The sequence below is a fragment of the Cyclobacterium sp. 1_MG-2023 genome (assembly GCF_030546805.1).
Lineage (GTDB): Bacteria > Bacteroidota > Bacteroidia > Cytophagales > Cyclobacteriaceae > Cyclobacterium.
In genome coordinates this window covers 1-57,671 of the sequence record NZ_JAUOPC010000018.1, presented here as the reverse complement: position 1 = coordinate 57,671, position 57,671 = coordinate 1, and the positions used below count along the sequence as shown (strand labels likewise).

At 39.2% G+C, this 57,671-nt stretch carries 49 protein-coding genes (1 of these 49 running past the window's edge); 24 read left to right on the top strand and 25 right to left on the bottom strand.

The genetic code is table 11. The annotated features are described in order from the left end of the window. The 4 genes from Q4534_RS21945 to lepA form a co-directional block, all read right to left on the bottom strand. A protein-coding gene (locus Q4534_RS21945) for an OmpA family protein (RefSeq protein WP_303615303.1) crosses the window boundary here: on the bottom strand, positions 1–1,350 show its 5' portion. 570 nt of this gene lie to the left of the window's left edge; only the first 1,350 of its 1,920 coding nucleotides appear in the window; its start codon is at positions 1,348–1,350; its stop codon lies off the left edge, out of view. Between the two features lie 6 nt (positions 1,351–1,356). After that, positions 1,357–1,986 (bottom strand): 7-carboxy-7-deazaguanine synthase QueE, encoded by a 630-nt coding sequence (locus tag Q4534_RS21940; protein ID WP_303615302.1) that lies wholly within the window; start codon positions 1,984–1,986, stop codon positions 1,357–1,359. 53 nt (positions 1,987–2,039) lie between these two features. Beyond that, complete coding sequence (locus Q4534_RS21935; RefSeq protein WP_303615301.1) at positions 2,040–2,939, bottom strand: bifunctional 5,10-methylenetetrahydrofolate dehydrogenase/5,10-methenyltetrahydrofolate cyclohydrolase; 900 nt, start codon at positions 2,937–2,939, stop codon at positions 2,040–2,042. An 85-nt stretch (positions 2,940–3,024) separates the two neighbouring features. Next, a complete protein-coding gene (gene lepA, locus Q4534_RS21930) occupies positions 3,025–4,818 on the bottom strand; it encodes a translation elongation factor 4 (protein ID WP_303615300.1) in 1,794 nt (597 codons plus the stop codon). 147 nt (positions 4,819–4,965) lie between these two features. Here lepA and Q4534_RS21925 point away from each other — a divergent pair, with 147 nt between their 5' ends. Together Q4534_RS21925 and Q4534_RS21920 are read left to right on the top strand one after the other, a co-directional pair. Continuing rightward, on the top strand, positions 4,966–5,556 hold the full coding sequence (locus tag Q4534_RS21925; RefSeq protein ID WP_303615299.1) for a hypothetical protein: 591 nt from the start codon (positions 4,966–4,968) through the stop codon (positions 5,554–5,556). A gap of 11 nt (positions 5,557–5,567) precedes the next feature. Beyond that, positions 5,568–6,107: a DUF4924 family protein gene (locus Q4534_RS21920; RefSeq protein ID WP_303615298.1), complete on the top strand. Its 540-nt coding sequence runs from the start codon at positions 5,568–5,570 to the stop codon at positions 6,105–6,107. Positions 6,108–6,113: 6 nt separating this feature from the next. On the opposite strand, the gene Q4534_RS21915 is transcribed toward Q4534_RS21920, so the two are convergent. Next, positions 6,114–8,042, bottom strand: a complete 1,929-nt coding sequence (locus tag Q4534_RS21915; protein ID WP_303615297.1) for an AAA domain-containing protein — start codon at positions 8,040–8,042, stop codon at positions 6,114–6,116. A gap of 76 nt (positions 8,043–8,118) precedes the next feature. Here Q4534_RS21915 and Q4534_RS21910 point away from each other — a divergent pair, with 76 nt between their 5' ends. After that, the gene (locus tag Q4534_RS21910; protein ID WP_303615296.1) at positions 8,119–8,724 is read left to right on the top strand and encodes an ACP phosphodiesterase; all 606 of its coding nucleotides are present in this window, start codon (positions 8,119–8,121) and stop codon (positions 8,722–8,724) included. Between the two features lie 19 nt (positions 8,725–8,743). Further along, positions 8,744–9,160 carry a hypothetical protein gene (locus Q4534_RS21905; RefSeq protein ID WP_303615295.1) on the top strand — a complete coding sequence of 139 codons (417 nt, stop codon included), beginning with the start codon at positions 8,744–8,746 and terminating at the stop codon, positions 9,158–9,160. Positions 9,161–9,320: 160 nt separating this feature from the next. Here Q4534_RS21905 and Q4534_RS21900 read toward each other — a convergent pair whose 3' ends face one another. The 3 genes from Q4534_RS21900 to murI all read right to left on the bottom strand — a co-directional run bounded on the left by Q4534_RS21900 (position 9,321) and on the right by murI (position 13,232). Further along, positions 9,321–10,373: a M42 family metallopeptidase gene (locus Q4534_RS21900; RefSeq protein ID WP_303615294.1), complete on the bottom strand. Its 1,053-nt coding sequence runs from the start codon at positions 10,371–10,373 to the stop codon at positions 9,321–9,323. A 12-nt stretch (positions 10,374–10,385) separates the two neighbouring features. Then, complete coding sequence (locus tag Q4534_RS21895) at positions 10,386–12,272, bottom strand: amidophosphoribosyltransferase (protein ID WP_303615293.1); 1,887 nt, start codon at positions 12,270–12,272, stop codon at positions 10,386–10,388. A gap of 144 nt (positions 12,273–12,416) precedes the next feature. Beyond that, positions 12,417–13,232: a glutamate racemase gene (gene murI, locus Q4534_RS21890; protein ID WP_303615292.1), complete on the bottom strand. Its 816-nt coding sequence runs from the start codon at positions 13,230–13,232 to the stop codon at positions 12,417–12,419. 300 nt (positions 13,233–13,532) lie between these two features. Between murI and Q4534_RS21885 the strand changes: the two genes are divergently transcribed. Together Q4534_RS21885 and Q4534_RS21880 are read left to right on the top strand one after the other, a co-directional pair. After that, positions 13,533–13,907: a hypothetical protein gene (locus Q4534_RS21885; RefSeq protein ID WP_303615291.1), complete on the top strand. Its 375-nt coding sequence runs from the start codon at positions 13,533–13,535 to the stop codon at positions 13,905–13,907. A gap of 98 nt (positions 13,908–14,005) precedes the next feature. Then, positions 14,006–15,373 (top strand): sigma-54 dependent transcriptional regulator, encoded by a 1,368-nt coding sequence (locus Q4534_RS21880; RefSeq protein ID WP_303615290.1) that lies wholly within the window; start codon positions 14,006–14,008, stop codon positions 15,371–15,373. On the opposite strand, the gene Q4534_RS21875 is transcribed toward Q4534_RS21880, so the two are convergent. The 6 genes from Q4534_RS21875 to Q4534_RS21850 form a co-directional block, all read right to left on the bottom strand. Continuing rightward, positions 15,370–17,922 (bottom strand): ATP-binding protein, encoded by a 2,553-nt coding sequence (locus Q4534_RS21875; RefSeq protein WP_303615289.1) that lies wholly within the window; start codon positions 17,920–17,922, stop codon positions 15,370–15,372. The two genes, Q4534_RS21880 and Q4534_RS21875, sit on opposite strands and share 4 nt — an antisense overlap. 340 nt (positions 17,923–18,262) lie before the next feature. Further along, the gene (locus Q4534_RS21870) at positions 18,263–18,898 is read right to left on the bottom strand and encodes a hypothetical protein (protein ID WP_303615288.1); all 636 of its coding nucleotides are present in this window, start codon (positions 18,896–18,898) and stop codon (positions 18,263–18,265) included. Positions 18,899–18,933: 35 nt separating this feature from the next. Then, on the bottom strand, positions 18,934–20,301 hold the full coding sequence (locus Q4534_RS21865; RefSeq protein WP_303615287.1) for a pyridoxal-phosphate dependent enzyme: 1,368 nt from the start codon (positions 20,299–20,301) through the stop codon (positions 18,934–18,936). A gap of 60 nt (positions 20,302–20,361) precedes the next feature. Continuing rightward, a complete protein-coding gene (locus tag Q4534_RS21860) occupies positions 20,362–21,285 on the bottom strand; it encodes an aspartate carbamoyltransferase catalytic subunit (protein WP_303615286.1) in 924 nt (307 codons plus the stop codon). 2 nt (positions 21,286–21,287) lie between these two features. Continuing rightward, on the bottom strand, positions 21,288–21,839 hold the full coding sequence (gene pyrR, locus Q4534_RS21855; RefSeq protein ID WP_303615285.1) for a bifunctional pyr operon transcriptional regulator/uracil phosphoribosyltransferase PyrR: 552 nt from the start codon (positions 21,837–21,839) through the stop codon (positions 21,288–21,290). A 50-nt stretch (positions 21,840–21,889) separates the two neighbouring features. Continuing rightward, positions 21,890–23,479 (bottom strand): transcriptional regulator, encoded by a 1,590-nt coding sequence (locus Q4534_RS21850; RefSeq protein WP_303615284.1) that lies wholly within the window; start codon positions 23,477–23,479, stop codon positions 21,890–21,892. Positions 23,480–23,844: 365 nt separating this feature from the next. Here Q4534_RS21850 and Q4534_RS21845 point away from each other — a divergent pair, with 365 nt between their 5' ends. The 4 genes from Q4534_RS21845 to Q4534_RS21830 all read left to right on the top strand — a co-directional run bounded on the left by Q4534_RS21845 (position 23,845) and on the right by Q4534_RS21830 (position 27,472). Beyond that, positions 23,845–25,500 carry a DNA polymerase/3'-5' exonuclease PolX gene (locus Q4534_RS21845; RefSeq protein ID WP_303615319.1) on the top strand — a complete coding sequence of 552 codons (1,656 nt, stop codon included), beginning with the start codon at positions 23,845–23,847 and terminating at the stop codon, positions 25,498–25,500. After that, complete coding sequence (locus Q4534_RS21840; protein WP_303615283.1) at positions 25,497–25,784, top strand: hypothetical protein; 288 nt, start codon at positions 25,497–25,499, stop codon at positions 25,782–25,784. The genes Q4534_RS21845 and Q4534_RS21840 overlap by 4 nt, the downstream gene beginning before the upstream one ends. Further along, positions 25,781–26,446 carry a YiiX/YebB-like N1pC/P60 family cysteine hydrolase gene (locus Q4534_RS21835; RefSeq protein ID WP_303615282.1) on the top strand — a complete coding sequence of 222 codons (666 nt, stop codon included), beginning with the start codon at positions 25,781–25,783 and terminating at the stop codon, positions 26,444–26,446. The genes Q4534_RS21840 and Q4534_RS21835 overlap by 4 nt, the downstream gene beginning before the upstream one ends. Positions 26,447–26,524: 78 nt before the next feature. Continuing rightward, complete coding sequence (locus tag Q4534_RS21830) at positions 26,525–27,472, top strand: sugar phosphate isomerase/epimerase (protein ID WP_303615281.1); 948 nt, start codon at positions 26,525–26,527, stop codon at positions 27,470–27,472. Between the two features lie 3 nt (positions 27,473–27,475). Here the strand turns inward: Q4534_RS21830 and Q4534_RS21825 are convergent, their stop codons facing one another. The 4 genes from Q4534_RS21825 to Q4534_RS21810 form a co-directional block, all read right to left on the bottom strand. Then, complete coding sequence (locus tag Q4534_RS21825; RefSeq protein WP_303615280.1) at positions 27,476–28,075, bottom strand: DUF4202 domain-containing protein; 600 nt, start codon at positions 28,073–28,075, stop codon at positions 27,476–27,478. Between the two features lie 671 nt (positions 28,076–28,746). Beyond that, positions 28,747–29,187 (bottom strand): PIN domain-containing protein, encoded by a 441-nt coding sequence (locus tag Q4534_RS21820; protein ID WP_303615279.1) that lies wholly within the window; start codon positions 29,185–29,187, stop codon positions 28,747–28,749. Continuing rightward, complete coding sequence (locus Q4534_RS21815) at positions 29,184–29,387, bottom strand: hypothetical protein (RefSeq protein ID WP_303615278.1); 204 nt, start codon at positions 29,385–29,387, stop codon at positions 29,184–29,186. Before Q4534_RS21815 ends, Q4534_RS21820 begins: the two co-directional genes overlap by 4 nt. A 69-nt stretch (positions 29,388–29,456) precedes the next feature. After that, a complete protein-coding gene (locus Q4534_RS21810) occupies positions 29,457–29,957 on the bottom strand; it encodes a hypothetical protein (protein WP_303615277.1) in 501 nt (166 codons plus the stop codon). Positions 29,958–30,428: 471 nt separating this feature from the next. On the opposite strand from Q4534_RS21810, the gene carB reads away from it, so the two are divergent. Beyond that, positions 30,429–33,248 (top strand): carbamoyl-phosphate synthase large subunit, encoded by a 2,820-nt coding sequence (carB, locus tag Q4534_RS21805; RefSeq protein ID WP_303615276.1) that lies wholly within the window; start codon positions 30,429–30,431, stop codon positions 33,246–33,248. Between the two features lie 194 nt (positions 33,249–33,442). Further along, positions 33,443–33,697 carry a DUF4834 family protein gene (locus Q4534_RS21800; protein ID WP_014020837.1) on the top strand — a complete coding sequence of 85 codons (255 nt, stop codon included), beginning with the start codon at positions 33,443–33,445 and terminating at the stop codon, positions 33,695–33,697. A 116-nt stretch (positions 33,698–33,813) separates the two neighbouring features. Here the strand turns inward: Q4534_RS21800 and Q4534_RS21795 are convergent, their stop codons facing one another. Then, positions 33,814–34,590, bottom strand: a complete 777-nt coding sequence (locus tag Q4534_RS21795) for a hypothetical protein (protein WP_303615275.1) — start codon at positions 34,588–34,590, stop codon at positions 33,814–33,816. 434 nt (positions 34,591–35,024) lie between these two features. Here Q4534_RS21795 and Q4534_RS21790 point away from each other — a divergent pair, with 434 nt between their 5' ends. Beyond that, positions 35,025–35,609: a porin family protein gene (locus Q4534_RS21790; protein ID WP_303615274.1), complete on the top strand. Its 585-nt coding sequence runs from the start codon at positions 35,025–35,027 to the stop codon at positions 35,607–35,609. Positions 35,610–35,695: 86 nt separating this feature from the next. On the opposite strand, the gene Q4534_RS21785 is transcribed toward Q4534_RS21790, so the two are convergent. After that, positions 35,696–37,330: a carbon starvation protein A gene (locus tag Q4534_RS21785; protein ID WP_303615273.1), complete on the bottom strand. Its 1,635-nt coding sequence runs from the start codon at positions 37,328–37,330 to the stop codon at positions 35,696–35,698. A gap of 294 nt (positions 37,331–37,624) precedes the next feature. Between Q4534_RS21785 and Q4534_RS21780 the strand changes: the two genes are divergently transcribed. The 7 genes from Q4534_RS21780 (at position 37,625) to murQ (ending at position 44,257) form a co-directional block, all read left to right on the top strand. After that, positions 37,625–38,542, top strand: coding sequence for a mechanosensitive ion channel family protein (locus Q4534_RS21780; protein ID WP_303615272.1), 918 nt, complete (start codon positions 37,625–37,627; stop codon positions 38,540–38,542). Between the two features lie 103 nt (positions 38,543–38,645). Then, positions 38,646–39,488 carry an acetyl-CoA carboxylase, carboxyltransferase subunit beta gene (gene accD, locus Q4534_RS21775; RefSeq protein ID WP_303615271.1) on the top strand — a complete coding sequence of 281 codons (843 nt, stop codon included), beginning with the start codon at positions 38,646–38,648 and terminating at the stop codon, positions 39,486–39,488. Between the two features lie 124 nt (positions 39,489–39,612). Then, a complete protein-coding gene (gene nqrF / locus Q4534_RS21770) occupies positions 39,613–40,917 on the top strand; it encodes an NADH:ubiquinone reductase (Na(+)-transporting) subunit F (protein ID WP_303615270.1) in 1,305 nt (434 codons plus the stop codon). 254 nt (positions 40,918–41,171) lie between these two features. Further along, complete coding sequence (locus Q4534_RS21765) at positions 41,172–42,329, top strand: formimidoylglutamase (protein ID WP_303615269.1); 1,158 nt, start codon at positions 41,172–41,174, stop codon at positions 42,327–42,329. A 51-nt stretch (positions 42,330–42,380) separates the two neighbouring features. Beyond that, positions 42,381–42,608 carry a cytochrome b5 domain-containing protein gene (locus Q4534_RS21760; RefSeq protein ID WP_303615268.1) on the top strand — a complete coding sequence of 76 codons (228 nt, stop codon included), beginning with the start codon at positions 42,381–42,383 and terminating at the stop codon, positions 42,606–42,608. Continuing rightward, entirely contained in the window at positions 42,609–43,451 is an 843-nt protein-coding gene (locus tag Q4534_RS21755; protein ID WP_303615267.1) for an acetate and sugar kinases/Hsc70/actin family protein, read from the top strand. After that, positions 43,448–44,257 (top strand): N-acetylmuramic acid 6-phosphate etherase, encoded by an 810-nt coding sequence (murQ, locus tag Q4534_RS21750; protein ID WP_303615266.1) that lies wholly within the window; start codon positions 43,448–43,450, stop codon positions 44,255–44,257. The genes Q4534_RS21755 and murQ overlap by 4 nt, the downstream gene beginning before the upstream one ends. A gap of 9 nt (positions 44,258–44,266) precedes the next feature. On the opposite strand, the gene Q4534_RS21745 is transcribed toward murQ, so the two are convergent. Then, a complete protein-coding gene (locus Q4534_RS21745; RefSeq protein WP_303615265.1) occupies positions 44,267–45,343 on the bottom strand; it encodes a mannose-1-phosphate guanylyltransferase in 1,077 nt (358 codons plus the stop codon). Between the two features lie 2 nt (positions 45,344–45,345). Next, positions 45,346–46,314, bottom strand: coding sequence for an SIS domain-containing protein (locus Q4534_RS21740; RefSeq protein ID WP_303615264.1), 969 nt, complete (start codon positions 46,312–46,314; stop codon positions 45,346–45,348). A 98-nt stretch (positions 46,315–46,412) separates the two neighbouring features. Between Q4534_RS21740 and recQ the strand changes: the two genes are divergently transcribed. Genes recQ through Q4534_RS21720 form a run of 4 tightly spaced genes read left to right on the top strand, consistent with a single transcriptional unit; the run spans position 46,413 to position 51,791 of the window. Continuing rightward, a complete protein-coding gene (gene recQ / locus Q4534_RS21735) occupies positions 46,413–48,590 on the top strand; it encodes a DNA helicase RecQ (RefSeq protein WP_303615263.1) in 2,178 nt (725 codons plus the stop codon). Between the two features lie 17 nt (positions 48,591–48,607). After that, complete coding sequence (gene purD, locus Q4534_RS21730; RefSeq protein WP_303615262.1) at positions 48,608–49,903, top strand: phosphoribosylamine--glycine ligase; 1,296 nt, start codon at positions 48,608–48,610, stop codon at positions 49,901–49,903. A 45-nt stretch (positions 49,904–49,948) separates the two neighbouring features. Beyond that, the gene (gene ricT / locus Q4534_RS21725) at positions 49,949–51,328 is read left to right on the top strand and encodes a regulatory iron-sulfur-containing complex subunit RicT (protein WP_303615261.1); all 1,380 of its coding nucleotides are present in this window, start codon (positions 49,949–49,951) and stop codon (positions 51,326–51,328) included. Next, positions 51,318–51,791: a gliding motility lipoprotein GldH gene (locus tag Q4534_RS21720; RefSeq protein ID WP_303615260.1), complete on the top strand. Its 474-nt coding sequence runs from the start codon at positions 51,318–51,320 to the stop codon at positions 51,789–51,791. Before ricT ends, Q4534_RS21720 begins: the two co-directional genes overlap by 11 nt. 98 nt (positions 51,792–51,889) lie before the next feature. Here the strand turns inward: Q4534_RS21720 and Q4534_RS21715 are convergent, their stop codons facing one another. From Q4534_RS21715 to Q4534_RS21705, 3 genes are all read right to left on the bottom strand, one after another. Then, positions 51,890–55,888, bottom strand: coding sequence for an AAA domain-containing protein (locus tag Q4534_RS21715; protein WP_303615259.1), 3,999 nt, complete (start codon positions 55,886–55,888; stop codon positions 51,890–51,892). Continuing rightward, positions 55,888–56,700 carry an SDR family oxidoreductase gene (locus Q4534_RS21710; RefSeq protein ID WP_303615258.1) on the bottom strand — a complete coding sequence of 271 codons (813 nt, stop codon included), beginning with the start codon at positions 56,698–56,700 and terminating at the stop codon, positions 55,888–55,890. The genes Q4534_RS21715 and Q4534_RS21710 overlap by 1 nt, the downstream gene beginning before the upstream one ends. A gap of 515 nt (positions 56,701–57,215) precedes the next feature. Then, positions 57,216–57,671: hypothetical protein (locus Q4534_RS21705; protein ID WP_303615257.1), on the bottom strand; the 456-nt coding region annotated here is incomplete at its 5' end.

The window sequence follows — 57,671 nt, the reverse complement described above, 5'->3', positions numbered from 1 at the left end:
TGTTTCTTCGTTGATCACCTTCCCTCGGGTGACAATCAATTTATGGCCTAAATCAATTTCTTCGGGAAATTCAAAACGATAAAGGAAAGAGCTATCTACTTTCCCCTGGTAATAGCTGTTTTCTGTATAATAGGCAAAATCTTTTTGGGCTGTAATGAATAATGCCAGCTGGTCTTTTTGGTCATTGATTGGAAAGCCCATGTTGGAAGGCTTCCCAAAACCTGTTCGACCAATACTACTCCTATAAATATCCTTAGCCCCAAATCCCGGATGTCCATCAGAAGCGAAAAACAAAACAGTATTGTTAAAAAATATAAAGGGGGAAACCTCATCCTTTTTGGTATTAATATTGGGACCTAAATTTTTGGCTTTAGACCAGGCACCATCATCAAGTCGCTCAGAAACCCAAATATCAATCCCTCCTTCGCCTTCCGGTCTATTGGATGAAAAGAACAATAAGCTACCATCTGCTGACAAGGAAGGTTGGGATTCCCAAAACCTGGTATTTACATTCCGCCCCATATTTACCGGACTTTGCCAAAGCCCGTCTACTCGTGCGGTGATGTATAAATCGCAGCTTCCATGGGAAGCAGGGGTATTGCAGGAAGTAAAAATTAAAAGATTCCCATCTGCCGAAATTGTACAGGTCCCTTCATTGAATCTTGTGTTAATTAATTCGGAGATGGACTCGGGACTAGACCAAGTCTCCCCATCGTGGTCAGAGAAATAAATGTCCTCATCTAGCTTCGCTGACATCCCATCCCTTTTTGTAAAAAACAAGCGTTTACCATCGGCAGTTAGTACAGGGAAATATTGAAGCTTGAATTGATTTAGAGGGCCGGGCAGTCGATTTTTACTAATGCTAATTGGATTTTTTATCCCTTCAGCGATGATCTCAAACTGTTGCAACTTCTCTAAATAATCCGCCGACTTCACAAAGTCCTCATCCAAAAAAAGGCGATTGGCATCAAAAGTATCCAAGGCCAATTGGAACTTGCCTTGAGCCAAGTAAATTTGACTTTCGATCCAGGCCAATTTACCTTTAAAAAAATCATTGGCTTTAATCGGAATTCTTGATTGCCCCTTTTTTGTAACCCGAAGTGCTTCCTCCAACATTCCACTGCTTAACAATACCTGGGCATGTTTGAGATAGGCCTCATAAAAATCAGTACTCCTTTCGTAGGCTGCTTGGTATTTCTCCTTGGCTTCAGGAAGCTGTTTTCTCTGCAGAAAAGCATTTCCTTCTTCAAAGTATTTTATGGCCTTTTTGTCAATTATAGAAAATTCCTGCCCCTTTGCTTGAAAACATAAACTTACAAACGATATGAGAATAAGGAATTTTCTAAACATGCTGTCCTAAGGTATTTCCATGTATTTATGGGTCTGAAGAGAAACCCTCCAAGCAGGATTTTCCTTCACAAAATCAATGATCAAAGTGGTCATCTTTTCCGCCTTAGACCATTCCGGTTGCAAGAGTAAATGACATTTCTCATTGACCAATCTAGCATGTTTAAGCGCAAAATCAAAGTCACTTTTATTGTAAACCACTACTTTTAGCTCGTCTGCATGCGCATAAACCTCAGGCAATGGCTGCTTGAATTTTTTGGGTGACAAACAAGTCCAATCAATTGTTCCACTAAAGGGGTGAGCTCCTGATGTTTCCATGTTTATTTGAAAGCCCTTCTCTTTTAATAAGTGGGTCAATGGCCCTAAATCATGCATCAAAGGTTCTCCTCCCGTGATTACTACCAATCGTGCTGGATAAGAGGCCGCTTCTGCTACAATATCTTCAATGGCCACTTTTGGCCACCTTTCCACATCCCACGAGTCCTTCACATCACACCATACACATCCAACATCACATCCTCCCAGGCGAATAAAATAGGCAGGTTGTCCGGAGAACATCCCCTCACCTTGTATGGTATAGAAAGCTTCCATCAATGGCAAATATTGCTCACTGGAAAGCGTATTTTTATTGTCTTTCATAATTTTTGGTCTAGCGGGTAATTGAACCGCTTTGTTTACATTAATTAAAAACCCTATTGGTAAACTTCCCCTTTGGCTGCCAATAAAGTATTGTACAATAAGGAAGCAATGGTCATTGGACCTACCCCTCCCGGTACAGGAGTAATGGCTGAGGCTTTGGCTGCTGCCTCTTGGAAGTTGACATCACCAACCAACCTAAAACCACTCTTTTTTGAAGCATCAGGGATTCGGTGAATGCCTACATCAATCACCACTGCACCTTCTTTAACCATGTCTCCGGTCACAAATCCCTCTCTCCCAATGGCTACAATCAGTATATCTGCACTCCTTGCAATTTCTTTCAAGTTCTGCGTCCTACTGTGCGTAATGGTAACTGTACAGTTGCCCGGGTAGGCATTTCTGGCCATCAAAATACTCATAGGAGAACCTACAATATGACTTCTACCAATCACCACACAATGCTTTCCAGATGTCTCTATTTCATACCGCTTTAATAACTCAACAATTCCATAAGGAGTGGCTGCAATATAAGCCGGCCATCCCAGCGTCATCCTTCCAACATTTGCCGGGGTAAAGCCATCTACATCTTTTTCCGGCTTGATCTTGGCCGTAACTTTTTCCACAGATATATGGTCCGGCAATGGCAGTTGCACAATCAAGCCATCAATATCCGGGTTGTCATTTATTTTCTCGACCTCATTCAGCAACGCTTCCTCCGATACGGTTTCTTCCAACCTTACCAAGGTAGAGCCAAAGCCAACTTTTTCACAAGCTTTTACTTTTGCGCCTACATAAGTTTGACTGGCCCCATCATTCCCAACTAGAATTGCGGCCAGGTGAGGTATTTTTTTATTGTTTTTTTTAAGTAAAACTACTTCCGCAGCTATTTCATCTTTAATGGTGGCGGATGTTTTCTTACCATCAATCCTTATTAATCCTTCTCTTTCTTGCATAGGTATTTTTTCTTACAAAATCTCCTAAAATATTGAGTAACTACAGGTTACCCCTTTGTAATTTCTTTTTATTGATACTGTCAGCTTAATCCAGTTTAAGCACTGCCATAAACGCTTCTTGAGGAACTTCCACATTCCCTACCTGACGCATTCTTTTCTTACCCTTCTTCTGCTTGTCTAGGAGCTTTCTCTTTCTGGAAATATCCCCTCCGTAACATTTCGCCAATACATTTTTTCGCAAGGCCTTTACCGTTTCTCTGGCAATAACCTTGGTTCCTATGGCTGCCTGTATGGCAATTTCAAACATTTGCCTCGGTACCAATTCCTTTAGCTTTTCACAAAGTCGCTTACCCCATTCGTAGGCTTTATCTCTATGGACAATCGCTGAAAGGGCATCAACAGGCTCACCGTTTAGCATCACATCCAATCTGACCATATGGGATTGCTTAAACCCTATCAATTCATAATCCAAAGATGCATAACCCCTGGAAATGGTTTTAAGCTTATCAAAAAAGTCAAAAACGATTTCAACCAAAGGCATGTCGAAGGTCAATTCCACCCTGTCTGAGGTCAAATATACTTGATTTTTTATTTGCCCTCTTTTCTCCATACACAATTGAATAACCGGTCCTACATAATCTGAAGCGGTAATGATGGAGGCTTTAACGAAAGGTTCCTCTATGTGCTTGAAAAGATTTGGCTCCGGCATATCCGAGGGTGCATTGACTACAGCAAATGTTTCATCATTCAGTAAGGCCCTAAACTGTACTGAAGGTACAGTGGTAATGACAGTCATGTCAAACTCTCTCTCCAACCGTTCCTGAATGATTTCCATGTGAAGCATTCCAAGGAATCCACATCTAAAGCCAAATCCTAAGGCAGCTGAGGTTTCCGGTTCCCAAACCAAGGAAGCATCATTGAGCTGCAGTTTCTCCATAGAGGCCCTAAGTTCTTCGAAATCCGTTGTTTCTACCGGGTAGATACCCGCAAAAACCATCGGTTTCACATTCTCAAACCCTTGAACGGTATTACTACATGGTCTTTTGACATGGGTAATGGTATCCCCTACTTTGACTTCCTTGGCCACTTTTATTCCTGAAATCAAATAGCCTACATTCCCGGCTTGTAATTCATTTTGTGGTTTTTGTTGGATTCCTAAAATTCCAATCTCATCTGCCTCATATTCTCTACCGGTATTGACAAACTTAATTTTGTCTCCTTTATTAATAGTCCCATTGAATACTCGAAACAGTACTTCTACGCCTCGGAAGGGATTGTACACGGAATCAAAGATCATGGCTTGTAAAGGGGCATCTACATCTCCTTTAGGCGCCGGCACCTTTTCCACCACGGCATTTAAAATGTCTTCAATACCGATGCCTTCTTTGCCAGAAGCCAAGACAATGTCTTCTCTGTCACAGCCAATCATTTCCATTACTTCCTCAGCAACTACCTCAGGCTGGGCACCGGGAAGATCAATTTTATTTAAGACCGGAATAATTTCCAAATCATGTCCTATGGCCAGATAAAGATTAGATATGGTCTGTGCCTCTATACCCTGGGAAGCATCCACGATCAAAAGTGCACCTTCACATGCGGCAATAGACCTTGACACTTCGTAGGAAAAATCCACATGACCGGGAGTATCTATTAGGTTTAAGGTATACTCTTCCCCTTTATAAGGGAAATTCATTTGGATGGCATGCGATTTAATCGTAATCCCCCGCTCCCTTTCTAAATCCATACTATCCAATAGCTGGTCTTGCATCTCCCGCTCCGTCACCGTGTTGGTGAATTGTAAAAGTCGGTCTGCTAGTGTACTTTTGCCATGGTCAATATGGGCAATTATACAGAAATTTCTTATTTTATCCATGTTCATACTAAGTGCAAAAGTAGTAAATAGTTAGTGTTTTAATATGTTTTGTCCATATAAATTAGAAGTTTAACACCTGAAGCTTGGTAGAGAAGACTTTCAAGCGATGAGGATAATGCTTAAATTCGAAAATAACTGAATCTAATGCTTCAAATGAAACTTTATTTTCTTCTCTTTACCCTTTGGCCCCTCCTGTTTTCGACAAACGAACCGCGTGAGATTAACGAGGCCGTAAAAGGGGGTGTGGTTTCCATAAACCCCAATCGGCCACTCAATTGGAATGACTTTAAAAAGGTCAGTTTAATAGGAAATAGGGCTACAATCAATGCCATAACCCAAAGTACTTGTGAGATTGAAATTTTAAACATCAATAATAAAGGAGACCATGTAAGTCTGGATATTGAGGTTAAAATAAATCTTCACAAAGAATTGAGTCAAGTGAAAAATGACTTTTTCGAAACTCGTGATACAGCAACAAAAGAGCGTGTACTGCATCATGAAAATGGACATTATTTAATTGCTCAGATCATAGGCCATCGAATACTTAAAGCAGTAAACAATTATAAATTTGACAAAAAGAATCACAGAACTCAGTTAAACAAGATCATAAAAGAGAATTTTAAAGATTGGAAAAGACTGGATGAACAATATGACGCTCAGTCTACCAAACCTCACAATCCTGAAATGCAAGATAGATGGGACCGTTTTATCGCATCCGAGCTTCAGGCCTTACAACAAGAATAGCAGACAAACACATGAAATCTATAGCGGACAAAAAGAAAAAAGAAAATATTATCGAATACATTTTGTACTTGTATCGAATGGAAGACTTGCTTAGGGCATACCAATTTGATATGAAAGAGGTCAATGAATATGTCTTGGGACACAAAAATGTCCAAACCGAAGACAAAGAGGAAACAAAGTTATGGCTTTCAGGTATGATTCAGGAAATGGAGCAAGAGGGAATTCAAGAAAAAGGCCACCTACAAAAAACACAAAAACTGGTAGATCACCTGGCTAAAATTCACTGGCAACTATTAAAAGAAGAAACCGAGTATATTGCTGTTTACCGCAAAACCCAGCCCCACTTGCTACAATTAATAGCTGAAAGCCAAGAAGACGTTCCTGAGCATGAAATCCAAATTTTCATCAATACCCTCTATGGGATTTTGCTAAGTAAATTAAACGGACATGAAATTCCTGAAGATATCATGAATGCAGCTTCTAGTTTCGGAGACACACTGGCTCTGTTAAACCATGCTTATATGAGTGGTTATGAAGCAAAAACAGAATAAGAGAAACTATTGATCCATAAATTCATAAACGCTATGGTAAGCACCTTTCTCTTGCACAAAATCTAGAAAGGACTGATAAAAGCCATTGTTGCCAATGGTTGCACTGTCACCTAATACAATGAGTTTTCTTTTTGCGCGGGTCAGTGCCACATTCATTCTTCTGGTATCCGCTAAAAAACCAATTTCACCTTGCTCATTTGATCGGGTAAGGCTAATGAGGATAATGTCCCGCTCCTGGCCCTGAAAGCCATCCACCGTACTGATGGTCAAATTTTGATCCATTTGTTTGAGGAATAGCCACTCCGGGTCCAGGGCTACCATTTCCTTTAATAGCCTCACCTGTGCACTGTAGGGAGCAATCAAACCTACTTGCCAAGCTTGGCTTTCATTCTTATTTATTCCTATCCTCTTCAATAAATCCTTTAATAAGGTAAGCAACATAAAGGCTTCTTCTTTATTGCTAATGCTAAGGGTTTCCCTGTCTCTGAATTCCAAAAACCCACTACCGGCAGTATCTACAAAGGCCAAAGACGCTTCCCCTTCTTCCAAATAATGATTTTGGGTATTGGCTGCTGCGATTAATTTATTGTCATAAAAAGCGAGGTTTGAAAACCCCATAATTTCCGCCGCCATCCTATATTGTACGGACAAAAGCTGAGCTGCTTCAGGTTGATTGGTAATGGCTTTCTCAAAGAGCGTGTTTTGAAGTCCTTTGGCTGCTTCTCTGGATTTGATCGTAGGAGGTAGCTGACAATGATCTCCTGCCAATACTACCTTTTGTGCTTTTGTTACTGGAATCCAGGTGGCCGGTTCCAGCCCTTGGGCAGCTTCATCCAGAAATACAACCTGAAAAACCTTATTTTTCAGCAGATTAGATGCTGCACCCACCAAGGTACAGGCAACCACTTGGCAGGAGCCAAGAATGGAATGGGTCATGTAATCATACAACTGCCTTGCTTCTGCTTGACATTTACCGGCCTCATTATAATTCATTTTCCGCTTCTCCCTTTCAGCATGTCCAAAATTTCGCTTAAACTTATTGGCTTTCCGTCGGTATTCCTCTGCCGCTTTACGTAATTTTTTATATTCTTTATAGGAGGGGTGTGCCAGAATTTTCGCATCTAAAGTTCGCTGAATTATTTTCTCATCTATTCTTGCCGGATGACCTATCCGTAGCACGTCCAGATTCGCGTCCCCCATTCTTTCCACCAATAAATCAACCGCTGCGTTACTAGGGGCACATACCAATACTTGGTCATACTTGTGCGTGGCAGATGCAATTGCCTGTACTAGGGTGGTGGTTTTGCCTGTACCCGGAGGCCCATGTACTATGGCCAGGTCATTTGCTTGTTCAATCAACTCCAAGGCCTTGTTTTGCCCCTCGTTCAGTAGCTCCGACCCTCCTATCGATTGGGCCGTAAATTCAGGTTTTCCATGTCCCAAAATCACTTCTTTCAAATAGGCCAACCTATTGTTTTCAGATGCAGTAACTGCTTCCATGGTACTTGCCATCACCTTATAGGTAGTGTCATCAAACATCAGGTTAACCCCTATCCCCCCTTCATTTACCCAATCGGGAAGACGTTCGGTATTCAAACTTAATGTCATCACATTACCTTTGACATTGTTTACTACCCCATTAAGGTAGGTTGTTTGAATGTCATTTTCCTCTGCATTGGAAAACAAACTAATGGATTTACCTGAATGAAACCCATGGTTTGACAAAGCTTCTTTGACTGAAATTTCAATCACCAACTGATCTGAAAAAGACCATTTTATTTTATTCAACTGCACCGGATACCAACAAACTCCTGCCTGTACTTTGTCCTTGATGGATTTTCTAAAAGTCAAAGATCTGAATTGGGCAAGGTCTTCGGCCCATTCCATTTGTAAAAGTTTTGTGGTATATAATAATTCTTCCGCTATATTTGTCATTTGTTATTTGATATATTAAGATTCAAGGTTAAGTAAATCATTCCTAAATTTAGTCAATCATTCCTTTTTTAATCGCATGAATTTCTTAGCACATGCTTACTTATCCTTTGACCAGCCCAAAGTATTAATCGGTAATTTTATCGGGGATTTTGTTAGAGGAAAAATTGATGAACAATTTGAAAGAGAAATTGTCACGGGAATCATGCTACATAGAGAAATCGATAGTTTCACAGACAAACATAAACTGGTTAAGGAAGCCCAAGAAATTTTAAAGCCTGAATTTTCAAGATATTCTTCTGTGATTACAGATATGTACTTCGATTACTTCTTGGCCATTCATTGGCAAAAATACAGTAATGTACCTTTAGAGGAGTTTGCTCAATCAGTTTACGATTTATTGGACGCCAACAAATCGATTCTTCCTCCGAAGTTTCTGATGCCTTTTAAGTACATGAAGAAAGAAAACTGGTTGATAGCCTATGGCACTAAGGCTGGTATACAGCGGTCGTTCACGGGGTTATCATACCGGACATCATTTGATTCAAAAATGGAATTAGCGCCTCAATTTCTTGAAGAAAATCATGCTGTTTTCGAATCTTATTTTATTCAATTCTTTTCTGAATTAATAGATTTCTCAAAAAGCAAATTGAAACAATTACAAAATAGAGATGGTAAGTTGTAAACCAAAAAAAAGTACCTACATGTCCCTAGGGTTTGTGGTCCTTCTATTATTCATCGGCTTAAGTTATTTGTTGTATGACTTTAACCAGTCACGTGAATTCCCTTTCCTTTTTTACCTGATTGGATGCACCCTCATTACCATAGTACTATTGCTTATATTGGTAAAGATGATGGCAGGATACAAATTTTTAGCTGCAGGAAAAGACAAGATTGAAATCTGGCTCCCACTCAAAGGCCAGCGAAAAAAATACAGTATGACAGACTTACTGGCTTGGCAAGAAGAGGAAGTAGTCGCCAATAAAAAAGTTTTCAAACAGCTAATTTTGGTTTTTACAGACAAATACTCCTTTTCGATCAGTAACCACGAACACTTGGGTTATGATGACTTGAAAAGGTATCTGGGAAAGAAGGCTTCGAAAAAGAAAGTGAAATCCTAAATTCCATTCACGAAGGCTGCCCAACCAAAGCCATTAAAATTATCAAGATTACATAAAAATGTCCCGCATTTAAAAAATACGGGACATTTTTAATTTTCGATTAGTAAAATCATATACCAGATCAATTTATCTAAAGGAGGGGATATGGAAAGGCAAGTACTTAATGCGACCAATCAAAACTATCCATTTCTTCCAAGCTTGCTTTAAGAAGTTGAATGCTTGATTGAACATCTTCTTTATTAGCCATTTCAATAACTTGGTGCAAATGTCTGGTAGGAATTGAAATGGCTCCTGCGATGGCTCCTTTTCTCCCCATTCGCTGCACTCCGGCAGTATCTGTACCTCCAGCTGTTAAAATCTCTGTTTGAAAAGGGATTTTATTTTTGGTAGCTGTCTTCTTCAAAAAGGCAACCATTCTATAATCACATATGGCCGAAGCATCCATGATTTTGATGGCAGTACCCTTGCCCAATTCCGTTATTTTCTCATGTGCTGCAGCACCCGGAAGGTCAAAAGCAATCGTGGTATCAAGTGCAATTCCAAAATCAGGATCAATATGGTGTGCAGAAACCTGTGCACCCCGTATACCAACTTCTTCCTGCACAGTGAAGGTAGCATATACATCATAGGCAGGAGCTTCCAACACCCTCAATGTTTCCAATAAAATAAAAACAGCAATTCTGTTGTCAATAGACTTACAGTTGACACAATTGCCCATCTCCACCAATTCACGTTCACGGGTGATGGGGTCGCCTACTTCAATCCATTTCTCAACCTCTTCCTTATCCATTCCGAGATCAATAAAGTAATCTGAAATTTTAGGCAGCTTGTTTTTTTCTTCCGGGGTCATCACGTGTATAGGCTTGGTACCCATCACGCCCATTATATCCTTATCTTTCCCATGAATAATTACACGCTGCGCCGTAAGGGTTTTCGGATCAAAGCCACCAAGGGTATGAAATCTCAAAAAACCATTGTCATCTATATGGGTAACAATAAAGCCTATCTCATCCATATGAGCAGCCACCATTACTTTCTTTCCCTCAGGGTTTCTCTGGCCTTTCTTTATTGCAATGACATTCCCTAAATTATCTACAGCAATTTCATCTACCAAGCCTTTGGCTTTTTCTAGGATAAAATCTCTGATTTTTTTCTCAAAACCGGGAGCACCCGGCAGTTCACAAATCTCTTTTAATAAAGCAACATCAATCATTTATACCTTGGTTTAATACGCCCTTTCTTCTTTTCCTTCCATATAATTGACAAAGGCTTTTTTCACCACTCGAATCCCTCCCTTGGTAGGGAAGTTTCCTGTAAAATACCAGTCTCCAGTATGGGCCGGACAGGACGAATGAAGATTGTCTACCGTTTGGTAAATCACATGAACGCCTGCCTTGATATTTTCGGAAGTAATAATAGAAGCAATTTTATCAGAGATTTCTTGATCTGTAAAAGGTTCGTAAATCTCCTTTACATAATTCTCTTCTGACTCAGGATGAGCTACACATTTGTCATAAACCCTTTCCAAAAGATTATCCATTCCATCATTGTCCTCTATCAATTGAACGGCTGCCCTAAAAGCGATAAAATCTTTCATCCTGGACATGTCTATACCATAGCAATCAGGAAACCTTATTTGAGGGGCAGAAGAAACAATAATGATGCGCTTTGGCTCAAGCTTGTCTAAGGTTGTGAGGACACTTTTTTCGATAGTGGTTCCTCTGACGATACTGTCATCAATTAAAACAATGGTATCTATCCCTGATCTGATTACCTCATAGGTTGTGTCATAAACATTTGACACCATTACATCCCTATCAGAGTCATTGGTGATAAATGTTCTCAATTTGACATCCTTGCTGACCAGTTTTTCGACTCTCGGCCTGAAATTTAGCAACTCACCTAGATCATCCAAATGCGGTTTACCTTCTATCAGAATTTCTTTTCTTTTGGCACTAAGGTAATCTTCAAGGCCTTCTATCATTCCATAATAAGCAGTTTCAGCAGTATTGGGAATATAGGAAAAAACGGTATTCTTAAGATCAAAATCAATGGCTTTCAATATCTGAGGTACCAAAGCCCTGCCTAGATTTTTTCGCTCTTTATAAATATCAGGGTCAGTTCCTCTTGAAAAATAAATCCTTTCAAAACTACAGGATTTTTTCTCCTTTGGAGGGATAATTTCGAACTCCCCATATGACCCATCCTTATTAAAAATGAGCGCATTGCCGGGTTGAATTTCCTTTATTTGCTTGTAATCAATATCAAAAGCAGTTTTGATTGGTGGCTTTTCTGAGGCCACCACTACGATTTCATCATCTGCATAGTAATAAGCCGGCCTAATCCCAATAGGATCTCTTACCACAAAGCCGGCACCATTTCCTATTAGCCCTGCCATGGCATAGCCTCCATCAAAATCTCTGCAACTTCTCCTCAATATTCTCGCAACATCGAGCTCCTGTTCGATTACCTCCGTAACCTCTACATTGGAAAATTTGTCTTTATACTTATCAAAAATCCTTTGGTTTTCTTCATCAAGAAAATGGCCGATTTTCTCCATTACCGTTACGGTATCTGTTTTTTCCTTGGGATGCTGCCCCAAGTTGACCAGTATATCAAAAAGTTCTTCCACATTGGTCATGTTGAAATTACCTGCCATGACCAAGTTCCTACTTCTCCAATTGTTTTGCTTCAAAAATGGATGACAGGTTTCAATGCTATTTTGCCCATGTGTACCATACCTAAGGTGTCCCAGCCAAACTTCTCCTGAAAAGGCAGCATTATTTTTAACCCACTCAGCATCCAATAAATCTTCAGGGGTACCCAGTTTTTTGGCCTTCTTGTATTTCTTATTGATTTTCTGAAAAATCTTGGTAACGGCCTCAGATTCTACTGACCTGTATCGGCTGATGTATCTTGTACCAGGAGGGGTATTAATTTTGATATTTGCCAATCCTGCGCCATCCTGACCACGGTTGATTTGTTTCTGCATCAAAACATACAACCTATTGGCGGCATAAAACGGGGTATTGTACTTGTCAATATAATATTGCAATGGTTTTCGAAGCCGAATCATTGCAATCCCACACTCGTGTTTGATCTGGTCACTCATAACGTTCTAAAGGAGTAAAATATGAACCAAAGTTACGTCTTTTTTTAAGAATTAGTTCCCCAAACTGCCCAAACTTAGACCGAGTATAAATTAGCTAAAAAGTTTCACTCCTACCCACAAAACAATATTAATTTCAAAAAACCCCTATTCCCATAAAGGAAATTTTTGTAGTTTTATCTGTTTACCAAAGAAAAGCTTGGTAGTTTCTTCAAAAGAAACCGTGTAATCTGAGACCAAAAATTTGTCTTTTTGTTCTGAAATATGCCCCGCTAAAAGCTTGTTCTTTCGGAGTAGATTTTCTACCGACTTGGCAACGGTTTCTGATGCATCTATAATTTGAATCTTTCCATTATAAAATTCCATTATTTGATGCTTGATTAAAGGATAATGGGTGCAACCCAAAACTAATGTTTGAATTTCCTTTAATTCTGACCGATTTAAATAAGAAGCAATAATATCTTTACTTATATTTTGTAAATGAAAGCCCTCTTCAATCATTGGAGCAAGCAAAGGGGTGGCCAATGATTTTATTATAATTCCTTGACCAAGGTCGTTTACTTTTCGTAAATACACACCGGAGGTCACCGTTTGCTTGGTGCCAATTAAGCCAACATTTTCGTCTTTATGATTGTTACCAAGAAAATCGACAACCGGATCAATGACATTCATAACCAATGCCTTAGAAGCCACATAAGCCTTCACTAAATCAAAGGCAGCAGCAGAGGCTGAATTGCAGGCAATTAAAATCATTTTGCAATTTTCTTTAAGTAAGGCATCCGCTATTTTCACGGAGTAGGCTTGTATAGCTGCCGTACTTTTATCACCATAAGGCAAATGGGCGGTATCACCAAAATAAACGATCTGCTCATTTGGAAGCATTTTTTTTACTTCCTTGGCTACAGTCAACCCTCCTATTCCACTGTCAAAAATCCCTATGGGCGATTGCGCAACGATGGCCATAATTACTTAGAAATTTAAAAGCTTTTTATAGAAAAATAAATTCCCCGGATTCACGCATCCGGGGAAATGCAAGCGAAGGGTTAAATTAAATTAAAACATTTTGCACGTTAGGCATGGATTAAGCTCCAAACACTAAGCGTGCATAACAAAGTTAGTAAAGTTTTTCATTTCCCACAAGGGTTGTTTGAGGTCAGCAGTATGGGTACATTTTACCCATAAATTTTATACAAAACCCCAGTCGTTCAATGAACTTAAAGTTGGCACAGTAAATGCATTAAAAGGACTTATAACCTTTCGATCATGAGACGTGAAATTATTGTTGGGCTGGGAGTTGGTACGTTGTTCATTTTATTCATTTTCACCTTACCATTTAAGTTTCAATGGAATAGCCATGAAATATTTAGGAACAACAAGGACAACCATCCAATTGAATCCTCCGTATACAGTAGCACAAGAAATATATTTACAGACTCTGTAAGTATTGCTGCGACCGATTTACCACTGAATATCCAAAGGGTTATTCAGACTGACAGTTTAATTAACGATTTAGAAATTCGAACGGTAACAAAAATATCACATAACGATGATGATTTCTATGATGTATGTTTCAAAGATGCCGATTATTTTAACATAATGGTGCTCTATGACGAAAATGGAATCATTGTTTCACAATAAAAATATAAAAACAGCTAAGCCAACGTTTACCTGAAAGCACTGATTGTGAAATCGGTGCTTTTCCTTTATATTTAAAATCTAATGCGTATTAATTTTATATGTCAAAAATTCTTTTAATTGAGGATGACCTTACCTACTCTAAAATCATTAGCAAATTTTTAGAGAAAAATGGATTTGAGGTAATGAATAGCACAAAAGTGTCGGAAGGCCTGAGCTATTTTGAAAAGCATCAAGTTGATTTAATCATCACTGATTATCGTTTACCTGATGGGACCGGTATGGAAATACTTGATCAAGTGCTCAATGAACAACCGGAATTCCCTGTGATTTTGATTACAAATTATTCTGACATTAGAACGGCAGTCAAGTCCATGAAAATGGGGGCCTTTGAGTACATTACCAAGCCTATTCAACCGGATGAATTACTCCTTACTGTACAACAGGCATTAAAGAAGGAAAACAAGCAGCGAAAACCTTCCCTTCAAGTAAATAAAAAAGTGCAGACTGCAAATAAACTTTCTGAATTGGATTACCAAATAGGTAAAAGTAAAGAAGCCCTGCAAATAGAAGAACATATTGGCTTGGTGGCACCCACTGATTTAAGCATTATTGTATTGGGGGAAAGTGGTACAGGTAAAGAATATATCTCGAAGCGGGTACACCAACAATCCAAACGATCTAAGGGTCCTTTCGTTGCTGTGGACTGTGGGGCCTTATCAAAGGAACTTGCCGGAAGTGAGCTATTTGGTCACGTAAAAGGAGCTTTTACAGGAGCTATAGACCATAAAACAGGGCATTTTGAGAATGCAAATGGGGGAACAATCTTCTTGGATGAAATCGGAAATCTAAGTTATGAGATACAAATCAAGCTTCTCAGAGCTATACAAGAGCGAAAGATAAGAAAGATTGGCGCCAATAAAGACATCTCTGTGGATGTTAGAATAATTGCAGCAACCAATGAAGATTTACAAGACCTTTCCAGACAAGGACTATTTAGGGAAGACCTTTTCCACCGATTAAACGAATTCAGCTTAAGGGCCCAACCCTTGAGAGAAAGGCGAGAAGACTTAATGTTTTTTTCCAATCTTTTTTTGATAAAAAGCAATGCTACACTTGAAAAGAATGTGACAGGGTTTAGCCCGGAGGTGGTGAAGATCTTTAAAAAGTATCACTGGCCCGGGAATTTACGTGAGCTAAAAAACATTATCAGGCGAGCAGTATTGCTAACAGGAGAAGGTCAAATTCAATCTAAAGTTATCCCTTCAGAACTCCTCGATCAGGAGCCATTTCACCCTGCAGACATAAACTCTGCCACGGATCTAAAAAGCTCATTCGAGGATCAGGAAAAATCACTTATCATAAAAACATTGGAAGAGATGCGGTTTAATAAATCCAAAACTGCAAAAGTATTGAACATGGACAGGAAAACACTGTACAACAAACTTGAAAAATACGGTTTGGATTAATCCACCATTTCGTAGCCAAATTTTACTGCAAGATCTTCCAGAAGGGTATTGATTTTCTCCGTCAAAGTCCACACTTTTTCTTGAATGTCTTGGGTATTATTCCTTTTCAGATCAATCTCAATTTCTTTTGCGAGATCTTTGTATTTGAATTGTAATTGCCCCAATCGACTGGAAAGCTGGTGTGCAATGGATCGTATTGTCTCATAATCTTCTTCATCACAAGCTTTATTCATCATGATTAAATCCAAGCCTGTTTGGGTATAAAATCCTTCTACCACCTCCTTAAACAATGCTTCATCTCCCATACAAAATTTCCTGATATCAACTAAGCTGTAACTTGGAGCGGTATAACTGTCCTCTTCTTTATTAGAAAGGATTGGATTTAACTTTTCGGGTGAAGCAAGAAGCACCTCTTCTTTTTGTGGCTTAACAAAATCAACTATTATTTTAACAAGTTCAGCTTCATTAAATGGCTTCAATAAAACACCATCGAAACCTTCATTGATCATGCTTTCTCTATCTTTGGTAAAAACATTCGCGGTCATGGCCACGATGGGTACCTCCTGGTATTTTTCTCTCGACCTTAAGGACTTAAAAACCTGATAACCATCTATTTCCGGCATCTGAATATCCAGCAACACCAGATCAAAATCTTCCTCCACAAAGTTATTCATAAATTCAATTCCTCCAGGATAGGCAACAACCTGCGCCCCTAAGCCACTAAAAAGTAAATTTGTGAATTTCAACCCCATTTCATCATCATCCACTAAAAGCACCTTCAAGTTTCCCACTGCATTGGAGTCCACTACAGGGGCCGCACTTTCCTCTTTCTTGTCCAGTAAGGTAGCAGGTATTGAAACAGTGATTTGGGTTCCTTCTCCGGACTTGCTAGCTAAAGCTATTTTCCCTTCCTGAAGGTCTACTAACTTTTTCACAATTGCCAGCCCCAAACCAGTACCGCCATATTTCCTGGAAATGGTGCCATCTCCCTGATTGAATTCTTTAAACAAATTGGCTTGAAGGCTTTCATCCATTCCCATTCCTGTATCTGAAACTTCAAGCACCAAATTATCAGCATTATCCATGGAAACCCTAACCGAAACCTTCCCTTTTTCAGTAAATTTCACTGCGTTAGATAGCAGGTTATTCATGATCTGATTAATCCTTAAATCATCTCCCAATAGGTATTTATTTTTGGGAAGCAGCACCGAAAACTCCAGAGAGAGCCCACTATCTGTAGCTTTTTGCTTGAAAAAGGAATGTATGTCTTTAAAAAATGTATCGGGATTAATAATCACTTTTTCGATCTTAATTTTACCCGCTTCCAACTTCGAAAAGTCTAGAATATCATTTACAATTCCCAAGAGTGTTCCCGAAGCAAATTGTATCATTCTGACATATTCAGTTTGAGCTTCACCCAGATTGGTTTTAAGCAAAGCCTCATTATAACCTTGAATTACATGAAGGGGATTCCGTATTTCATGGCTCATGCTGGCTAAGAAATCTTGCTTGGTTTTGGCCAGATTGTCTGACCTCCTTTTGGCCTCAGCAAGTTTTTCCTGATAAGCTTCTGCCTTTTTAATTTCTCGGATAATACTATAAATAAAACCCGAAGAACCAACCACCCCTACAGCAATCAATACGCCAAGTAATATTGACAGTTTATAGGTCAACTCATATGCTGAATCATTTTCAGCCTTAGACCTTAATAGAGATTCATTTTGTAGAGAGGTGACCACACTCTGAATATTCATGATCAGCTCCCTGTTTTTATCATTGAGCTCTTGTTCCAACTCACTTAATCTGGACCTGAGATATTGCTCTTCATTATTGATATCCAATACCATTTGCCTTACAGTATAAATGATGGAATCTGTATCTACAGGCATGACATCATCCACCGGGTTCAAGCGGTTAAGGTTAAGCCTCAATGTACCCTTGATCTTATCCATGTCTTCTTTTCCGTCTCCTGCCAAAGTCCCGGAAGAAGTCACATCCTTGTTTATCGATTTGGGTGATTTATCTGTGGTCTGATTTTGGTCTTTGAGCGCTGAAGGGTCTATTCCAATCCTTATTTTACCTAAATTCTGTAGTCTACTTAACTCTTCTTTCCTTTTAATTTTTCTTTCAATATTGTATAAGGCTTCATTGCTAAAATTCCTGTTATAAAGACTCTTCTTTACATCTTCCAGACCTTTATAAACCACCATCAACTCATTGACACTATAGCTAATCCCTTTCAGTTTTTTTAGTTCTGTAGAATCCGAAACAATGGCTTCAAGCTTTTTAATTTCATTTTGTATCTGATTGTAATAATCCAGATTATGGCTGGTATCTTCCTCCACAAACACACTTCTAGACTTGTCTAGTTGGTAGATGTCAGCCAAAAGTTGATTGAGGTTTCTCAGTTTTTCGTTGGGCTCGGAAAGGGATTCGACAGAGGCCAATAGTTTGGTCACACTAAAATAGGTAATTGCCCCTACCCCCACTATTAAACAAATCCCCAGGAAAAAACCGAGGATTACCATTATTCTTGCATTGAATCTCATAATCAAGGTTGGTTTTTAAACCCGAAATATGCAATAGACCATCTATTACTTGCTGAAATCGCTTCAAGATCAGCCTCATCGATACTGTTTTCAATTTCACCATAGCAATGCTATGCTAAAATCTCAAAACAGCCTGATTTTCTTGCGATTACAAACCTCCCTAGGAGAGCTCAGGAAATCCTATTTCATAATCCGGGTAAAAGAATTCATAGCAACAAAGCAGTTCTATTGAATAATTTATACTTAGATGCAAAGTACGCCTTTAAACCTTTGAAAATGAAGGGCTTTTTAAAAAAAATTGGCAATTGGCCTTAAAAAAAGCCTATCTATTGTTAAAACCCTATTCTTCCTCAATGGGGAGACCTAGATTTAAGCTTTCGAAAACATGATAAATGGCATAGTAGGTTAAAGGTATGGTAACGACCAACCCGATCCCAAATAGCAACCCTCCGATTAAATTCATCAGGGCCAAGACCAATCCAAAAAGAAAAAACTTAGTCCATTTTTTGTGAATAATCTTTCTGCTGTATTCCAGGGAATTCCAAAAATCCAATCCTGAAAAGATGGTGATCAATATGCTAAACATATATCCGACCAGAAAGTAGATTCCTGGAAGAATCAAAGCAAAAATCCCTAAAACGGTGATTACTTGACCAACTATCCAAACCAAAACCACCGGCAAGTAATAATTAAAGCCTTTAAAGAAATCCGGGTAAATCACCTGCTCTCCATGGCTGATTTTATTGGCTACCAAATAAAAACCCGCGAAAAGAGGCCCTGCAAGAAAAAATGAATACACGAATAGAAAGTTCTCCGCGTAATACATAAACAAAAACTGAAGAGAAACGATCAAAAGGGTAAAGGAGATAGAATAAATGGCCACTTTTTTATAAGTTTCCCAGCCACTTTCTATGGCTTCCCTGATATCAAAATCAAAATCTCCTTCTAAGATCAGGTCCAAATGCTTTTTGTCCATAATAAGTCTGCTATTCTATTTCTCTACTTGGAATACTATTTTGTAATTGCTGCCAATATATCGTGTTTGGTAACGATATGTACCCGATGATTATCGTCCCGTACCAAAACTGCTTTTTCTCTCTCTACCATAGAGGACAATACATCTAAAGTGCTGTCCAATGCAACAAATTGCATGGAATCTTCCATTACTTCGGAAACGTTGGCATCTTTAAGTTCAGGATTCTCAATAATCTTAAGCAAAAGCTTATTGTCTGTAAGGCTTCCTATGACATGTTCCCCTTCCATCACAGGGATCTGGGAAACACTTTTATCATTCATAATGGCAATGGCCTCCTTGATCTTAGTGTTTTTATCCACTACTACCAATTGATAGCCATCCTTCCTTGATGATACGATATCCCTTGCGGTGCCGTAGGCCTTATCTTCCAGAAACCCGTGGTTTCGCATCCAATCATCATTGTAAACTTTACCTAGATAACGCGTCCCATGATCAGGAAGTAAAATCACCATTCGATCTCCTTTTTTGAGATTTTCTTTGGCATATTCCAAAGCACCATGTACTGCCGATCCACAAGACCAACCCACGAAAAGTCCCTCTTCTTTGGCCAACCTCCTGGTCATGACTGCTGCATCCTTATCGGTAACTTTAATAAAATGGTCAATCACTGAAAAGTTAACGTTTTTCGGCAAAATATCCTCTCCTATTCCTTCTGTAAGGTAAGGATAGACTTCATTTTCGTCAAACTCTCCTGTTTCCTTGTATTTTTTAAAAACCGAGCCATAGGTATCAATTCCCACAGATATTAGGTTTTCTGATTGTTCTTTTAAAAACTTTGCCGTCCCTGACATGGATCCACCGGTACCTACACCTGCAGCAAAATGGGTGATTTCACCTGCTGTGTCTCTCCAAATCTCAGGGCCTGTGGTTTCATAATGGGCTTTCCAATTGGAAGGATTATCGTATTGGTTGGGATAAAAAGAATTGGGAATGTCTTTATTTAGTTTTTGGGCTACTGCATAATATGACCTTGGGTCGTCAGGGGCTACGTTGGTAGGACAGACGATAACCTCAGCTCCTACAGCCTTCAAAATATCAATTTTTTCTTGGGACTGTTTGTCAGCCATCGTAAAAATGCATTTGTACCCTTTTGAGATAGCTGCAAGGGCCAGTCCCATTCCGGTATTGCCACTAGTGCCTTCGATAATGGTTCCTCCAGGTTTCAATATCCCGTCCTTTTCAGCATCCTCTACCATTTTCACAGCCATTCTATCTTTCATGGAATTGCCCGGATTAAAATATTCTACTTTAACCAGTATTTCTCCTTCTATCCCCTTATTTAAATTGTTTAATCTAATTAAAGGGGTGTTTCCGATAGTTTCAACAATTGAATTGTATATCATGGACTTATTTTTAAAACATTTTTAAAATGATAGATAAAAAGGAGGCTACCGATTAAGCCCTCATTTCACACCTGCTAGCAAATACAATACCGCCATTCTAATAGCTACACCATTTTCTACTTGCTGTAGGATAATAGCATGTTCTGAATCTGCAACATCAGAATTCAATTCTACACCTCTATTGATTGGGCCCGGGTGCATGATTACAATTTCTTTATCTAATCTGTTTAATAATTCCCTATTGATCCCATAAAAAAGGGAGTATTCTCTGAGGGAAGGAAAATACTTAATTTGCTGCCTCTCCAATTGAATCCTGAGCACATTGGCTACATCACACCATTGCAAAGCTTTGAATACATCATGTTCTACCTTCACCCCTAAATCTGCAATGTATTTGGGCAATAAGGTCACCGGCCCACAAACCATCACTTCTGCCCCAAGCTTTTGAAGACAGAAAATATTCGATAAAGCTACCCTCGAATGCAAAATATCTCCAATAATTGCTACCTTTTTACCAGCTACATCCCCGAGTTTTTCCCTGATAGAAAAGGAGTCTAACAAGGCTTGCGTGGGGTGCTCATGGGTCCCATCCCCGGCATTGACGATATTGGCACTAATATGCTTGGATAAAAAATGAGGCGCTCCAGGACTGGAATGCCTCATAACGACCATGTCTACTTTCATGGCCAAAATATTATTGACTGTATCGATCAGTGTTTCTCCTTTTTTAACAGAACTACTTGCCGACGCAAAATTGACTACATCTGCCGATAGTCTTTTTTCTGCCAATTCAAAAGAAAGCTTTGTCCTTGTAGAGTTCTCAAAAAAAACGTTGGCAATGGTTATATCTCTTAGAGAAGGTACTTTTTTAATTGGCCTGTTCAATATGTCTTTGAAATTGTCTGCTGTTTCAAAAATCAATTGAATATCTGCAGGGCTCAGGTCTTTTATCCCCAATAAATGTCTGGTACTAAGCTGCTCCATTGCTATTCGTTACTTTCTTTTTCAGTGATCCAAATGGCATCCTTTTCAAAGCCTTTGTCTTGCCATTCAACGCTTACATACTGGCTTTCCAGGGTATTGACCTGCCGCCCGCAGTAATCCGGCTGAATAGGGAAATCTCTGGTGAATTTACGGTCAATAAGCACCATCAATTCCACCTTTTGAGGCCGCCCAAAAGCTATCATTGCATCCATTGCTGCCCTAACAGACCTGCCCTTGTAGAGTACATCGTCCACCAAAACAACTTTTTTATTTTCAATTAAAAAATCAATTTTAGTTTCATTTGCTCGTAAGGGAAGGTCTCTCCTTCTAAAATCATCTCGATGAAAGGTCGCATCCAAATACCCATACTCCAGAGAAATATTTTGGATTTCCTGCATGCGCTGAATGATTTTATCCAGCACCAATGCTCCTCGCGGTTGAAGACCTAAAAGAACCGTATTATCAAAATCATCATGGTTTTCTATCAATTGATGACAAAACCTACTGATGGTAAGTGATATTTGGGTTTGGTCAAGAACAAGTCTTTTTTGCATGATTAAAATTTGAGGCAAATATATAAATTATTTATTGGGGCTTAATGGCTCTATATAAAATCATCCACTTTTATTTTAGTAAAAAAATCGACTTCCTTGCTTTTCTCCCTGCCATCTTCCCTCTGGTACCTTATCCTTTGCTTGCCACTTAAAAGGTAGTAATTGTCATACCACCATATAAGTTGCAAACTATTCTCTCGTGTTTCCGCTATTCTTTCATTTTCATTTACTAGTTCAATTTCAAAGGGTTCATTTTCCATGACAATTTCCCCCTCCTTTATCTGACTAAGCATCAGTTCTTTTTCCTTGAGATACATGTAAAATAAATTACCCCCATCAAATACCAATTCCCCATACTTCATTGGGTCATTTTTACCCGCATTGTCCAGATTTACGGCATTTTCCCAGAGTATATCCCCTTCTGCATTTAGTAAAATAAATTGTGCCGACAAAAACTTATATTGGTCTACTGTCTGAGATCCCCTGAACCTAGGGTCTAACCACAATGGATTATAAAGGCCACCATAACCTCCCATCATGGGGTTTAGTCGGTAAAAATTACTTACATACCTCCCATCTCTTGGGGCATACCTTGATGAAGAGGAAATAAAATGGTCATTGTAAACTAAGTACAGCCCATTGGAAGACTGAATTTCTCTTGTCACCAACACATTTCTGATGGGGTTATTTTTGCCCTTTTCAGCTCTTCTTTCTATGCGTTTCCATCTCTTTTCACGGGCTTTGTCCGGAAGGTAATTGTAAAAGTTTTCGAAATCAGTGATGTCATAAAACCTATTGGTATACTCACCAAATTCGTTGATTTTCGTAAAATACAATCCTTGATAAGCTTCTTTTTTTTTCAAGCCATAGGGCCCAATCAAAGCTTGCTTATAATTGTTTGAGGAAGTCAGTAACCCCTCCACAATCTCCATAGATGGATCTTCCAAATCATCAATTTTCACCTCTCTAAGCTTGTTGCCTTCGGTGTCGTAGGTCAATATAGATACTATTTTATTTTTGAAGGCATCCCTTCTTGTCATCACCACATCAAATACATTCAACTCAGGATCTTTTCTCATTTGCAAAATCTTGGCATCTTTTTCAAAAAGACCGGGCACCGTTACCACTTCCTCGGTGTCAATATCAAATATCTGGATCACAGGGCGGTAATCATATTTCCCCATAAAAACTGCCTTTTTGTTAAAAACCAAAAAGTCCTGAAGTTCCATTTCTAAAATACTGGCAAGCTCAAGCTCTTTTAGTCTTCGGCTTTCGATATCTATTTCAAAAATAGCTTTTTCATCATCGAATTGAGACCCTTTATTGAATAGGACATACAATAAGTTCCTATCAAGATCAAAACCCACCAATTCATAGAAATCATCTAACTCTCTTTCAAGTGGCTTTTCTGCACTCAATTGAAAGTCTGCGGTAAAATATTGAAACCTGTTCTTTCTTCCGTAAGCATTTTCAGCTTTCATTCGAAATCCCACAACTCCTCTTCCGGTAGGCAATACATAAAAGTCGTCATCTGCCCAATGAGATTCTACCTCAAACCTTTGCGTAAATTGAACTTGCCCAATTGTTATTCCCAGTAAAAGCAAGTAGACTACAGTGGTTAATAGGGTTCGTTTTAACATTCCTCTAGGGTTTTATTTGCTGATTACTTACCAAACTTTGCCTTCATGCTAATTGTTCCAATATTTGACATCAATTCCATTCTTCTGGCGCTGGCTAAGCGATGCTTGCGGCTCCACTATTCATAATGGCGATCCTAATTTATCCTACCTACTAATCATTTCTCAGTAAGTAGCCTTCAAATGGGTAATTTGGTAGTAACGGTTGATCAACTATATCCATTGATCCTTTAATTTACTCCATAAGATAAGACTTATGATTTTATTTTGAAACAATTATTTAGGACATTTGTCAGGTACTCAACAGATCTAAAAACACCTTGGATAATAAACAAATTGTCAAGACCCTTAAATTAACCTTGCAATTGATGGAATTGCATGGAGAAAATGCATTTAAAATCAGGGGCTATCAATCTGCCATCAACAGTATTGAAAGAGAAGGCAAGCCACTTGCTAACCTAAACCTGGACGAACTACAAAAGCTCCCCTCTATTGGTAAAGGTATCGCTGAGGCCATCCTCTCTATTCAAGAGGCCGGTAGCCATGAGCTTTTGGATAAACTTTTGGAGCAAACGCCTAAAGGAATTTTAGAAATTCTGGAAATAAAAGGCCTTGGTCCTAAAAAAATAAAAACGCTGTGGAAAGAACTTGACATCACCTCCACCCATGAATTGATGGAGGCCTGCCAATCCGGACAGGTAGCAAAAATCAAGGGCTTTGGACAAAAAACCCAAGATAGCATCATTCAAGCCCTTGAATACAAAGCTTCCAACCAAGGAAAATGGTTGTATGCAGATATAGAACAAGCGGCCAAAGCTTTTTTTGAACAACTTACTGAAAGTCTTGGTAAAGACAGCGTTGCCATAGTGGGGAGTTTTGAAATGGAAGCAGAAATAATAGCAGGCCTTACATTTCTAATTGGATCGGATGATCCAAAAGAAAGCCTTGCTACAATAAATAAAGTCGATGGGATAAAGCAAGACAAGTCCAAAATGAGTCCCTACCGCTGGGAAGGACAACTGGAGGAACCCGAAATCCACCTACTTATCACCATCGTGCCGACAAAGGATTTTATTAAACAAAAACTTTTAAAATCTGCTTCCAAAGCTCACTTATTATATCCTACAGAAAATGGGCTACCACTTGGCGAATTATTTTACAAAGGGGAATTTGAAACCGAGGAGCAGGCTTATGAAGCGGCAGGCCTTCCTTATATTCCTGCACCTTTGAGGGAAGGCACCGGGGAACTGGATTGGGTAAAAACACATTCTTTGGATGAACTACTGACCCTCGAAGACCTAAAAGGTCCTTTACACAACCATTCCACTTACAGTGATGGAAAAAACACGCTGATGGAAATGTCAGCATTCTGCCAATCAGAAGGATTTGAATATTTCGGCATTGCTGATCATAGTCGCTCCGCATTTTATGCCAATGGCCTGGATGAAGACCGCATTTACAAGCAACACCAGGAAATTGACAGCATCAATGAATCATTGAAGCCCTTTCGCGTTTTCAAGGGAATAGAAAGCGACATCCTCACAGATGGGAGCCTGGATTATTCAGACGAGGTATTGGCCACATTTGATTATGTGGTGGCTTCTGTTCATTCCGGTTTGAGCATGGATATCAATAAGGCTACTGCACGCTTACTCAAAGCCATTGAAAACCCCTATACCGCGATATTAGGCCATCCCACAGGTAGGCTCCTTTTAAGAAGAGAAGGCTACCCGATCGATCATCGTGCGGTTATTGATGCCTGTGCAGCACATGAGGTGGTCATAGAAATTAACGCCAACCCATGGAGATTGGACCTTGATTGGCGATGGGTCAGGTATGCCATGGACAAAGGAGTGTTACTCTCTATCAACCCGGATGCGCATGAAAAAGCCGGTGTCGCTCACATGAAATTTGGCGTTATTGTAGGTAGAAAAGGAGGATTGACCAAAGCGATGACCCTAAACACAAAGAGCAGAGAAGAATTGGCCAGCTATTTTGAGGACAGGAAAAGAAAAAAACAATGAACATACATCAAAAAGGGACTGAGGACTTGTTAAAGCTGTCCTTCCAATCCGGAATGGCGGGCATACTTTTTGGATTGATACCCTTGGTAGTTAAGGCCTTGTTACAGCCTACCATGGCTTACGCGGGCTGGTTTGCCGGCCTGGCCATAGGCCTGCAGTTGCTGGGCTTAAGCCTTGCGGTGCTGGTGCTTCGTAGAAAAAAAATAAGTGCTCCACAAAAAGAAAAAGCCAAAAAGATGACTTTAATTTTGGCCGTATCCTTGCTCTTTTTCATGCTGGTATGAAAACCAAAAAACTAAGAACAGGACTACTAATCCTCTTTCACTTCTGTTTTTTAAGCGCATATAGTCAAGAGCCATGGAGAGATTGGAAAGTAGGGGATATTTTATTTCAAAATGGAGATTGTGGAGATTTTTGTGAAGCAATCAAAAAAGTGACCTCCGGGTATGAAGGGCAGTCCTTTTCTCACAATGGGATTTTGATCGGCTCAAAAGGTGAATGGATGGTCCTGGAAGCCAACAGCCAGGGGGTTATAGTCACCCCTTTAAAAGAATTTTTATACCGTCACACCAATACGAAGGGAGTCCCAAAGGTACATATTGGTCGGTTGAAGCCCGAATACCAGCAGCTAATCCCGGAAGCCGTTCGATACGGGAAAACCCTGATCGGAAAGCCTTATGACAATGCCTTTGATTTGGCAAATGATGCCTATTATTGTTCAGAACTTATCCATTTTTCTTTTAAGAAGGCAAATGGAGGCGAACCGATTTTTGCAACCCCACCCATGACCTTTAAGGATCCTGACACAGGTCTACTATTCCCTGTGTGGGAAAAGTATTTTGAAGCATTGAATTTATCAATACCTGAAGGTGAGCCGGGGCTAAACCCCGGTGGCATGAGCCTTTCTCCGGCTTTAGAAATGATCCATGATTTTGAAAAGCCATAAGTTAAAGAAAAAATTATTGATTCAATGAAGGCAAAATAGTACCTTGTCTAAATAATCACACATTCAAATAAGCCCCAAATGAACAGAAGATCTTCCGTAAAGAAAATAATGGCTGTAGCCGGAACCGGTGTATTGACTCCACAATTAGGCTTTTTAAAAAATATATTGCCGGATGCTAAGAAGGCGGCAGCTCCTGCACCTTTTTACCTATTCACAAAGGCCCTCCAATGGCTTCCTCTGGAGCAGGTACCTGAAACAGTAAAATCTCTAGGCTTTGATGGAGTTGATTTACCTGTAAGGAAAAATGGTTTTTTTAATACAGATGAAATAAAGCAAAAGCTGCCCATAATTGTCAATAAGAGTGAAACTTTGGGCTTAAAGCGGCCGGTGCTGACCACTGATATGAACCTCAATCAGATGGCCGATATGGGTGAATTCCTTAGGACCATTTCCGGCGAAGGAATCACCGATTACCGCATGGGCTACCTTCCATTTACCACCAAAAATATCATTAAGGAATTAAAATCCCTCAATGCTTCCATGAAGCAATTGGCTGAGTTGCACGAGAAACATGGGGTAACGGGCCATTATCAGAACCATGCCGGAAGGCGTATTGGAGGTTCTGTTTGGGAAATTTACCATTTATTGAAAGACATCAACCCTGATCATATTGGGGTGCAGTTTGATTTGCGTCATGCCTCTGTAGAAGGCTATCAATCTTATGAAAATGTTTTCCACATGATCAGTGATCAAATAAGAAGTTTTGATCTAAAGGATTATGTCTGGGGGAATGTTGATGACAAAGGTGACAGGCCGATTAATGTTCCCTATGGAGAAGGAAATGTGAAATTTGAACTTTTACAAGAGCATCCGGGATTTATGGGCAGTCTTCCTAAAATCCTACATTGTGAGTACGACTTAGGAGGAGCAGAGCATGGCCACAAGCACCCAACCATGAGTAAAGAGGCCATACTTTCTGCCATCGCTAAAGATGTGAAAGTTTATAAAACAGCAAAATACAAATAAAACCTAGGCCAAGGCCTTGTTGATCAAAGCCAATGCTCGTTCTGAGTGGTTTAAAGACAAGGCTTTTTCCTGGCCTTTTGGAGACATCTTTTTCCAGGTTTTCTGTAAGATATCAATGAGTTTTTCTTCCTCATTTTTGTGCTTCGCAATGAAGTCATCAAAATAGTATTTTAAAAACACCAGACATACCACATCCTCCAGCGCCTGCGTCTCAGGGTCTGATTTCAATCTGCGTTTATTAATTAAATCATCAATTTTTTGTAAATCGGAAGCGTCATAACCGCTGCTTTCCAAGATTTCCTTGGCAAGATTGGCATGAAACCCCTTGAGGTTGGTTCTCCATAGCAAATAGCCTTTTCGGTCCATAGGATAGGAGTCCCTTGGAATTTCCCAACGCCGAATATGCTGACTTCTCGCAGCTAGCTTTAATACTTCATTTGCTTCCGGGTAAACTTCTTCTATCATGAAGGCCATCCGCTTCCCATACAACAGTTCTTTGGGTACTTTCTCTCCTTTTACTTCTTCAAGGTTTGGATCTTCTTCGTTGGCGGCATCAATTTTTGCTACTGCTGCACCATAGTCACCGGTTTTAACATTTCTCATAACGCTTTCTTTTACCAATAAGCTGTTTACAAAATAAAATTTAAACCCGGTCTATACCACAGGAATCGTAATTAGCAGGGAAACCCTCAAGAAAATCTCCAAATAGCGATTTATTTTGAATCGGTTTTACCATGTATTCAAATAGTCTATTGTATTGTTCGGATTTATCCCAAAAATAGTTGAAATATCATCCTCATCAAATAGGTAACAGCGGTAAAAGACACCCGATTTCAGGTATTATCGCTTTCATAAGGGGGACATAATGGTTAATTGTTAATTCAATAATTATTAATGGTTAATTGTTAATCGAGTAATTGTTAATGGGCTAATGGTTAATTGTTAATGGGGTAATATTTAATTTAATAATTGTTAATGGTTAATGTGGTAATTGTAAATTAACATTTGATAATTGATAATTGGTAATTAATAATTAATAATTAACCATTAAAAATAAACGCTTGATTTGGAGGCAGCATTGAAAAGCCCGAACTGAGTGTGTTTACAACTACATCCCAGGTGTCTGATTGTTTACGCAAACGAGGCATTTGTAATGCCGGGAACAAAAGGCGTTTCGGTAAGTGCTATGCGCACCCTGCATTGTTTTCTAAAGGATTAAAAACATAACCGAGAAGAAAACCTGTAAACTGTGAAAATGAAGATCAATGTAAATTTCAGCTTCTATCCCTAATTACTTCTAGGTCTGCAGTATTCACAGCCCAATCAATTTTTTGTAGCCTCAATCCCTTCGCAAGTTTTTTATCACCCGTCCAAAGAGAAGCTCCTAACGCTAAGCTCAATGCAACAAATGGAGTATCAAACTCATCTATTGGAGTGGTCATCTTAATTGCTTTCTTCCAGAAGAGATCGCTTATCAATTCCAAATCAATAAATTCAATTTTTTTTAAAACCATTCTTTTCATGAAAGAAAGGTCTTGTTCAGAATAGGCTGATAATTTTAAAAGTTTCTGATGATGGTGTGCCAATTCTTCCAGTAAAAAAGTGGGCGTGAAGAAATCAAAAGTTCCAGAGGAATTTAGCAGAATATCACTAATTGACCCATTTGGTGTCAGGAGAGCACTGAAAACAATATTGGTGTCAACAACAACTTTCACTTGAGGAATTTTTCCTTATTTTGATCCCACCAAGATGATTTTGAAACCATATCCAGCTTATCAATTTGTATTTGACTAGCTTTACTTTTTGACGCGATTTCCCTGAACCTAATATAGTCCAAAATGCGTTGTAAGCCCACCAGGTCAGTTTCTGAGGGAACCCGAATCAAAATCTCTTCATTTGTTCTTTCGATCTGCATATTTAAATATACTCAAAATCTTTAAATAAAGTTTTATTTTTAGATTGTTATGGTAATTAAAACTACCACTTATTGGGGTTGGAAAAGCATGAACTTTTGTGAATCGTAGTAGAGGACCAACCCCTTGGGAGATAGACTAAAATCACTGGAATTCTTTAATGATTCGGTGTATATCGGGCTGTCATATATTTCTCCTGCAAACGATTTCAATCCAAGTTCTAGAATTTTCAAACTGCTGTCGATTTCAGAAGCTTCATATTTCCCAACCATCCCGTTCGCATAGGTGGTTCCTGAAAATTCACCATTTTTAAGAAATATGATTGTATAACTATTTTCATTGGTGGGTTCTGCTAATCTTAACCTCTCCCGTCTCCCATCCACAAATCCGATCAGTTTCCACTGGGTACCAATAAGAGGAAGAGACGCATAGTCAGGGTTGTCAGGAATTTGGCTTAAGCGGATCTCGCCCTCCGGTAATTCCTCATCCTGGCACCCACCAAGTATTGGTAATAGAAAAACCATACCTACCCAAAAAATCCATTTGCCTTTAAAAACCGCTAATTTCTTCATCTTAATTGAATTTTGAATGTAAACCCCATCCGGGTAAAAAGAAAGGATTAAAAGCACATTTAAATTTATAGTTTACATTTTCGTTTTCCTAATCCTTTCGTGGCTTTCTTTTAAGACGTAAGCAAACATATAAACGCTACAAGAAACTGTGGGAAAGCTGCTTGACTTAGTTGAATAATGGTTAATTGTTAATGGGGTAATGGTTAATTCAATAATTGTTAATGGTTAATTGTTAATGGTTAATTGTTAATTAACAATTGATAATTAACAATTAACCATTAAAAATAAACGGTTGATTTGGCGGAAGTATTGAAATGCCACATAAAGACAATTGCTTCTATTGGGTACAAGCAAAAAATATTAGTTGTGAATTGAACTGCGTAAAATCAAGAATTCATGTGGATGTTCAATAAATTTGATTAATTTTGCCCCAATTTAGCCAATAGTAAACTATTTCAAAAATCATCAAGCATGCCAAAAGACAGTAGCATCAAACATGTACTTATAATCGGAAGCGGCCCTATTGTAATCGGGCAGGCTTGTGAATTTGATTATGCAGGATCTCAAGCTTCCCGATCATTGAGGGAGGAAGGAATTAAAGTTACCCTTATCAATTCCAATCCTGCAACCATTATGACCGATCCGGTGACTGCAGACAATGTATACCTTTTGCCACTTGAGAAAAAATCAATTGTAAAGATTTTAACAGAGCATCCGGACATTGACTGTGTACTCCCCACCATGGGCGGACAAACCGCTCTTAACTTGGCAATTGATTGCGATAAGGCTGGTATATGGGAAAAATTCGGCACTAAAATGATTGGTGTGGATATTGACGCCATTGAAACCGCAGAAAACAGGGAGAAATTTAAAGCCTTGATGGAGGAATTGGGTGTGGACGTATGTATTGGTCGTACAGCTACTTCCTTTTTGCAAGGAAAGGAAATTGCCCAAGAAATAGGCTTCCCATTGGTTATCAGGCCTTCTTATACCCTAGGTGGTACAGGAGGCGGATTTGTTGATGGCCCGGATAATTTCGAAAAAGCATTAAGTGCAGGACTTCAAGCCTCACCTACCCATGAAGTATTGATCGAACAAAGTATTCTTGGATGGAAAGAGTACGAATTAGAAGTTCTCAGAGATAATCTTGGCAATATGGTGGTCATTTGTTCCATAGAGAACTTTGACCCAATGGGGGTTCACACTGGTGACTCCATCACCGTAGCTCCTGCCATGACTTTGCCTGATCCTGTTTTTCAAAAAATGAGAAACATGGCCATCCGCATGATGAATGGCATCGGTAATTTTGCCGGGGGATGTAACGTACAGTTCTCTGTAAGCCCTGACAACCAAACCATCATAGGTATAGAAATCAATCCAAGGGTATCAAGATCTTCTGCTTTGGCCTCAAAGGCTACAGGTTATCCGATTGCCAAAGTTGCAGCAAAGCTAGCTGTAGGGTACAACCTTGACGAATTAAAGAATTCCATTACCGGCAGCACGTCGGCCTTCTTTGAGCCTGCCATTGATTATGTTATTGTCAAAATACCTAGATGGAATTTTGACAAATTCAAAGGCTCTGATAGAAAACTAGGCCTTTCCATGAAAGCTGTTGGGGAAGTAATGGGCATAGGCAGAAACTTTCAGGAAGCCCTACAAAAAGCTTGTCAATCCCTTGAAATCAAGCGAAATGGCCTTGGCGCTGATGGCAAAGAGCTTAGAAATCAAGAAGAAATTCTGTACAGCTTGGCCAACCCAAGTTGGAACAGACTTTTCCATATTTATGATGCATTCAAATTAGGCATTTCATTCAGAACCATTCAAGATCTGACAAAAATTGACAAATGGTTTTTGAAGCAGATCGAGGAATTGGTACACCTAGACAACACACTTGCCAAAGAAACACTGGAGAGCATCAGTAAAGAACTCATGCAAACTGCCAAACATAAAGGCTATGCCGACCGGCAAATTGCCCACCTATTGGGATGCTTGGAAAGTGAAGTTTTCAATAAGAGAAGAGATGAAATGGGAATCAAACGAGTGTTTAAACTCGTAGACACCTGTGCAGCAGAATTTGAAGCGCAAACACCTTATTTTTACTCCTCCTTTGGAGATGAAAACGAATCCATTGTTTCTGACAGAAAAAAAATAGTGGTTCTTGGATCCGGCCCCAACAGGGTTGGTCAGGGAATTGAGTTTGATTACTCTTGTGTTCATGGGGTCTTAGCAGCCAAGGAATGTGGCTATGAAACCATCATGATCAATTGTAACCCTGAAACAGTTTCTACAGATTTTGACATTGCGGATAAATTGTATTTTGAACCTGTATTCTGGGAACATATCTATGAAATCATCCTGCATGAAAAACCTGCGGGAGTGATCGTTCAGCTGGGAGGACAAACAGCACTTAAACTGGCAGAGAAAATGGACAAATACAATATCCCAATTCTCGGCACTAGTTACAGAGCACTAGACCTGGCAGAAGACAGAGGCAGGTTCTCCCAGCTCTTGAAAGAAAATAATGTTCCTTATCCTGAATTTGGAACTGTACATAGTACAGACGAAGCTCTCGAACTTTGCAAAACCATCGGCTTTCCATTATTGGTAAGACCATCTTATGTCTTGGGTGGACAGGGAATGAAAATTGTTATCAATGAAAAGGAACTCGAAGAGCATGTAGTAACCGTTCTCCGCGACATTCCAAACAATGAAATTTTGCTTGACCACTTCCTCGAAGGTGCCATTGAAGCAGAAGCAGATGCCATTTGTGATGGAGAAAATGTTTATATCATTGGCATCATGCAACATATAGAACCTGCGGGCATTCACTCAGGAGATTCATATGCGGTATTGCCTCCCTATAATCTTGGAGATCTGGTGATTCGACAAATCGAAACAATCACTGAGAAGATAGCAGTGGCCTTAGAAACCAAGGGATTGATAAACATTCAGTTTGCCATCAAAGATGACAAGGTGTATGTGATTGAAGCCAACCCTAGAGCATCCCGTACGGTACCTTTTATATGTAAAGCCTACCAGGAACCTTACGTAAATTATGCGACCAAAGTGATGTTAGGTGAGAAGAAAGTGACTGACTTTAATTTCGCTCCTGTGAAAAAAGGTTATGCAATTAAAGAACCTGTTTTCTCTTTCCACAAATTCCCGAATGTAAATAAGGAATTGGGGCCTGAAATGAAATCTACAGGTGAAGCCATCTATTTTATAGATGACTTGATGGACGATTATTTTCTGAAAATATTTGCAGAAAGAAACCTTTATTTGAGTAGATAAAAGACCTAAATCAATAACATACCCGGCTTGGATTTCAAGCCGGGTAACTTTATTCCATCTCCTTTACAACAGTTTAGATTGGTTTTTGTATTTTTTTTCCATTAATATTGAATGCTAAGTGGTGATTTTCCGTTAATGGATTAAGCACTTTGTTGTGTTTGAACAGAATTAGTGAGCTTTCAAAATTGTTAATCATGATTTTAAAAATAATAATTTTCTTTATCGCCTTAGGATGGGTTTTCTCAAGCTTATTTAAATTTTTCCTGAACAGTAAACTGAAAAAATTTGCAGATCAAGTAAAGGAGGCTCAAAGAGAAGAGACAAGAAAAAGAAACAAACCCAAAGATGGCAATGTGAATGTAGATTTTATACCCAAGAATGGTAAAAACGGTTCGTCCAGCACCATTTCCGGAGGAGACTATATTGATTACGAGGAAGTAAAAGATTAAACCCACCCTAATACGCTGTCCTATCCTCTTGATGCGGTTCTAATTAAGCTGCATCTTCAAAAACCAAGGCAAACATTATTTTACAAGCAGCTATTCACTAAGCCTTTACAAAGCGTTTATTTACCACCATTTGCCCTGAGGTCTAGCTCACAATTGCTGTCAAGTGAAGGGACGGCATCTTGCATATAATTAAAAAAGCTATTCGTCTCAATAGCCCAATACATGAGACAGTCTTCATTGTCGCAGTGATGATCGTACGATTCATCCTCATGTGGTTCCACCATTTCACTGCCAACATTTACCAAGCCCAATAAATGTCCCATCTCATGTAAAACAACGGTAGTTTCCAGATTGCTTTTACTGGGCCTTCTTATCCCCCCTGAATTTTTTTCAATTTGACTTCCAAATAGCACCAGACTTGTATTTCTATAGGCAGCACCTATGGTAAATGAATCCTCCTCATTTTTCTCAAAATCACCATCCACCACCAAAAGAAATACTGATATCGTATTCCCCTCGTTGTAACTTTCACGGTAATCATTTTCGATTGTCGCAATTTCCTCTGTAGTATAAGTCTCCTTATTCATAGCAGGAATTTCTTTTAACAACAAGTGAATACCTTCAGGCTTGAATGTATATTTCTCTAAAAATTCAACAAGCGATTCAAGCATTTTATCCGAAGGCTCATACCCTTCCATATAAACCAATTCCAGTTCCAAAGCCGGAAACTGATCTGCTGCCAATAAAAAGTTGGCAGACTTCCCTACATCCCACCTTGCGGCAGATACCCCCATGTACAGTTCTTCATTGACACCATCCGTATCCTCTATACATGAATAAAAACTGAAAGTCAAGCAAAGAAAACAAAGCGTTTTAAAAGTAAAATTTCTCATAGACGAATTCAAAAACCGCACAAATTACTACTAATCAGCTATTTGAAAAAATAGACCGAATAAAATAACGTGAAAAATGCAGTTGTTATTATCTTTAAATAAGGATTTATTTTTGTTAAGTGCAATTCTTAAATTATGTTAAAATTAATTTACCCAACCTATACTATTTCGGCACAGAATTGGTTATTAAATTATTGAACCACAAATGATGCGATAAACAGATTATTTGAGTTTAAAATTGCCTTATTTTATACCTTTATAGGATATTAAACATTTAATCAGGTTTACCTATTCGGGATTTTATTCGCCAATTCGGGCAACATTTTTTTCGGTTAACAGCCTAAAAGAAACTAAAGAAAACTCAATATTTGGACAAATCCACTACAAGGTTCGGGTTGAAAGAAAGCACTATTATTTAATTTAAAGCCAAACTAATGAAAAAAGTATTAATTATTCTATTCTTTACAGGATTAGGTATTACACAGCTAAATGCTCAGATTTTGTCGGTAGGTCCTAAGATTGGCCTTTCACAAGGTGATGTTCAAGTTTCGGATGGGTTTAAAGGAGAAGATTCTCAGATGGGCTACCATGTGGGAATTTTCGCTAGAATAAACCTACCTGTCATCTATTTGCAACCGGAAGTTCTTTATACCAATACCGGAGGCTCCTTTCAAGACAATACCTTTAAATACGATTCCGACTTTGACAGGCTGGATGTACCATTAATGATTGGATTAAAACTAGGCAATACCTTCCGAATTCAGGCAGGTCCTGTAGCTAGTTATATGCTTGACGGAAAAGTAAAAGCCAGTGATGGATCTTCTGTCCAAAATATTATTCCTCCTACAGAAGACTTTACATTTGGGTACCAAGCAGGCATAGGTTTGGATATTGGGAACCTATTATTGGATTTGAAATATGAAGGCGCCCTAACCAATTCTGTAAATAATTTTGGAGATATCCCTACTGACCAGAGGCAAAACCAAATCATGCTTTCTCTCGGAATCAATCTATTTTAGACTTTGAAGGGCCAAGCATTTAAGAGAAATTTATTAATAATAGCAGCTTCGGAGCTAAGCAATTTACTTAGATACCGAAGCTGCTTTTAATTGACCAATTCTTTAGAATGAACTTCTTTAATTAAACTTTTTCTAGCAAGGAAGATCAAGGCAAAGGAAAGAACGAATAAAATTGCCGCGATGATTGAAAGCACATAAGCATCTTTTTGAAAGTTTTGCCAAGCAAATAATCCCAAGGAAGTCAATGTGACGGTAAACATAAAGAACATGGGAATGGTTACAAAGGTGGGGTTAATATCCTTTTTGATCAGCCAAACAGAAATCGTCAATAATGCGAGGGCTGCCAAAAGTTGATTGGCCGAACCGAAAATTGGCCATAAGGTGGTAAATCCACCACTCCCCAACAATAGCACAGACAATATGACAACCACCCCTGTAGAGAGGTATCTGTTTTGGGATAGTTTTTTACCAATCGGTTGTTCCACATCTTCAAAGTATTCTTGAAGGGTAAACCTTGCCAGCCTAGTACAGGTATCTAAAGTGGTGAGTGCAAAAGCTGAAACTGTCAAGGCCACAAAGCCTACAGCGAATGATTCGGATATGCCCAATGAAGAAATAATAGCTCCAAGACCATCGGCAAAAAGTGGTACAGGACCATCTTGCCCCAACCTAGACAAGTAATCTGTGCGGTTTAATACGATCACAGCCCCAACTGAAATGATGGCTAAAAATGATTCTATCAACATCCCTCCATACCCAACAACTTTGGCATCACTTTCTTTATCCAATTGTTTAGAAGTTGTTCCTGAGGCTACAAGGGAATGAAAGCCACTGATGGCTCCACAAGCAATGGTCACAAACAATACAGGAAACAAATAACCAAGATTCTCTGTAGACACATGTACTTCAGTATCCATCACAATGGTAGGATTGGCAATCACCACCCCTACAATCGCAGCAAGAATCAACCCATATAACAAAAAGCTATTCAGATAATCTCTTGGTTGCAACAGCATGGATACAGGAGTAACCGAAGCAATGAAGGCATATATTAACAGTATATAAATCCAAGTCTGATAATTGAGTTCAAATGGAATTTGCATGCCCAGATAGACAAAGTAATACATTACCACCACCCCTACAATGGAGGCAATTAGGAAAGCGGATTTTTTATTTTCGGTCAATTTGGTAACAAAGCCAAAAACCACTGCAAGCAAAATGAAAAGAATAGAAGCCGAAGCAACTCCGGGGTTATTAATAAATGTCTTGGCGATGATGTCAGCAAAAACGGCAATAATTAAAATCAAAGTGGAAAAACTAAACAAGATAAATAGTCTTTTACCTTTCTTTCCAATATTATTTTGAATGATTACGCCAATAGATTTCCCATCGTTCCTAAGGGAAGCCACCATGCTCCCCAGATCATGGACGGCACCAAAAAATATTCCACCGATCAAAATCCATATTACTGCGGGTACCCAGCCGAATGCTACGGCAATGATGGGACCAACAATTGGCCCTGCACCTGCTATTGAGGCAAAATGATGTCCCAAAACCACAATAGGCTTACTCGGGACGTAATCCACACCATCCTTTAACCGGTGAGAGGGAGCAAGATTATTATTGTTGATTTTAAACTTTTTAAAGACAAACTTTCCATAGGTGAAATACGCTACTATTAAAATAATTGCGGAAAAAAGAAAAAGGTACGTCAGTTGCATGATTTGGATTTATTATTCAAGCATCAAAGTTAATTAGAAAATTGATTTCATCGGAAATAAACCCTAATTTAAAAATTATTTAGTACCAATGGCAGATAGAAAAGACACATTGCTATTCCCTTTATTACTATTTTCCAAATTAATCCTCTCCTAAAAATGTTCAACAAGCCGACTCTCCTATTTCTAGGAGCCTGCATAGGATTATTGATTTTTAGCCATTTCTTTATGGAATTTGCTTTTCCAAAATTGCTGAGACTTTTCTATAAGCCCGGCACCCGGAAAGGAAAGCAATCCATGAATAAGTTTTCAAAAGCCCTTAAATGGGGGATATTTTTGGCCATATATCCCCTTATTGGCTATTACTTACCTCCTCCGGCCTCGTTAAATATTGTACAGGAAAGATTGTTTATAGTATTGGCTATTGTCCTATTTACCTGGATCATAATAGAATTATCCAATGTTTTACGGTATATCTTTTTGGAAAAATATACTTTCGACAAGGAGGATAACCTGCGCGAAAGAAGACTTGTGACCCAAGTTGCCTTCATTAGAAAGATCTTTATTATCGGGGTGGTGGTGATTGCCTTCGCTTCCATTTTAATGAATTTCGAATCTGCCAGAAGGATCGGTACCGGATTGCTTACTTCTGCAGGAATAATGGGTATCATCATTGGTTTTGCTGCACAAAAATCCATTGCCAACTTATTGGCAGGCTTTCAGATTGCATTTACCCAGCCAATAAGGATTGATGATGTAGTTGTCGTGGAAGGAGAGTGGGGTAAAATAGAAGAAATAAACCTCACTTATGTGGTTGTTCAGATTTGGGACCAGAGAAGGTTAGTTCTGCCCATCAACTATTTTATAGAGAAACCTTTCCAAAACTGGACCAGAACCACTGCAGCCATTTGGGGCACTGTATTTATATATGTTGACCCAACGGTTAATGTAGGTGAATTAAAGTCGAAATTAAAAGAAATTTTAGATGCTACACCTTTATGGGATAAAAAGGTTCAAGTATTGCAGGTCACAGATTGGACAGAAAAAACCATCGAACTAAGGTGCCTTATGAGCGCTAGAGATAGCCCAACTGCCTTTGATCTCAGGTGTTTAGTGAGGGAAAAGCTGCTTGAATTTCTTCAAAAAAACCATCCCGAAACACTGCCAAAAACCAGGGTATTGATGGAGAAAGAAACTGCAGAAATTAAGAAATGAAATGGGTAAACTTTTCGAGAAAGTAGATTTTGGTTTTATTTAACAGATATTACCTATAAATTTGGACTCCCAATGTGGTTTGGGATAATTTAAACAAAACTTTATGGCTTGGTTTAAAAGAAAAGACGCCGGCATTAAAACCTCAACAGAGGAGAAAAAAGATACCCCGGACGGATTATGGTATAAGACCCCGAAGGGAAATATCATTCACACCCGAGAGTTAAAAAACAACTCCTATGTTTGCCCGGATGATGATTATCATGTAAAAATCGGCTCCAAGGAATACTTCGAGATCCTTTTTGATGATAATAAATTCACAGAATTGGATAAGGAGATGATATCAGGTGATCCATTAAACTTCGTAGATAGCAAACCCTATCCCACACGAATTAAGGACACGATTGCAAAGACCAATTTAAAAGACGCTGCCAGAACAGGCGTTGGCAAATTGAATGGTTTGGACATTGTCATTACTTGCATGGACTTCAAATTTATAGGTGGGTCCATGGGTTCTGTAGTGGGAGAGAAAATTGCCCGAGCAATTGATTACTCTTTGAAACACAAGGTTCCATTCTTGATGATATCAAAATCAGGAGGGGCCAGAATGATGGAAGCCGGTTTTAGTCTAATGCAGATGGCCAAAACATCTGCAAAACTTTCGCTTTTAGATGAAGCGGGAATACCTTATATCTCCTTGATGACAGATCCTACCACGGGTGGGGTAACTGCTTCATTTGCTATGTTAGGAGACTTCAATATAGCCGAACCTGGAGCACTTATTGGTTTTGCGGGTCCAAGAGTTATTCGAGAAACCATAGGCAAAGATTTACCTAAAGGTTTTCAAAGTTCAGAATTTGTTCTGGAACACGGATTCTTAGACTTCATCATCGACAGGAGGCAGTTAAAAAACAGAATTTACACCTTGCTAAACCTTCTTCGGCAGTAGAAGGTTATTATATTAAATCTTGGGATTAATTTATCCCAAGATTGTGATGGTTTTGGGGAAATATAAATATATTTGTACGATTCAAAACCAGTTAAACATACTGATAAAGATAAAAATTTATTAAATGAGTTCAGTAATCATTACTTCGATAGTAGCATTTACCATTATTATTTTGCTACTGGTGTTTGTTCTTCTTTTTGCCCAGTCTAAGTTGGTGTCTTCAGGAGATGTTAAAATCATTATTAACGGGGACGAAAAAAACCCTCTAATCGCATCTGCCGGGTCTACCCTGCTCAACACATTAAGTGGCAAAAAAATCTTTCTTCCTTCAGCTTGTGGAGGTGGGGGTACCTGCGCCATGTGCAAATGCACCATTGAGGAAGGTGGAGGTGAAGTCCTTCCTACAGAAGAAGGTCACCTTAGCAGAGCAGAAAAACAAAACCAAGTAAGACTTTCTTGCCAGGTAAAGGTAAAAAATGACATGAAGATCCGGATTCCGGAAGAAATCTTCGGTATTAAGAAATGGGAATGTGAAGTAATTTCTAATTACAACGTTTCTACATTTATTAAAGAATTTAAAGTAAAACTTCCTGAAGGTGAAACTTTGGACTTTGAACCTGGAGGGTATATTCAAATAGATGTTCCTGCCATTACGGTATCCTTTAAGGGTATGGATATCACTCCTCACCCTGAGTTGGAACACCCGAAAGACGTGTACCAAAGCGATTGGGATAAATTTGGTTTATGGGATCTTTCCATGAAAAATGATGAGCCTCTTTTTAGGGCTTACTCCATGGCCAACCACCCAGCTGAAGGAAATATTGTAATGCTAACCATCCGTATTGCCACTCCACCTTGGGATAGAGCTAATAACAAATGGATGGATGTGAATCCGGGTGTATGTTCTTCTTATGTTTTCTCAAGAGTACCTGGTGATAAAGTAACCATTTCAGGACCTTATGGTGAATTCCATATTAATCCTACCCAAAGAGAAATGATTTACATAGGTGGTGGTGCCGGTATGGCCCCATTAAGATCTCACCTCTTCCACCTTTTCCACACAGAGAAAACAAATAGAAAAGTATCTTATTGGTACGGTGGTAGATCTAAAAAGGAGTTGTTCTACACACCACACTTTAGAGGTATTGAAAAAGATTTCCCGAATTTTAGCTTCAACATAGGCTTATCCGAACCTCTACCTGAGGACAACTGGAAAGTCAAAAAGTCAATGGATGACAAGGAGGGTGATGGCTATGTAGGCTTTATCCACCAAGTTCTTTATGACAACTACCTTAAAGAAATTGATGAGCCGGATGAAATAGAATATTACTTATGTGGCCCTCCTTTGATGAATGCAGCAGTGCTTAAGATGCTGGATGATTTGGGTGTTCCAAAAGAGAATATCAGATTCGATGATTTCGGAGGATAAAAAATCAGAAAAGGGTCCCGTTAAAGTTTAACGGGACTTTTTTTATGCCTTCTTTTTCCATAATTTTATATTAAATTATTCAACGGAACTCCTGCCCAACCTTAGACAGCATAGGCTTTTGGTTGATAGGCTTTATAAAAACAGAGTCCCTGCTGCTGCTTGGGAATAATAATATCGTGCCCAGCCAGAAGGTTTTAGCATTCAGGACACCTATTGACATTTCTGATTTAATATTCAATCTCTAAAAGATAACAATGGATTTACAGGCATTTTTCGAACCTATCCCTTCCGAGATTCTACAAGAAGAATATGGGCACAATGCATTTTTTCACCACATTCATTGTCATGATGAAACATTCCCGGATCTCAAAGGTATTCAAATTGCCATCATTGGCATAGAAGAATACAGGGGCACCGGGGATGATACATTAAAAAATTCATTGGCAAGCAGTACTGCCATTCGAAAGAAACTATATGCGCTCAAAAAGGGCCAGGGAAATTACAGCCTTGCAGATTTAGGCAATATTAAACTCGGGGAAAATTTACAAGAAACCCGATCACTGATCAGTTCCATTGGTGAATTAATGATAAAAACACAAGTATTGCCAATTTTTATCGGTGGAAGCCATGACCTGGATGTTGGGCAGTTTAAAGCTTACCAGCACATGAAAAAACTGGTCAGCTTACTAACTGTGGATGCTAAAATGGACATGGAGGATGCGGGCAATCCTCATGACCTGCATTCTCAGGAAGTGGTTTTACATGAGCCCAACTATATGTTCAACTATTGCCACCTTGCTTACCAAAGTTTTTTGACAGACCCTGAATTGGTCACCACCTTAGAGAAGCTTTACTTTGACCATATCCGTTTAGGGCAATTGCGGGACAACTTCAAAGAAACCGAACCGCTGATTAGAAATGCAGATTTATTAAGTTTTGACATTTGTTCCATCAATTCCTCAGATGCTCCCGGAGCCATTGGAGCGCAGCCTTTTGGCTTAAGCGCCGAGGAGGCCTGTCAAATATGCTGGTTTGCAGGCACCAATGAAAAGCTAAGTTCCATTGGAATCTATGGTTACCATGTGGATTTGGATGACCACAGGCAAAAGACTGCTGCCATTATTGCCACAATGGTCTGGTATTTTATTGAAGGCTTTCACCAGAGAAAAGACAGCTTATCATTTAAAAGTAGCGACTATATCAAGTATACCGTATCATTAGACTCCAAGCCTTCTATTTTGCATTTTTACAAAAGCAAGCTAAGCGGAAAATGGTGGCTAGAGATCCCTAGAAATAAGGGGGAAAAATACAATCGAGACTCCATTATTCCCTGCAGTTATCAGGATTACCAAACCGCTCAAAAAGGAGAAATACCCGAGCGATGGGTCAATGCCCAATTAAAACTTTATTAATAATACATATATATACCCTAGGTAGTCCTATATTTGCAAGAGAATAAGCATATGATTTCTATTTCTAAAAACCAACTGGCCTTAAGAAACGGGCAGGACAAACCTGAAATATGGATTGCTTACAAAGGCAAAATATATGATGTAGGTAATTCCAGACTGTGGAAAAATGGCAAACATTATGAACATTGGGCAGGACAAGACTTAACAGAAGAGCTTGAAGATGCCCCACATAATGAAAATGTATTTGATAAATTTGAACCAATTGGCTATTTAATATAAATGATTCTGATCGCAGACAGTGGCTCTAGCAAAACAGACTGGAGAGTAATCACACATGATAATAAAGTTCATCAAACAAGAACTGTAGGATTTAACCCCTATTATCAGACCAAAGAGGACATGGAGTTGGGACTCCAAACGCCTGATCTCCTTTCATGGAAAGATATTATCCAGGAGGTTTATTTTTATGGCTCCGGTTGCACCTCTGAGGCCAATAAAGAAACTGTGAAAAATGCCATCAACAGCATTTACAAAGATGCCAAGGTATATGTAGATCATGATCTAATGGCCTCCGCAAGGGCAACCTGTGGTCACGAAGCAGGTATAGCCTGCATATTGGGAACAGGCTCAAATAGCGGAGACTATGATGGTGACAAAATAACAGACAGCAGGCCTTCTCCCGGTTACCTTTTAGGTGATGAGGGTGGAGGAACTTATATTGGAAAGCACTTCCTACAAGATTTTATATACGATGACATGCCCACCGCTATTCGGGAAGCATTTATTGATAAATATCACCTTTCCATTATTGATATTCAGGACAATGTCTATAAAAGACCATTTCCTAATCGTTTTATGGCAGGTTTTTGTGAATTTATAGCCCAACATAAGGCTGACCCATATTGCTATGGGCTTTTCTACAATGGTTTTAAAGATTTCTTCTCAAGACATGTCATGAGGTACAAAGATTATCAAAACAAACCTGTGAATTTTGTCGGATCTATCGCTTACTATAACAATGATGTCCTAAGACAAATTGGAAACGATCTAAACATACAAATCAATACTATCCTAGAAACTCCAATAGCCGGATTAACACTCTACCACCAAAAAAAGATATGAGCACCACAGAAAGCGCCTCCTATTACAACCACCTTGAAAAAATGTCGGTCAATGAATTATTGACCAATATGAACAAAGAAGATCAGACGGTTCCACATGCGGTCAACAAGGCTATTCCTCAAATTCAGAAACTGGTGGAAGCCATAGTCCCTAGGATGGAAAAAGGTGGTCGTTTATTTTATATTGGAGCCGGCACTAGTGGCCGACTAGGTATCCTTGATGCTTCAGAATGCCCGCCGACCTATGGCGTACCACATGACATGGTAATTGGAATTATTGCCGGTGGGGATACGGCCATAAGAAAAGCAGTGGAAAATGCTGAAGATGACCCGGAGCAAGCTTGGGAAGATATTCAGGCATTTGATTTCAATGCTCAGGATACCATTATCGGTATAGCTGCATCAGGCACCACGCCCTATGTAATAGGAGGAGTAAAAAAAGCCATGAAGGAAGGCTTACTTACAGGCTGCATTACATGCAATGAAGGTAGTCCTCTAGCCAAAGAAGTGGCCATGCCGGTAGAGATAGTTGTAGGTCCCGAATTTGTAACAGGAAGTACCAGAATGAAATCAGGAACTGCTCAAAAACTGGCCCTTAACATGATATCTACCAGTGTCATGATTAAATTAGGAAAGGTGAAAGGCAATAAGATGGTAGACATGCAGCTGTCCAACAAAAAACTGGTTCATAGAGGCACATTGATGATCATGGAGGCCACCGGGCTAGGAGAAGCAGAAGCCTTAGCCATGCTTAAAGAACATGGTTCTGTAAGAAATGCAGTAAATGCCTTCGAGAATAGAAATTAATCTTATCCATCAAGTGTAACTTTCATCGATCTTTTTGGCATCGGAAATATATTCCTTGTATTTACTGTTTGCATCCAGCTTGCAAATTAACAATACATCCTCGCTGTCACTGATAAGATAGTCTTTAAGACCTTGAACCACGACTAATTTTCTAGGCGGGACGTTGATGAAGCAATTGCTTGTTTCGTACAGCATTGCCTGCCCATTAACGGAATTATTTTCTTGGTCTTTTTCACTGATGTCGTATAGATTCTGCCAGGAGCCAAGGTCTGTCCAGCCAAACTCACCCAACACGACAAATACTTCATTTGACTTTTCAAAAATCCCATGGTCAATGGAAATATTTTTAATAAAACTGTAAGCTTTTATTAAAAACTCAGCCTCTTTATCGGTGCAAAAATAAACTTCGCCTTCCTCAAATACTTCTGCCATATCCGGAAGATATTTACTGAAGGCCTGAATGATGCTTTCGTTTTTCCAAACGAAAGTCCCCGTATTCCATACAAAATCCCCGCTTTCAATAAAGGTGATGGCCAAGTCCAAATCGGGTTTTTCAGAAAAAGTCTTGACCTTTTTTACAGGTTGCCCAGCCTCAGGAAAAAACTGAATATAACCAAAATCAGTATCCGGTCTGTTGGGCTTTATCCCAATGGTTATCAATTTACCCAAGGAAGAAGCCCCTTCCATGGCCTTATCCATGGCCTCAAAAAACAAGTTTTCATTAAAGATCAATTGATCTGAAGGGCTGATCAAAACCCTGGCATTGGGATTAAGCTTTTGAATCTTATAACTCGCCAAAGCTATTGAAGCTGCTGTATTTCGTTGCATGGGCTCCACCAAAATCTGACCTTCAGGAATATCCGGCAATTGGTCTTTCACCAATGCGAAATACTCTTTATTGGTAACAATAATGAATTGATAGTTTTCAAAATGGTTAACATATCGGTCGTAGGTCATTTGCAGCAAGGTGCGTCCTGTTCCCAATAGATCTAAAAATTGCTTGGGCCTTTGGCGCCTACTTGAAGGCCAAAAATTAATACCTAAACCACCAGCTAAAATTACAATGTACCTGTCCTTTTCCTTCATTTTTATACGATACCTTCCTTCATCAAATCATGAATATGAACAAACCCAACCAAAGAAGAATTGTCTTGCACCACTAATTGTGTTATGTTAAAAGTTCTCATTACCTCTACTGCCTTTACTGCATAGTCATCCAAAAAAATGGTTTTTGGATCTTTGGTCATTATATCTCCTGCTTTGATTTCAGACAAATCAAAATTATTTTGAAGCATCCTCCTCAAATCTCCATCAGTAATTATCCCCTGTAGCTTTTGGGTCTCGTCCACCACTGCTGTTGCTCCCAATCTCTTGCTGCTTATCTCCAAGATCACCTCTTTAAGAGATGCGCTTTCTTGTACCATAGGAAGCAGACTGGCATCTATCACATCTTTTACCTTAAGGTACAACTGTTTCCCTAAGGTTCCTCCCGGATGAAACCGGGCAAATGATTCCGCGGTAAAACCACGAGCAGTAAGCAAGCAAATGGCCAATGCATCCCCCATCGCCATTTGAACCGTTGTACTTGTTGTTGGTGCCAAATTGTTGGGACAAGCTTCTTCGTCAATCCCTGTAAACAATACATAATCAGAATGTTTGGCCAAATAGCTGTCTTTATTCCCCACAAGGCCGATTAACTTGCTTCCCAGTGTTTTGAGCATCGGAACCAATAGTTTGATTTCAGGGGTGTTTCCACTTTTGGAAATACAAATTACAAAATCTTCTTTTTTAATCATACCCAAATCCCCATGAATTGCATCTGCCGCATGCATAAATAAAGAAGGAGTACCTGTAGAATTCAAAGTTGCCACAATTTTATTTGCAACGATAGCGCTTTTACCTATTCCTGTAATAACTATCCTGCCTTTACTATTTAAAACATCCTCAACACAGGTCTCAAAATCTTGGCCAATCTCAGGGATCAAATTTAATAGTGCATTGGCTTCGTTTTGAAACACATTTATTGCCGTGGTTCTAATATTTTTTAGTAAATTCAATTTTACAGCTGTTAATTGTTAGATTTGTATAAAGGTAATAAAGTTTTGCCTTAAACATTAATAATTGACAGGGAGTAACTCATTAAACTATTAATGTAGTGGATAGCGCAGTTAAAGATAATTTAAAAAAAATATTTGGTTTCAATCAGTTTAGAGGGAACCAACAGTTGATAGTGGACAATATTCTCAAGGGCAACAATACCTTTGTGATAATGCCAACCGGTGCAGGAAAGTCACTTTGTTATCAATTGCCTGCTGTTTCAAAAAATGGTACAGCCATTGTCATTTCTCCATTGATAGCCTTAATGAAAAACCAGGTGGATCAATTGAATAGTTTTGGCATCAATGCTCACTTCCTAAATTCCACTCTTAGCAAAACCGAATCAAATCGGGTTAAAGGAGAAGTTAGTGCAGGGCTAACCAAACTACTGTATGTAGCTCCTGAGTCCTTGACTAAGGAGGAGAATGTGAAATTCCTGAAAAGTGCAGACATCAGCTTTGTGGCCATTGATGAAGCCCATTGTATCTCCGAATGGGGGCATGATTTCAGACCGGAATACAGAAAGATAAAGTCAATCATTTCTCAAATAGGAGACAACCTTCCGGTTATCGCTTTAACAGCTACTGCCACGCCTAAGGTGCAGCAAGACATTCAGCGTAACCTGCAGATGGAGGAAGCTGATCTATATAAATCTTCTTTTAACAGAACGAACCTGTATTACGAAGTCAGGCCTAAGATTAAAAGTGAGACAAAAAAGGAGATTATTAAATACATAAAGTCTCAAAAGGGAAAATCAGGAATCATCTACTGCTTAAGCAGAAAAAAGGTAACTGAAATAGCCGAATTATTAAAAGTAAATGGCATCAATGCTGCCCCCTACCATGCCGGACTAGATGGTCATGTAAGGGTGAAAAACCAGGATGACTTCCTAAATGAAGAAGTTGATGTGATTGTCGCCACCATTGCATTTGGAATGGGGATTGATAAACCTGATGTCAGGTATGTGATCCATTACGACGTTCCAAAATCTTTGGAAGGCTATTATCAAGAAACCGGTCGTTCAGGTAGAGATGGGCTCGAAGGGCATTGTTTGATGTTTTACAGGTATGAAGACATCATTAAGCTGGAGAAATTCAATAAAGACAAACCTGTCAACGAAAGAGAAAACGCCAGGGTCTTGCTGCAAGAAATGGCAGCATACGCTGAGAGCTCTGTTTGTAGAAGAAGGTTTTTGCTTCATTATTTTGGGGAAACCCTCTCCAAAGACTGCGGTTTTTGTGACAACTGTAAAAAAACCAAGGAAACCTTTGAAGGAAAAGAGGACATCATCAAAGTCATCAATGCCGTTAAAGACACCAACCAACGGTTTAGCATGGAACATATCGTAAGCCTTTTACAAGGGGAGAAAAACGATTATATATTGAGCTATGGCCATGACAAGTTGCCCTCATTTGGCATAGGCAAAGACAAGGATGAGACCCACTGGAAGACAGTGTTAAGGCAGTCCATGATTTTTGGTTTGCTAGAAAAGGACATAGAAAACTATGGCATTATCTTACTTTCAGACAAAAGTGAGGACTTTCTAAAAAATCCACATTCTGTAGTGATTAGTAAAAATCACAATTTTGATGAAATGGCAGAAAATGTCTCCTCAGAAGAAATGAGCAATGTTGGCAAGGCCTATGATGAAAAGCTTTATGAATTATTAAAATTAGAGCGTAAAAAGGTAGCGAAAGCTAAAAACCTTCCTCCCTATGTCATTTTCCAAGACCCTTCACTTGAAGAGATGGCAACCGTTTACCCCACAAGTAGGGAGGAATTGGCACAAATAAATGGCGTTGGCACAGGAAAAGTCACTAAATTTGGCAGGTCCTTTATCCGACTCATTGAAAAATATGTAGAAGAAAATGAAATCATTACTGCTTCGGATGTGGTCGTCAAAACATCCGGAACAAGGTCAAAGGTAAAAATCACCATCATACAACAGATAGACAGGAAAATCGATCTCGATGAGATTGCCATGAACCTGAACATCAGCATGAGTGAATTACTGCATGAAATTGAACAAATCATCTACAGTGGAACTAAACTAAATATCAATTATTATATAGAAAACATCATGGATGATGAAAGAGAAGACATCCTCCATGATTATTTTATGACGGCGGAATCGGACCATATCAAGGATGCCATGGCAGAGCTCGAAGAAGATGACTTTGCTGAAGAAGAAGTACGGGTATACCGGATTAAATTTATTTCAGATCACGCCAATTAAAAAAAAGAAAATACCAAATGAACATATTGCTTATAGGGAGCGGTGGCAGAGAGAATGCCTTTGCATGGAAAATTAAACAAAGTGAAAAATGCGAAAATTTATGGATAGCTCCCGGTAATGCCGGTTCTTCGGCCTTCGGACAGAATGTATCCATAGGAGTGAATGATTTTGAAGCCATTAAAGACTTTTGTATTGACAAAAAGGTTGACCTCCTTGTGGTAGGACCTGAGGAGCCTTTGGTTAAAGGTTTGAGAGATTTTATGGCCCAAGTTCCTGAAGTGGCTGATATCCCTATTGTTGGACCGGGAAAATCTGGCGCAAGACTTGAAGGAAGCAAAGATTTTTCTAAAAACTTCATGTTGTCTCACGGCATCCCTACAGCTGCGTACGCCACTTTCACTCCTTCCACCTTACAGGATGGAATTGATTATTTGAAAAAACAAAACCTTCCGATAGTACTAAAAGCGGATGGCCTTGCCGCCGGAAAAGGTGTACTGATTTGTAGCAGTTATGAAGAGGCTGAGGAAAGCTTGAAGGACATGTTAATCGGCCAAAAGTTTGGAGAAGCCTCCACCAGAGTAGTCATCGAAACTTTCCTTACCGGCATTGAACTCTCCGTCTTTGTGGCCACGGATGGAGAAAGCTACAAAATACTCCCTGAAGCCAAAGACTACAAAAGGATTGGAGAAGGCGATACCGGCCCCAATACCGGTGGCATGGGTGCCATTAGCCCGGTCCCTTTTGCGGACAGTGAGTTCATGTCAAAAGTAGAAGAAAAAATTGTCAAGCCAACCATTTCAGGCCTTCAGAAAGATGGCATAGATTTTAGGGGATTTTTATTCATTGGCTTAATGAATATGGATGGAGAACCTTATGTCATTGAATACAATGTCAGAATGGGAGATCCTGAAACCCAAGCAGTATTACCAAGAATAGACAGTGATTTTCTGGAATTACTGAATGCTACTGCCAATAAGACCCTAAAGGATTACAGCCTTAGCATAGCACCGACTACGGCGGCCACCGTTGTGATGGTGGCAGGAGGCTATCCTGAAGCCTATGAAAAAGGCATGCCTATTTCAGGGCTTGAGAAGAAAAACATTAAAAACGCCATTACATTCCACGCAGGAACCAACACGAATACCAGTGAGCAAATTGTCACAAACGGTGGACGAGTTTTAGGTATCACCGGTTTGGGAGACACCGTGGAAAAGGCGATTGAGAATGCTTACGATAGAGTAGGCGAAATCACATGGGAGAAAGCTAATTACCGAAAAGACATAGGACAAGACATCCTCCGATTAGGTAATTAACCCCCATATTCACGAGGAGGAAACTCCCTAAAATATATATATAATATGTCAGGATGCGCAAACTGCAGTACCGACTCTACTGCTGTTGGTGGCTGCCAGAACAATGGCAGTTGTGGTACCAGCGATTGTAATAAAATGAATGCTTTCGATTGGCTATCCCATATGGGAATACCGGAAGTAGATAAATTTGATATTGTAGAAGTAAAATTTAAAGGAGGTAGAAAAGATTATTACAGGAATTCAGGACACCTGCAACTCACTACAGGAGACCCTGTAGTAGTAGATGTGCCTAATGGGCACCATATAGGTTATGTTTCCTTGCAAGGCGAGCTGGTTAGGCTTCAAATGCAGAAAAGGAAAATAAAAAATGATGACAATATCTTAAGCATCTACCGAGTAGCTACTCCTAAGGACCTTGAGAAATGGCAAGAGGCAAAAAACAGAGAAGTGCCTACCATTTACAGGGGTAAGCAGATCATTGATGAAATAAAGCTTTCCATGAAGCTGTCTGATGTGGAATACCAAGCAGACAATTCAAAAGCCACCTTTTACTACTCAGCGGATGATCGGGTTGATTTCAGGGAGTTGATAAAGCTTCTCGCCTCTGAGTTTAAAATCAGGGTGGAAATGAGGCAAATCAGCCTAAGGCAGGAGGCCGGGAGACTTGGTGGGGTAGGCGTATGCGGAAGAGAACTTTGTTGCTCTACCTGGATTCATGATTTTAAAAGTGTCACAACCTCTGCGGCCAGGTACCAAAATCTCTCGTTGAACCCTAGTAAACTTTCGGGTCAGTGTGGGCGGTTAAAGTGTTGCCTAAACTTTGAGCTGGAAAGTTACATGAGTGCGCTCGAAGATATCCCCAATATAGAAAAACCTTTACTAACCCAGGCCGGAAAAGCAAAGCTACAAAAGACTGACATCTTTCGAAGATTGATGTGGTTCAGTTACAATGACGACAACAACTGGCATTCAATTGATTGTGACAGGGTAAAAATCATAATAGAGCAAAATGCAAAAGGGATCACCCCTTTTAGCCTGCAACAAGACAAGGCCTTTGATGGGGAAATTGACACCAATAAAACCAATCAAGATCTTGAATTATTGGATAAAAAATTTGCTAATTCAAGGCCCAAAAAGAAACGGAAAAACAGATCCAGAAAATCAAGTCCGCAAAATAAAGGGCCGGAAACCCCTCAAAAAAGGCAAAATAAACCTGAAGAAAAACCACGAAATCCCAAAAATAAAAGACCACCTAAACGATCAAATAACCCTCAAAATGCGCAAGGCAAAACCGGAACTTCTCCAAAAGATCCCGAAGCTAAAGCGCCAAAAAACCAGGGTAACAATAGAAATAAAAGACGAAAACCAAATCGAAACAAAGGTCCTAGAGGTGGTGAAAACAGAAATAAGCCTGATGAAAAATAATAATATATTGGCCATTGCTATGCTAGCTTTCATTTTATGGGCAAGTGCAGCTTGCAACAATGGCCGTGTATATGAATCTTATCAAGACCTTGAAAAACTGGAGTGGGTGGTTACGGATACCATATCTTTCACTTTGGACTCTTTGGAGACCAATACAGGGACAAGCTCCATTTTAAGCATCCGGTACGATGACAAATATGAATACAACAACCTCTATGTTCGCTATTTCCTAAAGGATAGTTCGCAAGAAATCATATCAGATACCCTTGTCAACCTCCAGTTGTTTGATCCCAAAACAGGAAAACCTCTTGGGCAGGGTTATGGAAATAGAAGAATTATGTATGACACCCTTCCCGGAAATAGGGTTTTACCCAAATCTTCCTATCACTTTGTACAATACATGCGGAAAGACACCCTCTCCGGAATCGAATCTGTCGGGTTGAAAATTAATGCCAACAATTAATCCAAGCCAAGACACCTTGGAAATGATTGTGAGAAGATCATAATTGTAAGCCCCTACACAAGCATACAAGGGTCGCTAATAATTGCTAAAAGCTTCCATCACTCTCCGGACTGACTTTTTACTTGGGCTAATTTGGTTTGTAACAAGTCTTCTTTATCTAGCCAATATTGGCGACTAAATAAAAACACGATGTTCCAGTTTCTAGAGGACAACAGTCGAGGGTGATATACAAAGGCCTCTTTGGCCGTTTTTGAGGAGAAGAACCGCTGATCATCAGTAAGAATTGCCGCCACGGCTTTACCATTTTCATTGACCTCCAGATCCATCACTGCAGAATAGGGGTTTTCCACTACCTCATGGCTCCCATAATTACCTATCAACCGGTCCCTAAATGACCAATTTCTGTCATATCCGGGGGCATCAGGTCTCAAAGCCAAGGTTGCCGTTCCTTGCTGCACCTCATTTACAAAAGCCAAATACTCTTTTAACAACCTGATTCCGGCATTTTTCATATGCCTTTCTTTAAAGTCAGACATCTTTAGACTAGAGATAAGAACATTTCGTTTCCGGGCTCTGGTAATGGCTACATTTAACCTGTTTTCACCCCCCTTTCTGGAGAGAAGGCCAAAATTAGCCGTGAATTTCCCTTCCGGGTTTCTAGCATAACCTACAGAAAAAATCACCTGATCAAACTCATCCCCTTGTACATTTTCAATGTTTTTTACCCGAATGTTTTCATCTTGAGACAACAAGTCATCTTCCTCTATCAAACTGGAAATTAGCATCATTTGATGATAATTGAAGGTAATGATACCAATGCTATCTGAAGGGTTGATTGCCCGAGCACTTTGTAACTGAGCCATTACCTCTTCGGCCTCCTGAATATTGGTTTGGTCTTTCCATACTCCTTCCACTTTGATCAATTTCAATCCATGATCACCACTATTCAAAACCTTCCTGTCAGGCAACATGTATAACTTCCCTTTATAGAAATTTCTATTTGAAAAATCTATTAAGGGCAAAGTGGCACTTCTATAATGGGTTTGTAGATGATAGGTGGGAAAATACTGTGCTGCCATCTCCAACAAGGCATCAATTTCCACTTCCATTGTTTCTTCTTCTTCAGCCTGCAACCTTGTTTGATACAGGTCATAGGGTTGAAGCTGTTGCCGGTCCCCTGCAATGACCACCTGCTTTCCTCTCAACATCAATGGCAAGCCCCTTTCAAAATAACACTGACTGGCTTCATCAAAAATTACCAAATCAAAGTATTGTGTCAAAGGAAATAATGCGGATGCTGTCTCAGGAGATGCTAGCCAACAAGGAATCAGCCTAAAAATCTCATCTTTATAGTGAGCTATTAATTTCTTCACAGACCAAATTTGTCGCTTTTTCCCTACCTGATGCCCCAGTTCTCTGTAAGATATAAGGTTGTTTAGCCGATTGTATTCCAAATTGGAACAAACCCCTTCCCTTAACCTCATCTCAATAATAAAACGTGCGATTTTTAATTTCTCTTCAACAGAATTTTCAAAATCAGTAATATTTGACTTGACTTGGGGGCCATAGATTTCTTTTAAGACCGGGTATTTGGCCTCTAGGTGGCTGATCCAACTCACTTTCAAACTGGATAAAAAAACTTCTTTCAGGGAATCATAATTGCGATCGGGAAATTCATCAATTAATTTTTCTATCACTTTTTTCTCTTCCTCCGACATGATGTGCCTTAGCTTGTCGAAGCGGCTCAATTCATCTACATCTTTTCCTAGGTTGGACTGAATTTCTTTTAAGCCCTTTTCATCCTCAGCACTTAATAGGTGTTTGATCTGAATTTCAGTAAGGTATTCTCGCCAAGTAGAAAAATGGTCTTCCACCCAATCATTAATTACACTTACCCCTTCCAATAAATGTTGAAAATGATTGAAGGTAAATTGAGGTTTATAAAAATAGGAAGCCAAAACCCCTAACTCACTCATGATAAATCTGGCATTCAACGCTTTGACATGCAAGGCTGACACCTCTTCAAATGCCTCAATGGTAAAAGGTTTTTCGGGAAGTTTTATCCAGGGTTTCTGTTTCAATAAGGCGTATTGATGATTTAGATTCATCCTGTTCTCAAGCCTTTGTACCAAAACCCCAAGGTCTTCTTTACTGTTTTTTAACCCATTCTTTTCTAGCAACGATTTGATTACAGTATATTTCTTTTGGTTGAAATTCAAGGATAGTTTACCGTACCATGAATCCAACTGCTTAACAGCATCTACAGCCAAGGCTAAAGTGGCTTCCACTTCTTGATCACTTATCCCCCATTCCACACCCTCATTCATCAGTAATTTCCTGATCATGTCTACCTTATTCTCTAACCATAAGCGATCCAGTGTTCCTGCATCATGCTTCATCAGGGCCTTAAACTTTTCATAGATCTGCGGATCGTCAATGGCAAGGCTTAAGGCATCCACTCTTTCCTTTTGCTGGAAAGATTGGTAAATAAGCCCATATTCAAAGGTATCTGCCAGCATGGAATTCAAATCATTTTTGGCAGTAATCTTCACCAAGGACAGCTCTTCAAAGGTGGCTTTCGCTCCATTGATGGCCTCAGGCCCTTTGTCTGAAAAATCAACCCTATGCAACCAAAATGAAGAAGCTACCTGGAATTTTTTATAGTAGTATTGGTATTGCTCAAAATCATTTAAAAAACCATCCAAATCATCCAGACGGAAATTTCTGTACAATTGGGTCATGTCAATCCCTTCACTTCCATAATCTGAAGTAAGGTATAGCTCTTTGACCGGAGCCCCACAATCACTCGTGTCATACAATGCCTCCTTATAGGCATCAAAAAAATCTGAATACCTTTCAATATTGGTGCACATTTGGCTAAAATTTCTTTCTAGCTGTATCGCATCAATAGAACTATTCAAAGCCTTGTAATTGTCCAGTGAACTGATCTGGTGGTTTATTTTTTTATAGAGCTCCTTGCGGTCTCCTCTGTAGTCATGGACCAGTGCTGTAAAATTTGCCATACCTTGTGAGGCGATACGTTGATACACCACATCAAGGGCTGCTCGTTTCTGAGAAACCACCAATACTTTTTTACCTCTGGAGGCAAAATCAGCCATCATATTACAAATGAGCTGAGACTTCCCTGTACCCGGAGGCCCTTGGACCACACAAGAGTTTCCCGACTTAATATAATTAATGACAGCCTCTTGGCTTGCATCAATGGGGAAAGTATTGTACAAATTGTTTTCTGTGGTAGAGTGTGGATTGTCGGTATTATTGGCATAATAATCAGAAAACAAAGCCTCTAGGTTTTCTTGATCAGCTTGATCAATCAATTGCTCATAATCATCCATCAGAAAAGAGCTTTTTTGAGAAAACTGGCCCAAAATGGCGTATGGTTTTAATTTCAACAATCCAACTTCAAAGGATTCTTCAAAAAACTCCCTGTTATTGTCAGGAAAAAATTCCAATTGATCCTGATATATTTCTCGGCTAAAATTTAATTCGACCTGGTTTTTGAGCAGCTGGTAAAGATCTGCTCTAAATCCCATGGCATCCTTATGAAAATCTTCAAGGGAGGTCTCCAACCACTCTGCATCAAAGGGCTTTCCAACTGCCTGACTGTAGGCCAGTAAAAAGGAAGGGTTTAAAAATGGCAACTCCCCTACACTTTTTCTTAGATACCAGGTTTTGTCATCTAAAATAAGCTCCACCGGAAAGAATACCAAAGGGCAACGCGTGAGTTGGCCATTAAGTAGCTTGCCCTCCACAAAAGGCCAACCTACAAATAAACTTTTTTCGCCTGTTTCTTCAATGGTAAAATTAACTTGCTGTTTCAAGCGTTTTAAGCGTACAGAAAGTTGATTGACATTTTGATCCCTACTATCAAGCACCTGAATCAAAGGAATATTTCTCTTCCTCCCTAGTAATTCAGTGATGTAGAAAAAAGATGCATGGTTATTTAAAAAATGAAAATCCTTCAAATCAATCATTTGACTGGCAATGATTTTGGGAAGGAATATGGAACGGTTATTAGAAGAAAGATCTACTAACCTATTCAAATAAACCCGAAGTACATCTTTTAGTTTTGACATTATTTAAAGGGTGAGTCTTTTTCTTTGGCCATATGGTTGTAAACTATTTTATCCATTATTCCGGGCATCCATTTGTTCAAAAAAACCGCTAATTTCCCTTGCCGAGTTAACACAAGGTCTCTTTTCTTTTTCCGCAGAGCATTCAGCATGGATTCAGCCACTTCTTCGGCCGTCATCATCTTATCTTCCTCTCTAGGCGATTCACTTTGGCTACTCCCATCCCCCATTAAAGCATTGTTTCTAATATTAGAGGCGGTAAAGCCCGGGCAAACTACCAGAACATGTACGCCTAACTTCATCACTTCCGTCCTCAATGACTCAAAGAAACCATTCATGGCATATTTACTGGCAGTGTAAGCAGTTCTTGCAGGGGTTCCCCTGAAACCATTGATGGAGGAAACGCCAATAATGGCCCCTTTATTTTTAAGAATTTCATCCATGCAGTATTTGGTAGCATATACGGTGCCCCAAAAATTAATATCCATTACTTGATGAAAAACTTTCAAGTCCAGATCTTTAAACAATGCCCGCATGCTTATTCCTGCATTGTTGATCAATATATCTATTTTCCCATAATGCCGGATAACGTCATGCGCCATTTTTTCATTATCCTCGGCCTTGGCTGCATCACAAACGCCACCTCCACACTCAACTCCTTCCTTTTGAAGCAGAAGCAATGTTTCATCTAATTTAACTCGGCTTCTACCGGTAATCCAAATTTTAGCCCCGGCTTTACCAAAAATGAGGGCACAAGCTTGCCCTATTCCCGAGGTGGCCCCAGTAACAACAACCACTTTATTCTTTATTTCCATATTTTTTTTAACCAAGATACAATTCCGTCCTAAACAAAAAATAAGAGATTCCATTTTTTGCCCAAAATAGTTATTTTAGGTTTGAACCAAAAAAGGAGCCCCCTCATATGTAATATTACATTGTTTTCACAGATTATTAAAAAATTGACCCGTCAATTTTAAAGAAATTGTTACAGAAAAAGCTAACTGAAAGTGCTGTTGCTATGACTATTGGTATGCCACCAATTTTTAATGCGGATGCTGATTGTTATCAGAGAATGAAATATTGTGAAGGTGAGATGACAGTCTACAATTGTGAGCCTGATTACTACACCAGTGAAAATTGCAGTGCAGCTTATCCACAATGTAATCTTTGTGATTGTTGATTTAGGTAAATGGGGTTCTTGTTAATTAGGACGCCATTTATTCATAAAGGTAATATTTTCATTTCACCTAATGGTATGTTAATCACATAATGGTTTTATCAGGGAAGTCTTTTTTTTAAGTTTCAACTATCACGTTTAAAATTTATTTGTTTAATTCTCTGATAAAAAATCATTTAAATATTTCTCAAAATCTTCAGGAAATGTAGGGTTGTTTCTACTTTTTGCTATATCAATTATTTTGTCGTCTTTAATTGCGAAAATAAAACGATAATAGGGACGAGTTCCTAGGCCTTTTATTTTATTTGATTCTAGAAATTTGCTTTCAGGATCGTAAAAAACTGGCCAATAAAATTCTCTTTGTTTTAACCTTTCCTTTATTTTAGTAGAGTCTTTTTTATCAATGTAAAATAGAAAGGCTATTTCCGGAAACTTTTCAATTGCCTCAGCCCATTTAATAAGGTGTGTAGAGGAACCATTTGAGTAAGAAACGATTTTATATTTATAATCATACCACTTTTTATCAAATTCTATTGAATCATTTAGGGAAAAGGTTTTTAAATCTTTTGGGTAAGTGATTTTATCCGCTTTACTTGAACAAGAAGTACT

Excerpts from the sequence above, each read along its gene's own strand:
- Q4534_RS21830 (WP_303615281.1), top strand. The coding sequence starts at position 26,525 with ATGAACAGAAGATCTTCCGTAAAGAAAATAATGGCTGTAGCCGGAACC.
- Q4534_RS21910 (WP_303615296.1), top strand. The coding sequence starts at position 8,119 with ATGAATTTCTTAGCACATGCTTACTTATCCTTTGACCAGCCCAAAGTA.
- Q4534_RS21865 (WP_303615287.1), bottom strand. The coding sequence starts at position 20,301 with ATGATATACAATTCAATTGTTGAAACTATCGGAAACACCCCTTTAATT.
- Q4534_RS21755 (WP_303615267.1), top strand. The coding sequence starts at position 42,609 with ATGATTCTGATCGCAGACAGTGGCTCTAGCAAAACAGACTGGAGAGTA.
- Q4534_RS21885 (WP_303615291.1), top strand. The coding sequence starts at position 13,533 with ATGAGACGTGAAATTATTGTTGGGCTGGGAGTTGGTACGTTGTTCATT.
- Q4534_RS21895 (WP_303615293.1), bottom strand. The coding sequence starts at position 12,272 with ATGAGTGACCAGATCAAACACGAGTGTGGGATTGCAATGATTCGGCTT.
- Q4534_RS21900 (WP_303615294.1), bottom strand. The coding sequence starts at position 10,373 with ATGATTGATGTTGCTTTATTAAAAGAGATTTGTGAACTGCCGGGTGCT.
- Q4534_RS21795 (WP_303615275.1), bottom strand. The coding sequence starts at position 34,590 with ATGAGAAATTTTACTTTTAAAACGCTTTGTTTTCTTTGCTTGACTTTC.
- Q4534_RS21720 (WP_303615260.1), top strand. The coding sequence starts at position 51,318 with ATGAAAAATAATAATATATTGGCCATTGCTATGCTAGCTTTCATTTTA.
- Q4534_RS21715 (WP_303615259.1), bottom strand. The coding sequence starts at position 55,888 with ATGTCAAAACTAAAAGATGTACTTCGGGTTTATTTGAATAGGTTAGTA.
- lepA (WP_303615300.1), bottom strand. The coding sequence starts at position 4,818 with ATGAACATGGATAAAATAAGAAATTTCTGTATAATTGCCCATATTGAC.
- ricT (WP_303615261.1), top strand. The coding sequence starts at position 49,949 with ATGTCAGGATGCGCAAACTGCAGTACCGACTCTACTGCTGTTGGTGGC.
- Q4534_RS21840 (WP_303615283.1), top strand. The coding sequence starts at position 25,497 with ATGAACATACATCAAAAAGGGACTGAGGACTTGTTAAAGCTGTCCTTC.
- Q4534_RS21765 (WP_303615269.1), top strand. The coding sequence starts at position 41,172 with ATGGATTTACAGGCATTTTTCGAACCTATCCCTTCCGAGATTCTACAA.
- Q4534_RS21780 (WP_303615272.1), top strand. The coding sequence starts at position 37,625 with ATGAATAAGTTTTCAAAAGCCCTTAAATGGGGGATATTTTTGGCCATA.
- Q4534_RS21940 (WP_303615302.1), bottom strand. The coding sequence starts at position 1,986 with ATGAAAGACAATAAAAATACGCTTTCCAGTGAGCAATATTTGCCATTG.
- Q4534_RS21905 (WP_303615295.1), top strand. The coding sequence starts at position 8,744 with ATGTCCCTAGGGTTTGTGGTCCTTCTATTATTCATCGGCTTAAGTTAT.
- nqrF (WP_303615270.1), top strand. The coding sequence starts at position 39,613 with ATGAGTTCAGTAATCATTACTTCGATAGTAGCATTTACCATTATTATT.
- Q4534_RS21815 (WP_303615278.1), bottom strand. The coding sequence starts at position 29,387 with ATGCAGATCGAAAGAACAAATGAAGAGATTTTGATTCGGGTTCCCTCA.
- Q4534_RS21870 (WP_303615288.1), bottom strand. The coding sequence starts at position 18,898 with ATGGACAAAAAGCATTTGGACCTGATCTTAGAAGGAGATTTTGATTTT.
- Q4534_RS21835 (WP_303615282.1), top strand. The coding sequence starts at position 25,781 with ATGAAAACCAAAAAACTAAGAACAGGACTACTAATCCTCTTTCACTTC.
- Q4534_RS21920 (WP_303615298.1), top strand. The coding sequence starts at position 5,568 with ATGAAATCTATAGCGGACAAAAAGAAAAAAGAAAATATTATCGAATAC.
- Q4534_RS21845 (WP_303615319.1), top strand. The coding sequence starts at position 23,845 with ATGGAATTGCATGGAGAAAATGCATTTAAAATCAGGGGCTATCAATCT.
- Q4534_RS21925 (WP_303615299.1), top strand. The coding sequence starts at position 4,966 with ATGAAACTTTATTTTCTTCTCTTTACCCTTTGGCCCCTCCTGTTTTCG.
- accD (WP_303615271.1), top strand. The coding sequence starts at position 38,646 with ATGGCTTGGTTTAAAAGAAAAGACGCCGGCATTAAAACCTCAACAGAG.
- Q4534_RS21800 (WP_014020837.1), top strand. The coding sequence starts at position 33,443 with ATGATTTTAAAAATAATAATTTTCTTTATCGCCTTAGGATGGGTTTTC.
- Q4534_RS21785 (WP_303615273.1), bottom strand. The coding sequence starts at position 37,330 with ATGCAACTGACGTACCTTTTTCTTTTTTCCGCAATTATTTTAATAGTA.
- Q4534_RS21850 (WP_303615284.1), bottom strand. The coding sequence starts at position 23,479 with ATGTTAAAACGAACCCTATTAACCACTGTAGTCTACTTGCTTTTACTG.
- Q4534_RS21880 (WP_303615290.1), top strand. The coding sequence starts at position 14,006 with ATGTCAAAAATTCTTTTAATTGAGGATGACCTTACCTACTCTAAAATC.
- Q4534_RS21790 (WP_303615274.1), top strand. The coding sequence starts at position 35,025 with ATGAAAAAAGTATTAATTATTCTATTCTTTACAGGATTAGGTATTACA.
- murI (WP_303615292.1), bottom strand. The coding sequence starts at position 13,232 with ATGGCCATCGTTGCGCAATCGCCCATAGGGATTTTTGACAGTGGAATA.
- Q4534_RS21810 (WP_303615277.1), bottom strand. The coding sequence starts at position 29,957 with ATGAAGAAATTAGCGGTTTTTAAAGGCAAATGGATTTTTTGGGTAGGT.
- Q4534_RS21915 (WP_303615297.1), bottom strand. The coding sequence starts at position 8,042 with ATGACAAATATAGCGGAAGAATTATTATATACCACAAAACTTTTACAA.
- Q4534_RS21935 (WP_303615301.1), bottom strand. The coding sequence starts at position 2,939 with ATGCAAGAAAGAGAAGGATTAATAAGGATTGATGGTAAGAAAACATCC.
- murQ (WP_303615266.1), top strand. The coding sequence starts at position 43,448 with ATGAGCACCACAGAAAGCGCCTCCTATTACAACCACCTTGAAAAAATG.
- Q4534_RS21875 (WP_303615289.1), bottom strand. The coding sequence starts at position 17,922 with ATGAGATTCAATGCAAGAATAATGGTAATCCTCGGTTTTTTCCTGGGG.
- Q4534_RS21710 (WP_303615258.1), bottom strand. The coding sequence starts at position 56,700 with ATGGAAATAAAGAATAAAGTGGTTGTTGTTACTGGGGCCACCTCGGGA.
- Q4534_RS21760 (WP_303615268.1), top strand. The coding sequence starts at position 42,381 with ATGATTTCTATTTCTAAAAACCAACTGGCCTTAAGAAACGGGCAGGAC.
- Q4534_RS21825 (WP_303615280.1), bottom strand. The coding sequence starts at position 28,075 with ATGAGAAATGTTAAAACCGGTGACTATGGTGCAGCAGTAGCAAAAATT.
- carB (WP_303615276.1), top strand. The coding sequence starts at position 30,429 with ATGCCAAAAGACAGTAGCATCAAACATGTACTTATAATCGGAAGCGGC.
- Q4534_RS21745 (WP_303615265.1), bottom strand. The coding sequence starts at position 45,343 with ATGAAGGAAAAGGACAGGTACATTGTAATTTTAGCTGGTGGTTTAGGT.
- pyrR (WP_303615285.1), bottom strand. The coding sequence starts at position 21,839 with ATGCAAAAAAGACTTGTTCTTGACCAAACCCAAATATCACTTACCATC.
- purD (WP_303615262.1), top strand. The coding sequence starts at position 48,608 with ATGAACATATTGCTTATAGGGAGCGGTGGCAGAGAGAATGCCTTTGCA.
- Q4534_RS21860 (WP_303615286.1), bottom strand. The coding sequence starts at position 21,285 with ATGGAGCAGCTTAGTACCAGACATTTATTGGGGATAAAAGACCTGAGC.